The 45337-nt window shown below is 56.9% G+C and carries 42 protein-coding genes and 1 pseudogene; 24 read left to right on the top strand and 19 right to left on the bottom strand.

Features of this window, described 5'->3' with window-relative positions; all coding sequences use genetic code 11:
- Positions 1-193: 193 nt before the first annotated feature.
- From guaD to xdhA, 4 genes are all read right to left on the bottom strand, one after another.
- A complete protein-coding gene (gene guaD, locus KDX30_RS22705) occupies positions 194-1498 on the bottom strand; it encodes a guanine deaminase (RefSeq protein ID WP_231677558.1) in 1305 nt (434 codons plus the stop codon).
- Positions 1499-1648: 150 nt separating this feature from the next.
- The gene (xdhC, locus tag KDX30_RS22700) at positions 1649-2485 is read right to left on the bottom strand and encodes a xanthine dehydrogenase accessory protein XdhC (protein WP_231677557.1); all 837 of its coding nucleotides are present in this window, start codon (positions 2483-2485) and stop codon (positions 1649-1651) included.
- A complete protein-coding gene (xdhB, locus tag KDX30_RS22695) occupies positions 2482-4947 on the bottom strand; it encodes a xanthine dehydrogenase molybdopterin binding subunit (protein WP_231677556.1) in 2466 nt (821 codons plus the stop codon). Before xdhB ends, xdhC begins: the two co-directional genes overlap by 4 nt.
- Positions 4940-6394 carry a xanthine dehydrogenase small subunit gene (gene xdhA / locus KDX30_RS22690; protein ID WP_099267322.1) on the bottom strand — a complete coding sequence of 485 codons (1455 nt, stop codon included), beginning with the start codon at positions 6392-6394 and terminating at the stop codon, positions 4940-4942. The genes xdhB and xdhA overlap by 8 nt, the downstream gene beginning before the upstream one ends.
- 272 nt (positions 6395-6666) lie before the next feature.
- Between xdhA and KDX30_RS22685 the strand changes: the two genes are divergently transcribed.
- The 5 genes from KDX30_RS22685 to KDX30_RS22665 all read left to right on the top strand — a co-directional run bounded on the left by KDX30_RS22685 (position 6667) and on the right by KDX30_RS22665 (position 15951).
- Positions 6667-7326: a GntR family transcriptional regulator gene (locus KDX30_RS22685; RefSeq protein WP_122705999.1), complete on the top strand. Its 660-nt coding sequence runs from the start codon at positions 6667-6669 to the stop codon at positions 7324-7326.
- A gap of 4 nt (positions 7327-7330) precedes the next feature.
- Complete coding sequence (gene smc, locus KDX30_RS22680; protein ID WP_231677555.1) at positions 7331-10819, top strand: chromosome segregation protein SMC; 3489 nt, start codon at positions 7331-7333, stop codon at positions 10817-10819.
- Between the two features lie 250 nt (positions 10820-11069).
- The gene (zipA, locus tag KDX30_RS22675) at positions 11070-11909 is read left to right on the top strand and encodes a cell division protein ZipA (protein WP_027898913.1); all 840 of its coding nucleotides are present in this window, start codon (positions 11070-11072) and stop codon (positions 11907-11909) included.
- Positions 11910-12092: 183 nt separating this feature from the next.
- Complete coding sequence (gene ligA, locus KDX30_RS22670; RefSeq protein WP_231677554.1) at positions 12093-14456, top strand: NAD-dependent DNA ligase LigA; 2364 nt, start codon at positions 12093-12095, stop codon at positions 14454-14456.
- A 328-nt stretch (positions 14457-14784) separates the two neighbouring features.
- On the top strand, positions 14785-15951 hold the full coding sequence (locus KDX30_RS22665; protein ID WP_231673674.1) for a zinc-binding metallopeptidase family protein: 1167 nt from the start codon (positions 14785-14787) through the stop codon (positions 15949-15951).
- A gap of 165 nt (positions 15952-16116) precedes the next feature.
- Here KDX30_RS22665 and KDX30_RS22660 read toward each other — a convergent pair whose 3' ends face one another.
- Complete coding sequence (locus tag KDX30_RS22660) at positions 16117-17121, bottom strand: NADP-dependent oxidoreductase (protein ID WP_231673675.1); 1005 nt, start codon at positions 17119-17121, stop codon at positions 16117-16119.
- 219 nt (positions 17122-17340) lie between these two features.
- Between KDX30_RS22660 and KDX30_RS22655 the strand changes: the two genes are divergently transcribed.
- Positions 17341-18273, top strand: a complete 933-nt coding sequence (locus KDX30_RS22655) for a S66 peptidase family protein (RefSeq protein ID WP_231677553.1) — start codon at positions 17341-17343, stop codon at positions 18271-18273.
- Positions 18274-18328: 55 nt separating this feature from the next.
- Here KDX30_RS22655 and KDX30_RS22650 read toward each other — a convergent pair whose 3' ends face one another.
- Positions 18329-18595: a hypothetical protein gene (locus tag KDX30_RS22650; protein ID WP_231677561.1), complete on the bottom strand. Its 267-nt coding sequence runs from the start codon at positions 18593-18595 to the stop codon at positions 18329-18331.
- Here KDX30_RS22650 and KDX30_RS29905 point away from each other — a divergent pair.
- Positions 18573-19691, top strand: a pseudogene (locus KDX30_RS29905) (HAMP domain-containing protein); the annotation flags it as partial. The gene KDX30_RS22650 and the pseudogene KDX30_RS29905 overlap by 23 nt on opposite strands.
- On the top strand, positions 19671-20552 hold the full coding sequence (locus tag KDX30_RS29900; RefSeq protein WP_406643969.1) for a methyl-accepting chemotaxis protein: 882 nt from the start codon (positions 19671-19673) through the stop codon (positions 20550-20552). The pseudogene KDX30_RS29905 and the gene KDX30_RS29900, both read left to right, overlap by 21 nt.
- 161 nt (positions 20553-20713) lie before the next feature.
- On the opposite strand, the gene KDX30_RS22640 is transcribed toward KDX30_RS29900, so the two are convergent.
- Both KDX30_RS22640 and KDX30_RS22635 read right to left on the bottom strand, forming a co-directional pair.
- On the bottom strand, positions 20714-21907 hold the full coding sequence (locus KDX30_RS22640) for a benzoate/H(+) symporter BenE family transporter (protein WP_099267313.1): 1194 nt from the start codon (positions 21905-21907) through the stop codon (positions 20714-20716).
- A 168-nt stretch (positions 21908-22075) separates the two neighbouring features.
- Entirely contained in the window at positions 22076-22546 is a 471-nt protein-coding gene (locus KDX30_RS22635) for a MarR family transcriptional regulator (RefSeq protein ID WP_231677552.1), read from the bottom strand.
- Positions 22547-22628: 82 nt separating this feature from the next.
- Between KDX30_RS22635 and KDX30_RS22630 the strand changes: the two genes are divergently transcribed.
- From KDX30_RS22630 to KDX30_RS22620, 3 genes are all read left to right on the top strand, one after another.
- On the top strand, positions 22629-23795 hold the full coding sequence (locus KDX30_RS22630) for an aminotransferase-like domain-containing protein (RefSeq protein ID WP_231677551.1): 1167 nt from the start codon (positions 22629-22631) through the stop codon (positions 23793-23795).
- Between the two features lie 33 nt (positions 23796-23828).
- On the top strand, positions 23829-24431 hold the full coding sequence (locus tag KDX30_RS22625; RefSeq protein ID WP_099267310.1) for a glutathione S-transferase family protein: 603 nt from the start codon (positions 23829-23831) through the stop codon (positions 24429-24431).
- 172 nt (positions 24432-24603) lie between these two features.
- The gene (locus KDX30_RS22620) at positions 24604-24996 is read left to right on the top strand and encodes a lysozyme inhibitor LprI family protein (RefSeq protein WP_231677550.1); all 393 of its coding nucleotides are present in this window, start codon (positions 24604-24606) and stop codon (positions 24994-24996) included.
- A 21-nt stretch (positions 24997-25017) separates the two neighbouring features.
- On the opposite strand, the gene KDX30_RS22615 is transcribed toward KDX30_RS22620, so the two are convergent.
- The 4 genes from KDX30_RS22615 to KDX30_RS22600 all read right to left on the bottom strand — a co-directional run bounded on the left by KDX30_RS22615 (position 25018) and on the right by KDX30_RS22600 (position 26886).
- A complete protein-coding gene (locus KDX30_RS22615; RefSeq protein WP_027898902.1) occupies positions 25018-25389 on the bottom strand; it encodes a glutathione S-transferase N-terminal domain-containing protein in 372 nt (123 codons plus the stop codon).
- 76 nt (positions 25390-25465) lie between these two features.
- Positions 25466-26011 carry a GTP cyclohydrolase I FolE gene (gene folE, locus KDX30_RS22610; protein WP_027898901.1) on the bottom strand — a complete coding sequence of 182 codons (546 nt, stop codon included), beginning with the start codon at positions 26009-26011 and terminating at the stop codon, positions 25466-25468.
- Positions 26012-26287: 276 nt separating this feature from the next.
- Positions 26288-26599 (bottom strand): HigA family addiction module antitoxin, encoded by a 312-nt coding sequence (locus tag KDX30_RS22605; protein WP_231677549.1) that lies wholly within the window; start codon positions 26597-26599, stop codon positions 26288-26290.
- 8 nt (positions 26600-26607) lie between these two features.
- Positions 26608-26886 carry a type II toxin-antitoxin system RelE/ParE family toxin gene (locus KDX30_RS22600; RefSeq protein ID WP_027898899.1) on the bottom strand — a complete coding sequence of 93 codons (279 nt, stop codon included), beginning with the start codon at positions 26884-26886 and terminating at the stop codon, positions 26608-26610.
- A gap of 191 nt (positions 26887-27077) precedes the next feature.
- On the opposite strand from KDX30_RS22600, the gene KDX30_RS22595 reads away from it, so the two are divergent.
- Positions 27078-27272, top strand: coding sequence for a hypothetical protein (locus KDX30_RS22595; protein WP_231677560.1), 195 nt, complete (start codon positions 27078-27080; stop codon positions 27270-27272).
- A 33-nt stretch (positions 27273-27305) separates the two neighbouring features.
- On the opposite strand, the gene KDX30_RS22590 is transcribed toward KDX30_RS22595, so the two are convergent.
- The 3 genes from KDX30_RS22590 to KDX30_RS22580 form a co-directional block, all read right to left on the bottom strand.
- Positions 27306-27863 (bottom strand): Smr/MutS family protein, encoded by a 558-nt coding sequence (locus KDX30_RS22590; protein WP_231677548.1) that lies wholly within the window; start codon positions 27861-27863, stop codon positions 27306-27308.
- 188 nt (positions 27864-28051) lie between these two features.
- Positions 28052-28372, bottom strand: coding sequence for a hypothetical protein (locus KDX30_RS22585; protein WP_027898897.1), 321 nt, complete (start codon positions 28370-28372; stop codon positions 28052-28054).
- A 234-nt stretch (positions 28373-28606) separates the two neighbouring features.
- Positions 28607-29197 carry a cysteine hydrolase family protein gene (locus KDX30_RS22580; protein ID WP_027898896.1) on the bottom strand — a complete coding sequence of 197 codons (591 nt, stop codon included), beginning with the start codon at positions 29195-29197 and terminating at the stop codon, positions 28607-28609.
- A 260-nt stretch (positions 29198-29457) separates the two neighbouring features.
- Between KDX30_RS22580 and prmB the strand changes: the two genes are divergently transcribed.
- Entirely contained in the window at positions 29458-30366 is a 909-nt protein-coding gene (prmB, locus tag KDX30_RS22575; protein WP_231677547.1) for a 50S ribosomal protein L3 N(5)-glutamine methyltransferase, read from the top strand.
- A 65-nt stretch (positions 30367-30431) separates the two neighbouring features.
- Here the strand turns inward: prmB and KDX30_RS22570 are convergent, their stop codons facing one another.
- Both KDX30_RS22570 and KDX30_RS22565 read right to left on the bottom strand, forming a co-directional pair.
- Complete coding sequence (locus KDX30_RS22570) at positions 30432-31235, bottom strand: hypothetical protein (protein ID WP_027898894.1); 804 nt, start codon at positions 31233-31235, stop codon at positions 30432-30434.
- Between the two features lie 116 nt (positions 31236-31351).
- Positions 31352-32311, bottom strand: coding sequence for an alpha/beta hydrolase (locus tag KDX30_RS22565; protein ID WP_231677546.1), 960 nt, complete (start codon positions 32309-32311; stop codon positions 31352-31354).
- A gap of 143 nt (positions 32312-32454) precedes the next feature.
- Between KDX30_RS22565 and aroC the strand changes: the two genes are divergently transcribed.
- From aroC to KDX30_RS22535, 6 genes are all read left to right on the top strand, one after another.
- Positions 32455-33546: a chorismate synthase gene (gene aroC, locus KDX30_RS22560; RefSeq protein WP_231677545.1), complete on the top strand. Its 1092-nt coding sequence runs from the start codon at positions 32455-32457 to the stop codon at positions 33544-33546.
- A gap of 36 nt (positions 33547-33582) precedes the next feature.
- Positions 33583-34746 carry an MFS transporter gene (locus tag KDX30_RS22555; protein ID WP_231677544.1) on the top strand — a complete coding sequence of 388 codons (1164 nt, stop codon included), beginning with the start codon at positions 33583-33585 and terminating at the stop codon, positions 34744-34746.
- A complete protein-coding gene (locus KDX30_RS22550) occupies positions 34743-35357 on the top strand; it encodes a methylthioribulose 1-phosphate dehydratase (protein WP_122706027.1) in 615 nt (204 codons plus the stop codon). Before KDX30_RS22555 ends, KDX30_RS22550 begins: the two co-directional genes overlap by 4 nt.
- An 82-nt stretch (positions 35358-35439) precedes the next feature.
- Positions 35440-35988, top strand: a complete 549-nt coding sequence (locus KDX30_RS22545; RefSeq protein WP_027898889.1) for a 1,2-dihydroxy-3-keto-5-methylthiopentene dioxygenase — start codon at positions 35440-35442, stop codon at positions 35986-35988.
- 10 nt (positions 35989-35998) lie between these two features.
- Positions 35999-36682 carry an acireductone synthase gene (mtnC, locus tag KDX30_RS22540; protein ID WP_319946097.1) on the top strand — a complete coding sequence of 228 codons (684 nt, stop codon included), beginning with the start codon at positions 35999-36001 and terminating at the stop codon, positions 36680-36682.
- 270 nt (positions 36683-36952) lie between these two features.
- Positions 36953-37675, top strand: a complete 723-nt coding sequence (locus KDX30_RS22535; protein WP_027898887.1) for a helix-turn-helix transcriptional regulator — start codon at positions 36953-36955, stop codon at positions 37673-37675.
- Positions 37676-38066: 391 nt separating this feature from the next.
- Here KDX30_RS22535 and KDX30_RS22530 read toward each other — a convergent pair whose 3' ends face one another.
- A complete protein-coding gene (locus tag KDX30_RS22530; RefSeq protein ID WP_099267298.1) occupies positions 38067-38345 on the bottom strand; it encodes a DUF3509 domain-containing protein in 279 nt (92 codons plus the stop codon).
- 463 nt (positions 38346-38808) lie between these two features.
- Here KDX30_RS22530 and KDX30_RS22525 point away from each other — a divergent pair, with 463 nt between their 5' ends.
- A complete protein-coding gene (locus tag KDX30_RS22525; protein WP_231677543.1) occupies positions 38809-39342 on the top strand; it encodes an ankyrin repeat domain-containing protein in 534 nt (177 codons plus the stop codon).
- A gap of 85 nt (positions 39343-39427) precedes the next feature.
- A complete protein-coding gene (locus KDX30_RS22520) occupies positions 39428-39949 on the top strand; it encodes a hypothetical protein (protein ID WP_122706037.1) in 522 nt (173 codons plus the stop codon).
- A 4-nt stretch (positions 39950-39953) separates the two neighbouring features.
- On the opposite strand, the gene KDX30_RS22515 is transcribed toward KDX30_RS22520, so the two are convergent.
- Positions 39954-40880, bottom strand: a complete 927-nt coding sequence (locus KDX30_RS22515; protein WP_122395621.1) for a ZIP family metal transporter — start codon at positions 40878-40880, stop codon at positions 39954-39956.
- A gap of 149 nt (positions 40881-41029) precedes the next feature.
- Here KDX30_RS22515 and KDX30_RS22510 point away from each other — a divergent pair, with 149 nt between their 5' ends.
- The 3 genes from KDX30_RS22510 (at position 41030) to KDX30_RS22500 (ending at position 44933) form a co-directional block, all read left to right on the top strand.
- Entirely contained in the window at positions 41030-41221 is a 192-nt protein-coding gene (locus KDX30_RS22510; RefSeq protein ID WP_099267294.1) for a PLDc N-terminal domain-containing protein, read from the top strand.
- A 409-nt stretch (positions 41222-41630) separates the two neighbouring features.
- Positions 41631-42491 carry a polyamine aminopropyltransferase gene (gene speE / locus KDX30_RS22505; protein WP_095099563.1) on the top strand — a complete coding sequence of 287 codons (861 nt, stop codon included), beginning with the start codon at positions 41631-41633 and terminating at the stop codon, positions 42489-42491.
- Positions 42492-42845: 354 nt separating this feature from the next.
- Positions 42846-44933: an LTA synthase family protein gene (locus KDX30_RS22500; RefSeq protein ID WP_231677542.1), complete on the top strand. Its 2088-nt coding sequence runs from the start codon at positions 42846-42848 to the stop codon at positions 44931-44933.
- The last annotated feature ends 404 nt before the right edge of the window (positions 44934-45337 follow it).

Below are 45337 nucleotides of genomic sequence, written 5' to 3'. Positions count from 1 at the left end.
TGTGGGAGCTGGGCTTGCCCGCGATAAGAGCGACTCGGTTCACCTGCAACACCGCAGCGTCTGCATCGCGGGCAAGCCCGGCTCCCACAGGAGAAAGTGATCGCCTAGCAAAGCAACGCTAGCCCGCGACGGCTTGCTTCAGAGGACGCTATCGCGCAGCCAGCTCCCACAAGGGTTTTGCGGCAGTTCCGCCTTACCTGCTATGCACCAACTCCCCAGCCGAATAGGTCTCCTGCACCGTCCGGTCATCCCCCAGTGTCATCAGCACAAACAATATCTCGGCAATGTCTCTGGCTTGTTTCAAGCGATAGGACAGCAGCGGCGTGGCGTGATAATCCAGCACCAGAAAATCAGCTTCATTACCCACCTGCAGACTGCCAATGCGGTCATCGAGGCGCAACGCCCGCGCGCCGCCCAACGTAGCCAGGTAGAGCGATTTGAAAGGGCTCAGTTTTGCACCCTGCATCTGCATGACTTTGTAGGCTTCGTTGAGAGTCTGCAGGATCGAGAAGCTGGTGCCGCCGCCCACGTCAGTGCCGACGCCGACGTTGACCCTGTGCTTTTCAGCCATGGGCAGGTTGAACAGGCCACTGCCCAGAAACAGGTTCGACGTCGGGCAGAAGGCGATGGCTGAACCGGTCTCGGCAAGGCGTGCACATTCGCTGTCGCAGAGGTGTACGCCGTGGGCAAATACCGAGCGCTCGCCCAGCAGTTTGAAATGGTCATACACGTCCAGGTAACCGCTGCGCTCCGGGAATAGCGCTTTTACCCATTGCACTTCTTCAACGTTCTCGCTGATGTGAGTCTGCATGTACACGTCGGGATACTCGGCGAGCAGTTGCCCAGCCAGCGTCAGTTGCTCCGGGGTGCTGGTCGGCGCAAAACGCGGCGTGACCGCGTAGTGCAAACGGCCTTTGCCGTGCCAGCGTTCGATCAGCGCCTTGCTATCGGCGTAGCCCGACTCTGCCGTATCGGTGAGGTAGTCCGGAGCATTCCGATCCATCATCACCTTGCCTGCGATCATCCGCAGGTTGAGCTTTTCTGCCGCTTGAAAGAACGCCTCCACCGACTCTTTGTGCACGCTGCCAAACACCAGCGCAGTGGTGGTGCCGTTGCGCAGCAGTTCCTTGAGGAAAATGTCCGCGACCTCGGCGGCATGCGCCGGATCAGCGAACTGTTTTTCGCACGGGAAGGTGTAAGTGTTGAGCCAGTCCAGCAGGCGCTCGCCGTAGGAGCCGACCATGCCGGTCTGCGGCAAATGGATGTGGGTGTCGATGAAGCCAGGCGTGATCAATGCGTCCTTGTACTCGGTCACTTCGACATCGTGACCCAGTGTATTCAGCAGTTCGGTTGCGTGGCCAAGGACTACAATCTTGCCGTTTTCTACCAGCATCAGACCATCAGCGAAGTACTGATAAGAGGCCTCAATGCCGACTTCGGCCGGGTCGCCAACGCTGTGCAGAATGGCAGCGCGGTAGGCTTTTTTACTTGGGTTCATATAGGTCCTGTCAAACAAAACGCAACGATCTAAATTGGAATACTTTTCTGTAGGAGCGCACGAGCACCGCGAGGCCGCGATGACGGTGTATCAGACAGAGCGCTATCGCTGCCTCGCGGTGCTCGTGAGCTCCTACAGGAGACATGTTTGTTACACCTGACTGCGGCGTGACACCGGCAGGAGTTTGGCAACAGGCTCGGCGCTGGCGCTGTGCTGCCCGAAATTGACGTTGTAGGTGGCGATGACTTCGGCTGCAATCGACACCGCGATCTCGATAGGCAGCTTGCCTTTGACTTCGCTCAGCCCCATCGGACAGCGCATGCGCTGCAACAGTGCCGAATCAAAACCGCGATCACGTAACCGGTGCTCGAATTTGACCCGCTTGGTCTTCGAGCCAATCAAACCGAAGTAGGCAAAGTCGCCGCGCTTGAGAATTGCGGCGGTCAGTTCCAGGTCCAGTTGATGGTTGTGGGTCATGACAATGCAGTAACTGCCTTTGGGCAACTCATCAATTTCATCCAGCGGATCTTCAGCGACGATCTTGCGAACGCCGGTGGGGATCTGCGCTGGAAATTCCTGCTCACGGGAATCGATCCAGCGCACCCGGCAAGGCAGGCTGGCCAGCAAGGGTACCAACGCCCGGCCTACGTGACCGGCGCCAAACACCGCGATCTGTGCCTGGGGCTGGCCCATGGGCTCGAACAGCAGCACATTCACGCCACCGCAACACTGGCCCAGGCTTGCGCCGAGACTGAAACGCTCCAGTCGAGTGTTCTGGCTGCCGCTTACAAGCATTTCCCGGGCGATTTCCATGGCCTTGTATTCCAGATGCCCGCCACCAATGGTGTCGAAGATACGCTCGGCGCTGACCACCATCTTCGAACCGGCATTGCGTGGCGTCGAACCGCGCTCTTCGATGATGGTGACCAAGACGCAGGCTTCACCCTGGGTTTGCAAGTCGGCGAGGGCGCTGATCCAGTTATTCATGGTTTTACCTCCGGGCTTGACACCGGTGTCGAACTTATCGCGAGCAAGCTCGGCTCCAACAGGGGAATACGGTCCCCTGTGGGAGCCGAGCTTGCTCGCGATTGAGGCGACTCGGTCTTACGCATCTGCTCACACCCCCATAACACCCGCTCCGGCGTCGCAGGCGCGTCGATACTGGGTTGATGGCGATAGTCGCCCAGGCTCGCCACCGCATCCTTGATTGCACACCATGCCGAGATGCCAAGCATGAATGGCGGTTCGCCTACAGCCTTGGAGTGGAACACGGTGTCTTCCGGGTTTTTGCGGTTTTCCACCAGTTTGACGCGCAGGTCCAACGGCATATCCGAGACCGCCGGAATCTTGTAGCCCGCCGGTCCGTTGGTCATCAGTTTGCCTTTGTCATTCCACACCAGCTCTTCAGTGGTCAGCCAGCCCATGCCCTGAATGTAGCCGCCTTCGACCTGGCCGATATCGATGGCCGGGTTCAGGGATGCGCCGACATCGTGGAGGATATCCGTGCGCAGCATCTTGTATTCGCCGGTCAGCGTGTCGACGATCACTTCACTGCAAGCGGCGCCAAAGGCAAAGTAGTAGAACGGTCTGCCACGTGCCTGACTGCGGTCGTAGAAGATTTTCGGCGTTTTGTAATAGCCAGTACTGGACAGCGAAACCTGCCCCATCCACGCCAGTTGCGCCAAAGACTGGAACGACACCAGCTGTTCGCCAGCGCGAATATGACCGTTGCGAAACTCGACATCGGCTTCTTCGACTTTGAAGTGTTTCGCGGCGAATTCCACCAGACGCTGCTTGAGAATTTCGGCCGCATTCTGCGCCGCCTTGCCATTCAGATCCGTACCGCTGGAAGCAGCAGTTGGTGAGGTGTTAGGCACTTTATCGGTGTTGGTTGCGGTGATCTGAATCCGGTCGATATCGACCTGGAACACCTCGGCCACGACTTGCGCGACTTTGACGTTCAAGCCCTGACCCATCTCTGTGCCGCCGTGGTTCAGGTGGATGCTGCCGTCGGTGTAAATATGGATCAGCGCCCCGGCTTGATTGAGAAAGCTGGCAGTAAAGGAAATGCCGAACTTGACCGGGGTCAGTGCCAGGCCTTTCTTGAGGATCGGGCTGCTGGCGTTGAACGCCCGAATCGCTTCGCGGCGTTCGTGGTATTGACTGCTTTCTTCCAGCTCGGCAGTCATTTCTTCCAGCAGGTTGTGCTCGACGGTCTGGTAGTAGTGGGTGACGTTGCGCTCGGTCTTGCCGTAGTAATTCGTCTTGCGCACCGCTAATGGATCCTTGCCAAGATAACGGGCGATGGAATCCATGACCTCTTCAATGGCGACCATGCCCTGGGGACCGCCAAAGCCGCGATACGCAGTATTGGACGCAGTGTTGGTCTTGCAGCGATGGCCATTGATCGTGGCTTCGCCCAGGTAGTACGAGTTGTCGGCATGAAACATTGCCCGATCGACAATCGAAGCGGAAAGATCCGGCGAGTAACCACAGTTGCCTGCCAGATCCAGCTGAATGCCATGCAGACGACCATCGTCATCAAAGCCGACGTCGTACTCGATGTAGAACGGATGACGCTTGCCGGTCATCAGCATGTCTTCGACACGGGGCAGGCGCATTTTGGTGGGCTGCCCTGTCAGGCGCGCGATCACTGCACACAGGCACGCAGGACTCGCTGCCTGGGTTTCCTTGCCGCCAAAACCACCGCCCATGCGGCGCATGTCGACGACGATTTTATTCATCGAAACGTCCAGCACTTCGGCGACCAGCTTCTGTATTTCAGTGGGATTCTGGGTCGAGCAGTAGACGATCATGCCGCCGTCCTCGGTGGGCATCACCGAGGAAATCTGCGTCTCCAGATAGAAATGCTCTTGGCCGCCGATGTGCAGACTGCCCTGGATTCTATGCCTGGCAACGTCCAGCGCTGCAGCGGAATCACCGCGCTTGTGAGTGTGGCTGTCGAGCACGAAATGCTTGTCGCGCAACGCCTGGACTACATCCAGAACGGGCTCCAGATCTTCATATTCAATCACTGCCGCCATGGCCGCCTGACGAGCGATATCGAGGCTACGCGCGGCAACAGCGAGCACCGGCTGGCCGACGAATTCCACTTTATCGATGGCCAGTAATGGATCGCCGGGCAGCAGTGGACCGATGTCTTTCAGGCCGGGAATGTCTTCGTGGGTGATGACAATCCGTACACCTTCAAAGGCGTGACAAGGGGCGGTATCGACGCTGATGATCCGTGCATGGGCACGATCGGAAAGACGCGCATACACGTGCAGTTGATTGGGGAACTCAAGACGGTCATCGATATACACCGCCTCGCCGGACACATGTTTGTCGGCGCTGTCGTGCTTGACGCTGCGGCCGACGCCGGTGGTCAGGTCCTGTTGAAACAGGGCGATCATTTCGGCCTGGGACTTGATCCCTGAATGGTTAGACATAAGCCGTCACCCGCGTTTGAAGGGTGGGCGTTTGCAGCTCGATGAAGTATTTGCGCAGCAGGTTCTGCGCGCTGAGCAGACGATATTCCTTGCTGGCGCGGAAGTCCGACAGGGGCGTGAAATCTTCCGCCAGTGCCGTACAGGCAGCTTCCACTGTGGCAGATGTCCATGGCGCGCCCTTTAATGCCTTTTCGCAGGCGGCGGCGCGCTTGGGAGTTGCCGCCATCCCCCCATAGGCAACTCGCGCATCAACAATGCTGCCGTCCTCGACGTGCAGATTGAACGCCGCGCAGACCGCGGAAATATCGTCATCCAGCCGCTTCGAGACTTTATAGGCGCGGAAGGCCTGCCGCGCCTTGGCTTTAGGCACGATAACGGTTTCGATAAATTCGCTTTCCTGCCGCGCAGTCACCCGGTAATCAATGAAGTAATCCTCAAGTGCCAGGGTGCGGCGAGTATCGCCCTTGCGCAGTACGATTTGCGCACCCAGGGCGATCAGCAAAGGAGGGGAGTCGCCAATCGGAGACGCGTTACCGATATTGCCGCCCAGGGTGCCCTGATTGCGGATCTGCAACGACGCAAAGCGCTGCAGCAGTTCGCCAAAGTCCGGGTACTCGGCGCTCAGCGCGGCATAGCAATCAGTCAGTGGTGTAGCCGCGCCAATTTCCATTCGGTCATCGAAATGCTCGATGCGTTTCAGTTCGGCGACATTGCCCACATAAATCATCACCGGCAGCGGTCGGTGGAACTGAGTGACTTCAAGGGCCAGATCGGTCCCGCCTGCCAGCAGCCTCGCCTGTGGGTGGGCTTCATACAATTGCGCCAAGTCAGCGACGGTCTGCGGCACCAGACAGCGCTTGTCGCCATCAGTCAGCTCACCGGTTTGCGTCGGCGTGATACTGCGCAGGCGAGCGATGGTCTGTGTTTTTCGTTCGTCGAACTGGTCCGGTTGACGCTTGCCGCACGATTGTTCGGCGGCATCGAGAATAGGGCGATAGCCAGTGCAGCGGCAGAGGTTGCCCGCCAGCGCTTCGTGGGTTTTGTGACTGTCGGGCTGTGGGTTGTTCTTTTGCAGGGCAAACAACGACATGACAAAGCCGGGGGTGCAGAACCCGCATTGCGAGCCGTGGCAGTCGACCATGGCCTGTTGAACGCTGTGCAGCTTGCCTTGATGCTTGAGGTCTTCAACGCTGATCAACTGCTTGCCGTGCAGGGACGCCACAAAGGTCAGGCAAGAATTGAGGCTGCGATAACGCAGGCTGTCTTCACCCTGTGCATCGGTTTCAAGTTCGCCGACTACCACCGTGCAGGCGCCACAGTCCCCACTGGCGCAGCCTTCTTTGGTGCCAGACTTGTGCAGGTGTTCGCGCAGGTAGTTGAGAACCGTCAGATTGGGGTCCAGGCTATGTTCGGTGCGCAGCTCATTGTTCAAGAGAAATTGGATCACGGAAGGCCTCTGCGCGTTTTTTCTGATCGTCGAACATAAAGCCGAATTTATCAGGTCTGACTTTTCGGTCAATTTGTTTCTGACTCTTAGGTCAGGAAGTGTCGTTTTTAGATCGGTCACCGGGTATCAGCGGGCTGCCAGTGCGACGAACTGACACGATCTGTTGAAAGTTTTGCTTATTTCGTGCCAGTTTCCACCGGTATGGCCCTGCGCCATAGGCCTTCCTTGGGATACACTGCGCCGCTTGGTTATCACCAGCATTTGGGAAAGACATGACGTTCAAGGCTCCGGACAGCCTCGCCGAGCAAATCGCTCACCACCTTGCCGAGCGCATCATTCGTGGCGAGCTCAAGCCTGCCGAGCGCATTCAGGAACAAAAAGTCACGCAGGCGTTGAACGTCAGCCGTGGTTCGGTGCGCGAAGCGTTATTGATTCTGGAACGCCGTCATCTGGTGGCGATCCTGCCGCGTCGCGGCGCGCAGGTCACGGTACTCAATGCCCATAACGTGCAGAGCCTGTGCACGCTGATGACTGAATTGTATGTACTGCTGGGCATTGCGGTAGCCGAGAAGTGGCAGCAGCAGAGCGATCTGGCGAGTTTCCTGCAAATCCAGCAGCGGCTGATTGCCAGTTACGAGCGCCAGGACGTGAAGGCTTTCGTAGAAGACAGCTTCAACGTGATGCGTGCGGCTTATCCGTTTGCCAACAATCCTTACCTGCAGGAGACCGTCGATAACCTGCAACCGTCCATGAGCCGCAGCTATTACCTGGCGCTGGACCAGCGCAAGGCAGAGATGCGTGACTATCTGACCCTGTTCGAGCAATTGCTTGAAGCAGTGATCGCCCGGGATACCACGCGGGTTCGCAGCGTACTGACCGATTACGGGCGACGCAGCTGTCAGCTGGTGCTTTCGGCTCTGGAAGCGGGCTGACCCCATGCGGCTGAAGTGCATCAAGCTGGCGGGGTTCAAATCCTTCGTCGACCCCACTACGGTGAACTTCCCCAGTAACATGGCGGCGGTCGTTGGCCCTAACGGCTGCGGCAAATCCAACATCATTGACGCCGTGCGCTGGGTCATGGGCGAAAGTTCGGCCAAGAACCTGCGCGGCGAGTCGATGACCGACGTCATCTTCAATGGCTCAACCAGCCGCAAGCCCGTCAGCCAGGCCAGCATCGAGCTGGTCTTCGATAACTCGGACGGCACGCTGGTCGGCGAGTACGCGGCCTACGCGGAGATTTCCATCCGCCGCAAGGTCACCCGCGACAGCCAGAACACTTATTACCTGAACGGCACCAAATGCCGTCGGCGGGACATCACCGATATTTTCCTCGGCACCGGTCTGGGCCCGCGCAGCTATTCGATCATCGAGCAGGGGATGATCTCCAAGCTGATCGAAGCCAAGCCGGAAGACTTGCGTAATTTCATTGAGGAAGCGGCGGGGATCTCCAAGTACAAGGAGCGTCGTCGCGAAACTGAAAACCGTATCCGCCGTACCCACGAAAACCTCGCGCGCCTGACCGACCTTCGCGAAGAGCTGGAGCGCCAGCTGGAACGCCTGCATCGTCAGGCTCAGGCTGCCGAGAAGTATCAGGAATACAAAGCTGAGGAGCGTCAGCTCAAGGCACAGTTGTCAGCGTTGCGCTGGCAGGCGCTAAACGAGCAGGTGGGTCAGCGCGAGGCGGTGATTGGCAATCAGGAGGTCGGTTTCGAGGCCTTGGTCGCCGAGCAGCGTAATGCCGATGCCAGCATCGAGCGTCTTCGTGACGGCCACCACGACCTGTCCGAGCGCTTCAATCTGGTTCAGGGGCGCTTCTATTCCGTAGGCGGTGACATTGCCCGCGTCGAGCAAAGCATTCAGCACGGTCAGCAGCGTCTGCGCCAATTGCAGGATGACCTGCGTGAAGCCGAGCGCGCCCGTCAGGAAACCGAATCCCATCTGGGCCACGACCGCACGCTGCTGGCTACATTGGGCGAAGAGCTGGAAATGCTTGAGCCCGAGCAGGAGATGACCAGTGCTGCCGCCGAGGAATCCGCAGCATCGCTGGAAGATGCTGAAAGCGCGATGCATGGCTGGCAGGAGAAGTGGGACAGCTTTAACTTGCGATCAGCCGAACCGCGACGTCAGGCGGAAGTCCAGCAGTCGCGTATTCAGCAACTGGAACACAGCCTGGAGCGACTGGCCGAGCGGCAGCGACGGCTGGGTGAAGAGTTGGAATTGCTCAAAGCCGATCCGGAAGACGCGGCGATTCTGCAACTGGACGAAGATCTTGCTACCCGGGAAATGACCCTCGAAGAGTTGCACATCGGCGAAGAGCAAGCTGTCGAGCGGCTTGAGCAGTTGCGCAACGAGCTGCAACAGGCCAATCAGGCACAGCAACAGGCCCAAGGCGAATTGCAGCGGCTTAACGGCCGTTTAGCATCCCTTGAAGCGTTGCAGCAGGCTGCGCTTGATCCCGACACCGGTACCGCCGAATGGCTGCGCGATCATGATTTGGCTGAGCAGCCACGGCTGGCTGAAGGCCTGCGGGTTGAGCCGGGTTGGGAGCTGGCGGTGGAAACCGTGCTGGGTGCGGACCTGCAGGCCGTGCTGGTGGATGACTTCGGCGGGCTTGACCTTGCGGGTTTCCAGCAGGGCGATTTGCGGCTGGTCAGTACTAGCGCCGAGGCTGCGCGAATCCCCGGCAGTCTGCTGGATAAAGTCGACAGTGCCATGGACCTCGCCAGTTGGCTGGGCCAGGTGCGTCCGGTGGAAACCCTTGATGAGGCACTGGCCCAGCGCGGTCAGTTGGCGACCGGGCAAAGCCTGATCAGTCGCGATGGTTACTGGGTGGGGCGGCACTTTCTGCGGGTACGTCGTGCCAGTGAAGCGCAAAGCGGCGTGCTGGCCCGCGGTCAGGAGTTGCAGCGTCTGGGGCAGGAGCGCGATGAGCGTGAAGCTACACTAGCCACTCTTGAAGAGCAGCTGTTGATGCTGCGTGAACAGCAATCGAATCAGGAAGAGGCCCGGGAAGAGTTGCGCCGCCGGGTCCAGGATGAAACCCGTCAGCAAAGCGAGCTCCGGGCGCAATTGTCTGCCGCCAGGGTCAAGGTCGAACAGCTCACCTTGCGTCGTACCCGACTGGATGAAGAGCTTGCAGAGCTGGGCGAGCAACGCGCCATGGAGCACGAGCATCTTGGTGAGTCACGCCTGCAATTGCAGGATGCGCTGGACGCCATGGCGCTGGACACCGAGCAGCGTGAACTGCTTCAGGCCCAGCGCGACAGCCTGCGCGAGCACCTTGACCGCGTGCGTCAGGAAGCCCGTCAACACAAGGACCACGCCCATCAACTGGCTGTGCGCCTTGGCTCGCTGAGGGCTCAGCACGATTCCACACGACAGGCGCTTGAGCGTCTGGAGATGCAGTCCGAGCGCCTGACCGAAAAGCGCGAGCAGCTCGATTTGAATCTGGAGGAGGGCGAAGCCCCGCTGGAAGAGCTGCGCCTGAAACTTGAAGAATTACTTGAGCGGCGCATGGCGGTGGACGATGAAATGCGTACCGCCAAGAATGCGCTGGAAGATGCCGATCGCGAATTGCGCGACGCCGAGAAGCGCCGTACCCAGGCCGAGCAGCAATCACAATTGCTGCGTGGGCAGTTGGAACAGCAGCGGATGGAGTGGCAATCCCTCACGGTGCGCCGTACCACCTTGCAGGATCAGCTGCTTGAAGACGGTTACGACCTGCAGGGCGTGCTGGCAACCCTGACCGCTGAGGCCAACGAAAAAGACGCAGAAGAAGAACTTGAGCGCATTGCCGTACGGATTCAGCGGCTGGGCGCGATCAACCTTGCAGCCATCGATGAGTACCAGCAGCAGTCTGAGCGCAAACGCTATCTGGACGCGCAAAACGCTGACCTGGTTGAGGCACTGGAAACCCTCGAAAACGTGATCCGCAAGATCGACAAGGAGACGCGAAATCGATTCAAAGAGACCTTCGATCAGATAAACAGTGGAATTCAGGCACTTTTTCCAAAAGTTTTCGGTGGAGGCTCAGCTTATTTGGAACTGACTGGCGAAGATTTACTCGATACAGGAGTAACAATCATGGCGCGCCCGCCGGGGAAGAAAAACAGCACGATCCATTTGCTGTCCGGTGGCGAGAAAGCCTTGACTGCGTTGGCGTTGGTTTTCGCCATCTTCAAGCTCAATCCTGCACCGTTCTGCATGCTCGACGAAGTGGATGCACCGCTGGACGATGCCAACGTTGGACGCTATGCGCGACTGGTCAAGGAGATGTCGCAGACTGTGCAATTCATTTACATCACCCACAACAAGATCGCCATGGAAATGGCCGATCAATTGATGGGTGTCACCATGCATGAACCGGGTTGTTCGCGACTTGTGGCGGTGGATGTAGAGGAGGCGATGGCATTGGTCGATGCCTAGCAATGCCTGTTCTGCGCGGTAGAAATGGCCATTTAATAGCTTTGCGTGAACAACTCTGTGGGGTAGATATCGCTTTGCGCACAAACCAGATGTAACAGACGGTGTAAAGTTACCTTTGGTCGTGCTAGTTTAATGTCCACTTTTTCTTTTCGCGTGGGCAAATTGCCAGTCAGAACAGAGACTTGGCACCACGTTTTAAAGGGGTTTAGGCCCTTATTTCAAGCATTCTTCATTAGAGGCACTGGATTACATGGAAATCGGTCTGCGCGAGTGGCTGATCGTCATCGGCATAATTGTCATTGCCGGTATTCTTTTTGATGGCTGGCGCCGTATGCGCGGCAGCAAGGGGAAATTGAAATTCAGGCTGGACCGCAGCTTCTCGAACCTGCCGGATGACGATGAACCGTCCTCCGCCGAGTTGCTGGGCCCACCGCGAGTGCTCGACACACATAAAGAGCCGCAGCTCGACGAGGAAGACCTGCCGTCGATGAGCGCGACGCCGCGTCAGAGCAAGCGCAATAACAAACGCAAGGATGAGCCGCAGCAAGGCGATCTCAACCTGGACATGGACGGCCCGAGCCTGTTCACCGGGCGCGAAGATGCCTTCGAAGATGACAAGCCTGCCCAGCGCATCACCGAAGACAAGGATCTGCCGCCTGTTGAGGAAGTGCTGGTCATCAGCGTTATTTGCCGCGACGAAAGTGGCTTCAAAGGCCCTGCGTTGTTGCAGAACATTCTGGAAAGCGGTCTGCGTTTTGGTGAGATGGATATTTTCCATCGTCACGAAAGCATGGCAGGCAACGGTGAAGTGCTGTTCTCCATGGCCAATGCCGTCAAGCCTGGCGTATTTGATCTGGATGACATCGACCACTTCAGCACCCGTGCCGTGAGCTTCTTCCTCGGCTTGCCGGGGCCGCGTCATCCGAAACAGGCTTTTGACGTCATGGTCGCCGCTGCTCGCAAGCTGGCCCATGAACTCAATGGCGAACTCAAGGATGACCAGCGCAGCGTCATGACCGCGCAGACCATTGAGCACTACCGTCAGCGCATCGTCGAATTCGAACGCCGCGCATTGACTCAGCGTCGTTGATTTATGCTTGGGTAAACATCCTGTGGGAGCGAATTCATTCGCGAGAGGCCGGTAGATTCAACATCATCGTTGACTGATCTATTGCATTCGCGAATGAATTCGCTCCCACGGGTTATGCCCTGATAGACCGTACCAACATCTGAGCAGCCTAGGCTGCTCTTTTGCTTTTGAAGAGAACACCGCATGAAAGCCGCCGAAACCCGAATCCTTGAACTGCGCGCCGAACTGGATCAGCACAACTACCGCTATCACGTCCTCGACGAGCCGAGCATTCCGGACGCGGAGTACGACCGGCTGTTCCACGAGCTCAAAGCGCTGGAAGCAGAAAACCCCCATCTGGTCACGCCTGATTCGCCCACGCAACGGGTCGGCAGTGCAGCGCTGTCGGCATTTACTCAGGTGCGTCACGAAGTACCGATGCTCAGCCTGGGTAACGCCTTCGAAGAAGTCGACATGCGTGAGTTCGACCGCCGCGTCACCGAAGGGCTGGACTTGCCTGCCGGTGATTTGCTTGGCAGCGGCGCAAAAGTGCAATACAGCTGCGAACCCAAACTCGATGGTCTTGCGGTCAGCCTGTTGTACCGTGATGGCGCTCTGGTAAGGGGCGCTACACGTGGCGACGGCGCCACCGGGGAAGACATCAGCATCAACGTGCGCACTGTGCGTAATATCCCGCTGAAGCTGCATGGCACCGGCTGGCCCGAAGTGCTGGAAGTGCGCGGTGAAGTGTTCATGTCCAAGGCGGGCTTCGAGCGGCTCAATGCGAGTCAGGCGGAAATTGACGGCAAGACTTTTGCCAACCCGCGTAATGCGGCAGCGGGTAGCCTGCGTCAGCTGGATTCGAAGATCACCGCTAACCGCCCGCTGGAATTCTGTGCGTATGGTCTGGGCCAAGTGTCTGCGGAAATCTCTGACACCCATATCGGCAACCTGAACCAGCTCAAGGAATGGGGTATGCCGGTCAGTCGCGAACTGAAACTGGCAGATGGCATTGAAGAATGCCTTGAGTATTACCGTGACATCGGCGAGCGGCGTCTGGCCCTGACCTACGAAATCGACGGTGTGGTGTTCAAGGTCAACGACCTGGCTGCACAACGCGAGCTGGGTTTTCGTGCCCGTGAGCCGCGTTGGGCCATCGCCCATAAATTCCCCGCCATGGAAGAACTGACCGAACTGCTCGACGTCGAGTTTCAAGTAGGGCGTACGGGCGCTGTTACGCCGGTAGCACGCCTTAAGCCCGTGAAGGTAGCAGGCGTGACTGTCGCCAACGCGACCCTGCATAACATGGACGAAGTGGCACGTTTGGGACTGATGATCGGCGATACCGTGATCATCCGTCGCGCAGGCGATGTGATTCCTCAAGTGGTGCAAGTCGTGCTTGAGCGTCGTCCGGAAGACGCCCGCGCGGTAGAAATCCCGCAAACCTGTCCGGTGTGTGGTTCCCATGTCGAGCGCACGCAGTTGATCAAGCGCAGCAAGGGCAAGGAAACCGTCAGCGAAGGCGCGGTTTACCGCTGTGTGGGTCGACTGGCCTGCGGTGCGCAACTCAAGCAGGCGATCATCCATTACGTCTCGCGACGGGCCATGGATATCGAAGGCCTGGGCGACAAAACCATCGAACAGCTGGTTGACGAAAAACTGATTGGTTCGCCAGCCGATCTCTATGCACTGACCTTTGAGCAAATCGTCGATCTGGAGGGCTTCGCGGAAATCTCCAGCAAAAAGCTGCTCAAGGCCATCGAAGACAGCAAGCAACCCACGCTGGCGCGGTTTATCTATGCGCTGGGTATTCCGGATGTGGGCGAGGAGACCGCCAAGGTGCTGGCTCGCTCACTGGCGTCGCTGGAGCGAGTCAAACAGGCGTTGCCTGAAGTGCTGACGTATTTGCCGGATGTCGGTCTTGAAGTAGCTCATGAGATCCACAGCTTCTTTGAAGACGGGCACAACCAAAATGTGATTGACGCGCTGCTGAACGAGCGCGGCCTGCAATTGCAGGATGAGGGTGAGCTGGGCGCAGAGTTCGCTGCCAGCGCGACGCTGGGTGGCATGGTCGACAAGCTGAACATCCCTTCGGTAGGTCCCGGTGCCGCTCAGAAGCTGGCCGACAAGTTTGGCTCGCTGGAAGGCATCATCAAGGCTGACTGGCTGGACATGCGTCAGGCCTTGCCCGAGAAACAGGCCAGAGCGGTGCGTGAGTTTTTCGACAAACCGGAAAACGCCGAACGCGGGCTGGCCATCGAAGCCCAGTTGAAAGACTTCGGCATGCACTGGCAGAGCGAGAAAAAAGTCGTCGAAGGCTTGCCTTTGGCGGGGCAGACCTGGGTATTGACCGGTTCGCTGGAACTGATGAGCCGCGACGTAGCGAAGGAAAAACTGGAAAGCCTGGGGGCCAAGGTGTCCGGTTCCGTATCGGCTAAAACCCACACCGTAGTCGCCGGGCCGGGGGCCGGGTCAAAGTTGACCAAGGCCAACGAGCTGGGTTTGAAGGTGCTGGATGAAGAGGCGTTTGTAGGATTTTTGGCGAAGCATGGCATCGCGGTGGATTGAAAGGCCATGTGCTGACCTGACGGGATAAGTGCTTCATGTGGGAGGTCTATGTTTGCCTGCAAACTGATGTGCGATGCAAATCCTGTGGGACCGAATTTATTCGGGAAGGCGGCATTTCAGACGATACACAGGCTGCGTATGTATCGGCCCCTTCGCGAATGAATTCGCTCCCACGACGTTCGCGCAATCCCTTTACCTGTGGATGCCCCACGGGGCGTCATCGCCCAGAAGATCGATGATTCAGCAAAGATCCACGTCACGCATCAACTCCACGGAACGACGGCAACCGGCGATGATCTAGTGCATGCTGGCCCACCAGGAGATCGCCATGTACCGGTTTTTCGAGCAACTCAGTTCACGTATTGCTGCACCTTTTGTTGGCGAGACCCGGCGTAACAGCAAGGTTTGGCAGTGCCAGTGTGGTCAGTCTGTATTCTTTCCCAATACCCAGTGTCTGGCCTGCTCCGCGGCGCTTGGTTATCTGCCAGAGCAGGGACGGGTTGCAGCTCTTGAGCCTGGCCCCGATCAAGACACCTGGCGCCTGAGTGACGAGCCGGGAGCCGGGTTGTATCGGCGTTGTGCCAACGTTGATACGCCTGCGGCCTGCAACTGGCTGTTTCCCGCCGATGACAGTGGCGAGTTCTGCATTGCCTGTAGCTTGAACAAGACCATTCCCGACCTGTCGATCCCGGAAAACGGTGAGCGCTGGTGCAAGGTGGAAACCGCCAAGCGTCGACTGGTTGCGCAGTTGATTTCCCTCGGGCTGAAAGTCATCCCCAAAACTCAGGACGAAGAGCGCGGGCTGGCCTTTGAGTTTCTTGGCGTTGATCTGGAAGGCAAAGCGCCGACCACCGGGCACGCCAACGGCTTGATCACCCTGGATATCAAAGAGGCGGACGACGCCCATCGCGAAAAAATTCGCGTACAGATGCACGAACCGTATCGGACTCTGCTCGGGCATTTCCGTCACGAAGTGGGCCACTACTATTGGGATCGGTTGATCGCAAATACCTGGTGGCAGGACGGGTATCGCAACCTGTTCGGCGATGAACGCGCCAGTTATGCCGAGGCACTGGATCATCATTACCAGAACGGGGCGCCTGCCGACTGGCAGCAGAACTTCGTCAGCGCCTACGCCACCATGCATCCCTGGGAGGATTGGGCTGAGACCTGGGCGCATTATCTGCACATGATGGATGCAGTCGATACCGCGCTGGGTTTTGGCATGAGTGCCCGGGATATGGACCTGGATTATCAGCCCTTCCCGCTGGAAACCCTTTACGACCCGCAACACCCCGGCGGGCCTGCGTTCCTGTCATTCGTCAATGCCTGGATCGAACTGGCCGGGATGCTCAACGAGCTTTCGCGCAGCATGGGCCAGCCTGACTTCTATCCGTTCGTCCTCCCACCTGCAGTGATCACCAAACTGCATTTCATTCATCTGGTGATTCAGGATGCAGGCGGCAAGGCGGATGAGGTGTTGCAAGCGCAGTAAGGTCGGCAAAACAATGGACCTGTAGGAGCTCACGAGCAACGCGAGGCAGCGATAGCGGCTTGTCTGACACTCCGCCATCGCTGCCTCGCGTTGCTCGTGAGCTCCTACAAAAACCTCATTTCAAATCAGAAGATTAATTTTGATAAGACTCTGATACCTGCAGATTTAAACCTTCAACACCAACTTCCCGAAATTTTCGCCCTTGAACAGCTTCTGCAGGGTTTCGGGAAACGTCTCCAGCCCATCGACAATGTCCTCACGGCTCTTTAGTTTGCCCTCAGCCATCCAGCCGGCCATCTCCTGCCCGGCAGCGGCAAACTTGCTGGCGTAGTCCATGACCACAAAACCCTCCATGCGGGCCCGGTTGACCAACAGCGACAGGTAATTGCTCGGCCCTTTGACGGGCGAGGTGTTGTTGTACTGACTGATCGCGCCACAGATCACGACCCGCGCCTTGGGCGCCAGACGGCTGAGTACGGCGTCGAGAATGTCGCCACCGACGTTATCGAAATAGACATTCACGCCATTGGGACACTCACGCTTCAGACCTGCCAGAACATCCTCGCTCTTGTAGTCGATGACGCCGTCGAAGCCCAGCTCATTAACCAGCGATTCACACTTCTGTTTACCACCCGCGATGCCAATCACTCGGCAACCTTTAAGCTTGGCGATCTGTCCGGCGACACTTCCCACGGCACCCGCTGCGCCGGAAATCACTACGGTGTCGCCACTCTGCGGCGCTCCGACATCCAGCAGCGCAAAGTAGGCGGTCATGCCGGTCATGCCCAGCGCTGAAAGGTAGCGGGGCAGCGGTGCGAGTTTAGGGTCGATTTTGTAGAAGCCTTTAGGCTCACCAAGGAAGTAGTCCTGAACGCCCAGTGCGCCCTGAACAAAGTCACCTTCCGCGAACTGTTCGCTTTGCGAGGCGATCACTTCGCCCACGCCCAGTGCGCGCATCACCTCGCCCAGACCGACAGGGGCGATGTACGACTTGCCCTCGTTCATCCAGCCGCGCATGGCCGGATCCAGTGACAGGTAATGGTTCTTGACCAGAATCTGCCCGCTTGCCAGCTCGCCGACCGGTATTTCCTGATAAGTGAAGTCTTCGCGACTCGCCTGGCCGACCGGGCGTTTGGCGAGCAGGAATTGGCGGTTGGTGTGGCTGCTCATGGCATTTCCTCATAAATAGTCAAAGATTGATTGAAGTCGCTGAGGCGTTGCCCGGCAAGTGAAGATCATCGTGCGAATGCGTTGCGATCCAGTTGGATGATGAGCAAGCGCGCGCCCGCTGGCGGTAGGTTTTCAAAATCAGGTAAATGTTTTTCGGTGTGGATCGACAGCCGAGACTAATCTACATTGGCCCACTGACCTGAAACTTGAGCTCTTGTAATGTCTTCCATCTGTTTGCCAACCCTTCGCCCTCATGCGCTCCGCCCCGGAGATGCCGTCGCTCTGGTTTCACCTGCTGGTCCCGTGGCGGCAGCAAAGGTCGAAAGTGCGGCAGAGGTTCTCAAGAGCTGGGGTCTCAAGCCCCGGATTTATGCTCACGCACTGGATACTCATTCTTTTTATGCGGGCACTGATGAGCACCGGCTTGCAGACTTCAATGCTGCGCTGGCTGATCCGGAGATCCGCGCACTGTTTTGTAATCGTGGCGGCTACGGCGCGCAACGCATCGTTCATCATCTTGATTTCGACGCGGTTAAACGCGATCCGAAATTGGTGATTGGTTTTTCTGATATCACTGCGTTTCACGGTGCGCTTTGGCAGCATGCGCGACTGGCAACCATCCACGGGCCGGTGGCCAGTCAGCTTGAGCGCGGCGGCCTGTTCGTCAGCGGTTTGCGACACGTGACCATGAGCACCGAACCGGTTCTGGTCGCAGCCGATGCAGCGGAGCGCACCTTCGATGTGCGTACCCGCGGCACGGCTCATGGTGTATTGCTGGGAGGCAATCTCAGCATACTCAGCAGCAGCGTGGGTACTGATTACATGCCAGATCTCAACGGCGCCATTCTGCTGATCGAAGATGTGAGCGAAGCGGCCTATCGTGTCGATCGCCTGCTTACTCATCTACTCAACAGTGGTGCGTTGAATGGATTGGCAGGCATTGCGGTTGGGCAGTTCAGCGAACCTAAAGGCGCTACCGGATCGATCACCCATTCGAGTGTCTTGATGGAACGACTGGGTGATCTGGGCATTCCTGTTCTGGGCGGTCTTTCCATTGGCCATGACGCTATCAACCACGCGGTGCCGCTAGGCATCGAAGCCACACTCGATGCGGATGCGGGAACCTTGCTGGTGGGGGCTGCGACTTGCTGAATACCCCTGCGCACGTTTAGCGCTCCACGCAGGGTAATCGCTCCGAATCGGACGTTTACCCTGCAACTGCTGCCAGGTCATCCGCTGCTTTTATGCTCAAGTCTCGACGTCGCACGCAGGCTGATAATCCCAAGTTGCCCCGGATAAGTCTGAAAACGACTTCGGCATAGCTATTTGCCATTATCTCGGCGTCAAAGACTTGTACATCTTCAGGCTCATTGCGAATCTGCACGATTATTGAATGGCGTGAATCAACGGCCTGAGTGTTCGGCCAGAACGCCTTGAGTGATCGAACGGAGATGAGCGCTATGATTTCGGCCATGCAAGCTCGCGTTGCCAACCTTGGGATGGCAAAGAAACTCGGCGTGGGTTTCACGCTGGTTTTGCTGCTGACCGCGCTGGTAGCCGCTATTGGTGTCTGGTCGCTGAAAAGCATCAGCGCTCACTTCGATGGCCTTAACCAGATGTCTTCCCTGAACAGCGGGCTTCTCAAGGTCAGGTTGCTGGAGCAGGAATACGCGCTGCGCAGTGATCCGAAGATCGTTGAGCAACTGCATGTTGGCGTTGATGAGTTGAATGCACTGGCTGAGCAATTGAAAAGTCAGTCCCCCGCTAGCGAGTCACGCATGACCGAGGTCCAGCAGACGTTGGGGGCTTATCGCAGGTCCTTCGATCAGTTCGTCGATATCAGCCAAAGCAAGGACATTGCGCTGGAAATGGCCAGTTGGTCCGTCTCTAGCGTCGCCAACAATCTGGATGTTTTACAGGCCGGGCTAGCGGATGACGGCGCCTATGGCCTTAAGGAGTCCAAGGGCGAGCAGGGTTCGGAGTTCATCGAGCAGGCCAATCAGGTCAGCCAGGTCTCAAAATTGATGATGCAGGCAATGGACGAGGCCCGGGTGCGTCTCGATAAAAGCCGCAAGACAGGCTCGGGTGACGAGGTCAAGACTGGCAAAATCACGCAGGCGGATGATGCCAAGGCGTTGGTCGAGGAGCTCAAAGGTGTCGTCAAGGACGAGGGCTACCAGACTGTGTTGGGTGAAGTCAGTACGCATATCGTCAATTTCACTGAAAAACTGAGTGAATACACCGACCTGCTCGACAGCGAAGCCAAGGTATCACTGCAACTGGCTGCCAACGCCACGCAGGTCGTCGAGCAAGTGAAGCAAGCCTACGCCGCCGAAGATCAGTCGATGCAGGCGCAACTCACCACGAACACGTTGCAGATCATCGGCTCATCGGTGGGGGCCTTGTTGGTGGGTGTGATGGCTTCGCTGTTGATCACTCGCCTGATCGTTCACCCGTTGCGCAGCGTCATTGCCATTGCGCAACGTATTGCTGCGGGGGACCTGAGCGGTAGTATCGACGTACGGCGCAAGGATGAAATCGGCCAGTTGATGCTCGCCATGCAGCAGATGGGGGCTGGCCTGAGTGGCATCGTCAGTGGTCTGCAGGCAGGTATCGATCAGTTGGCCAGTTCTGCGCATTCTCTTTCGGCTGTGACTGAGCAGACTAATCGCGAAGTCAGTCATCAGCAGGAAGAGACCGAGCAGGTCGCGACGGCCATGAACCAGATGACGGCAACTGTGCATGACGTCGCCCGCAATGCGGAACAAGCGGCGCTTGCCGCGCAGAGCGCTGATGAGAAGGTCGACAGCGGCCAGACAGTGGTGCGTCAGAGTTTGCAGCGCATTGAGCAATTGGCCAGTTCTTCCGCGTCGGCCATCGACAGCATTGAAAACCTGAGCAACGAGATCCAGAACATCGGCACGGTGCTTGGGGTCATTAAAAGCGTGGCCGAACAGACCAATCTGTTGGCGCTGAATGCGGCTATCGAAGCCGCGCGCGCAGGTGAGCAGGGCAGGGGCTTTGCCGTGGTTGCCGACGAGGTAAGAGCGCTGGCCAGGCGAACTCAGCAATCCACTGAGGAAATCGAACGACTCGTCAGCAGCCTTCGCAGTGGTGCTTCAGCCTCCGTGGCACAAATCCAGAGCAGTGGTGAACTGGTCAGGCTTGCGGTCAGCGATGCGCTGCAAACCGAAAGCGCGTTGGGCAGCATCGCCGCGGCGGTTTCAATGATCCAGCAGATGAACCAGCAAATTGCCGCAGCGGCAGAGCAACAGACGTCGGTCGCCGAAGAGATCAATCGCAGCGTCACTAATATTCGCGCCAGCGCCGATCAGTCCGCCCTGGCCATGCGGGGCAATGCAGCGTCGAGTACTGAGCTTGCATCACTTGGGACCGAGCTCAAGGGGATGGTTGGGCATTTCAGGTTGTAGCGAAACACTGAATCTTTATTGGCCCGTAGGAGCTGCCGAAGGCTGCGAGCACTTAGTCTGATGCACCGCCATCGCAGCCTTCGGCAGCTCCTACAGACCACTTGTTTGTGGCGCAGGATCATCTTCGAATCCGGTAGATGTATTTCTGAAGCGACCTGCTTCTACCGACGCGACGTCCCATTCAGGATCAGCATCGTCACAACCCCCGCCACAATCCCCCAGAACGCCGATCCGATCGAAAGCAGGGTCAGGCCTGACGCCGTCACCATGAAGGTGATCAGTGCCGCTTCGCGCTCCCTGGGTTCGTTCATCGCAACGGTCAGGCCGTTGATGATCGAGCCGAACAACGCCAAAGCGGCGATCGATAGCACCAGTTCCTTGGGGAACGCACCAAACAGCGCCGCCAGCGCTCCACCGTAGATGGCGGCAATGGCGTAGAAGATTCCGCACCAGATGGCCGCCGTGTACCGCTTGTCGCGGTCCTCGTGAGCGTGGGTGCTGGTGCAGATGGCCGCGCTGATAGCGGCCAGATTGAGTCCGTGGGAACCGAACGGCGCCAGCAACAATGAAGCGATACCGGTGACTGAAATCAGCGGAGAGGCTGGTACGTGATAACCATCAGCACGCAACACGGCGATGCCCGGCATGTTCTGTGACGTCATGGCCACCACAAACAGCGGAATGCCGATGCTCACCGTTGCCGCCAGAGAAAACTCTGGCGTCGTCCAGACCGGCATCGAGACCTCCAGCGTAAAGCCGCTGAAGTCCAGCAAACCCAACCAGCCTGACAGCGCAGTACCCACCAGGAGTGCAGCCAGTACCGCGTAGCGTGGCGATATCCGTTTGATCAGCAGGTAGGTGAAGAACATGCCCAATACCAGCGCGGTGCGGTGTTGGGCGGCGACGAAGATTTCGCTGCCGATCTTGAACAGAATGCCGGCCAGTAACGCCGCAGCCAGAGAGGCGGGAAGCTTTTTTACCAGTCGGTCAAAGCTGCCGGTTACCCCGCAAATGATGACGAGCACTGCACTGGTGATAAATGCACCGATGGCTTCTGGATACGCCACTCCGCCCAGGCTGGTGATCAGCAAAGCTGCGCCGGGGGTCGACCAAGCCACGGTGATGGGTGTCCGATAGCGCAAGGAAAGACCGATGCTGCACACAGCCATACCGACGAACAATGCCCAGATCCACGAAGATATCTGCGCACTGGTCAGCCCGGCTGCCTGGCCTGCCTGAAACATCAGCACCAGCGAACTGGTACAGCCCGTCATCATGGCGATAAAACCAGCGACGATTGCGGCGGGGGAAGTGTCGGCCAATGGGCGCAGACGGGCGAGGGGTGAGGCGTTCATCAATCCATCCTTGAGCAGTGCAACGGCAGGCCGCAAGCGTAAACGTACTGGTATCAAAGTGTTGCGATACAGCGGGATTCGTAAACGTGAGTACAGTTACGAAGCAGCCCAATCCTGGCTGCAAACGCGTTTATTTATATTTTGTCTAATAGGAGCCGATGTCAGGTTTCAGTCATCTTCACGAGAAGCAGGCCGGGCACCACTCTGCAACGTCCTGCCCAGTGCTTCGTTGACCTGCAGCCAGCCGTCAACGGCTTCAAGACCCGCCTCGGCAAAAACGCGCTGCAACAACTTCACTTGTTCGCGCCGCAAAGCCTGTTCGAACTTCGAGCCTTCTTCGGTCAGCCCCAGCAAGCGTTTGCGCTTGTCGCTGTCGGGGGCGGTGCTATGTACCAGGTCCATGGCGATCAGTTGGCGCAGCGGCGCATTGAGTGCCTGCTTGCTCACACCGAGCACGCAGAGCAGCTCTTTAACGCTCAAACCGGGATAGCGGGCAATGAAAAATACGATGCGCTGATGCACCCGGCTGAAGCCTCGTCGGGCAAGCATTTCGTCAGCTTTAGCCGTGAATGCCTGGTAGCCGAAGAAAAAAGCTTCCATGGCGGCTTGTTGGGATGCGGAATTTTTAAGGTCAAGCATATTGACGTATCTATGTCTGGCGTCGTAATTTCGGTCAACCAGTTTGACTTATTTCCAATTACTTCGGCTAGCGGTGATCTCAATGGCTTTCTCTGAACGCGTGTCCCGGCTTAAAAGTTCTCTGATTCGTGAAATCCTTGCTGCGGCCCAGCGTCCGGAAGTCATGTCGTTTGCCGGTGGCCTGCCAGCCGAAGCCATGCTGCCCAAAGTGGAGTGGGCGGACATGCCTGTTGCGCTTGGCCAATACGGCATGAGTGAAGGCGAGCCTGGCTTGCGCGAAGCCCTGGCTGCAGAGGCGCGAGCTATCGGCCTGCAGTGCGACGCCAGTCAGGTGTTGATCGTCAGCGGCTCGCAGCAGACGCTGGATCTGGCGGCCAAGCTGTACATCGACAAAGGCACGCAGATCGTGCTCGAAGCACCGACATACCTGGCGGCGTTGCAGATTTTCCAGTTGTTCGGTGCTGATTGCCTGACAGTGCCGCTGCAAACCGATGGTCCGGATTTGCAGGCCTTGCGACGACAACTGGAGCAACACCAGCCTGCGTTCGCCTACTTGATTCCGACTTTCCAGAATCCCTCCGCAGTGCGTTACAGCGAAGCCAGTCGTGTGGCCGTGGCTGCTCTGCTGGATGAATTCGGCGTGACCTTGATCGAAGACGAACCCTATCGCGATCTGACGTTTGATGGCGGCAGTGCCAAGCCCATCGCCAGCCGTTTGCAAAAGGCCAGCTGGATCTACACGGGTACCGTGTCGAAAACCCTGTTGCCAGGTTTGCGGGTCGGCTACCTGATTGCCAGTCCTGATCTGTTCCCGCATTTGCTGCGTTTGAAGCAGTCTGCCGATCTGCACACCAACCGTTTAGGCCAGTGGCAGGCCCTGCAATGGATCGGTACCGAGCACTACCGCGAACACTTGTCTGAGTTGCAGACTTTCTACCGTCAGCGGCGGGATGCATTTGAGGCTGCACTAAAACGACATTTTGCCGATATAGCTGACTGGAACAGCCCGCAAGGTGGTTTGTTTTTCTGGCTGACGCTCAAGCAACCAATGGATACACGGACTCTGCTCGACGAAGCGCTCAGGCAGGATGTCGCGTTTATGCCGGGGGAGCCGTTTTTCGCTGATCCAGATGCCAACCATGGTTATCTAAGGCTCAACTTCAGCCACATTGATCCGGCCCGTCTCGATGAGGGCCTGAAGCGATTGGCGGCGGTCGTGCGTCAGGCCCGGTTGGAGCGAGCCGCTTAGCTGCGGGCATCAAGGGAATTCAAGGGGACGGGTATGTACAAGGTTTACGGCGATTACAAATCGGGCAACTGCTACAAGATCAAGCTGATGCTCAACCTGCTGGGCGTCGAGTATCACTGGGTGCCGGTGGATATTCTCAAGGGTGAAACCCAGACCGCAGCGTTTCTGGAGAAGAACCCCAACGGCAAGATCCCTGTCCTGGAGCTTGAGGACGGCACCTGCCTGTGGGAATCCAATGCGATCCTCAATTTCCTCGCCGATGGCAGCCAGTACCTGCCGAGCGAACCGCGACTGCGCACGCAAGTGCTGCAATGGCAGTTCTTCGAGCAGTACAGCCATGAGCCGAGCATCGCAGTCGCGCGGTTTATCCAGTTTTATCTGGGGCTGCCTGAAGAGCGTCTCGAGGAATATCGTTCGTTGCACAAGGCTGGCTACCGCGCCCTCGCGGTGATGGAGCAGCAGCTGAAACGTACGCCGTTTCTGGTGGGCGATCACTTTTCCATCGCAGACATTGCGTTGTATGCCTACACCCATGTTGCCCATCAGGGTGGTTTCGACCTGACGCCATACCCTGGCATCGAGCAATGGTTGGAGCGGGTGAAGGCGCAACCTGGCTATGTAGGCATGCTGGACTGATCGCGACGGACACCTGAAAAGCCGGTCATGCAACATGACCGGCTTTTTTATGTCCGATTGTTTTAGCAGAGCTGAAATCACTTGGCTGTGTCAGCACAGGCATTTAGTCTGCGCGCCCTTCGGGAGAGGCCCCGTAGCCCGATAACAACGACTTTAAGGAAAGGAGTTCCCGATGCGCTTTTCAATGATGGCGGTGCTGATGTTCATGGCGCTGGGTATTGGCTGCTCTGCTTCGGCACAAAACACAGACTGTGATGCCAGCCAGGCTGCGATGAATCGTTGCGCAGGTCAGCAACTGGCAACGCTGGATGCGGCGCTGAACAAACAATACAAGGCACAAATAGCGTACTTGCAGACGCCTGAGAAGAAGCAGGCGTTCAAGGCTGCGCAGCAGAAGTGGATTGCTTTCCGTGATGCGGATTGTATGTATCAGGCAGGCAAGGCTGAAGATTCCGGCTCGATGTGGCCGCTGCTGCAATCCCGGTGTCTGGCAGAGCAGACCAGGGTGCGCGTCGAGCAGTTGAAACAGTATGCGGCGTGCCGTCAGGAGGGCTGCCCGAATTGATATCGGGCGTTCGCCGTTGAATCAGATCGCTGCGAAGCGCTGATTCAGGTAATCAATGATAACTTTGGACTCATACATCCAGGTGGTCTTGCCATCTTCCTCGATGCGCAGGCAGGGCACTTTGATCTTGCCGCCTTCATTGAGCAGTGTCTCGCGATCCTGTTCGTTGTTTTTTGCATCACGCAGCGCAACCGGAACGTTGAGCTTGTGCAGGGTACGACGGGTTTTGACGCAGAACGGGCAGGCATTGAACTGATACAGGCTGAGATTCTTTGCTGACTGCTCGACAGCCGCCTGAGCTTCGGGCGTGCGTTTTTTCTTCGCCGGACGGGTGATGAAGTCGATGAAGATGACCAGTTGGCCAAGACCAACCCTCAATGCTTTTATAAACACGTAAAAGACCTCGCGAGAAACAGGCGGGAACGTATCGCCCAAGGCCCGGCGAGTGATCAGCCGGGCAGGGCGTCGGTCACTTGATGAGGCTGAGGAACTCGCTGCGGGTAGCAGCGTTGTTGCGGAATTCACCGAGCATCACTGAGGTGATCATCGACGAATTCTGCTTTTCGACACCGCGCATCATCATGCACATGTGTTTGGCTTCGATCACTACGGCAACGCCCAGTGCGCCGGTCACTTGCATTATTGCTTCCGCGATCTGGCGGCTGAGGTTTTCCTGGATCTGCAGGCGGCGGGCATACATGTCCACAATGCGCGCGACCTTGGACAGACCCAGCACCTTGCCATTGGGGATATAGGCGACGTGCGCCTTGCCAATGAACGGCAGCAGGTGATGCTCGCACAACGAATACAACTCGATGTCCTTGACCATCACCATTTCGCTGGCGTCGGAGCTGAACAGGGCACCGTTGGTAACCTCTTCCAGCGTTTGTTCATAACCGCGACACAGATACTGCATTGCCTTGGCAGCACGCTTGGGAGTGTCGAGCAGACCTTCGCGGGAAACGTCTTCCCCCAGTTGGCCAAGGATCGCGGTGTAGTTCTGTTCCAGTGTCACAGGGGTTGATTCCATAAAGTTTTCAGATAGGTACCATGTCGGGTCGTACCAATTTGTACCAATCAAGCTCTATTCGAGTTGCCCGATCTCGCCCCAGCCAGTGCCGGAGTTCTGCGATGGTATAAATCGATAGCGGTATTTGCCCGCTTTGCCCAGGCTGGCGCCGAGCTTTTTCTGTCAGGCCGCACATAGTAGCGTAGGTATGACCGTAGTTGTATTGCCGTCTATTACAGAAGGGCATATTGGCGCTACAGCAGCCTGATCGTTCAGGTTTCTTTAGCTGAAGGCACAGCAGTCGAGAAGGTGAACATCACGGTAGATTTCTTCGCCTTTCTCGATCTCTGCCTTACGCAGGTCGTAGGAAGCTTGAAGGTTGAGCCAGAACTGCGCAGATGTGCCGAGTGCCTTTGCCAGACGCAATGCAACATCTGCACTGATATTGCGCCGCTCTCTGACAATATCGTTGACTGTCGGAGCAGAGACATGAAGGGCGCGGGCGAGTGCCGCGGGGGTCACCCCCAGCGGTTCAAGAAATTCCTCTTTGAGAATTTCTCCCGGATGTATCGGGCGCATGCCGTTCTTATGCATGGTTCACCTCAGTGATAGTCAACAATTTCTACATGTTCCGGTCCATTGCTGCCCCATATGAAGCAGACTCTGAACTGAGCGTTGATGCGTATGCTGTGCTGACCCTCTCTGTCTCCATGAAGCTCCTCCAGTCTGTTTCCGGGGGGCGACTTGAGATCTTTCAGCGCCGTTGCGGCATCGAGCATCGCGAGCTTTCGTTCTGCTACATTCTTTAACCCGCTCCAACGTCTGGTCTTGCCAGTTTCAAACAGTGCCTGGGTATCGATGCAGCGAAAACTCTGAATCATCTGTAATGCTTAACGTTATTCGTTAAGCTTGAGTATATAGCTACACGATCATTTATCAAGCGGCATCTCAGACGGAGCGCGATTGTATCCAGTCGCTTACCAAGCCCCTACCAACCCGCGACAGAAATAAGCCCTCACGCGCTGTCTGAATGAGCAGGTAACAAATACCTGTCGCATGAGAGAGTGAAGTGATGTTCGGTCGATTGATTAAAGTGGCAATGGTGGTTGCAGTGCTGTCTACGGTTTCAGGCTGCTGGCCGTTTTGGGGTCCAGGTGGACCTGGCGGTCATGGTGGTGGCGGGCATGGCGGCGGTGGCGGTGGCGGTCACTATGAAGGTGGCGACCGCGGTGGTCCAGGTGGCGGCGGTCCGGGCGGTCGTCCGTAACTCGCCCCGGTTTTTCATTCAGGTTGCGACGGATTACTCGTCGCGACCTTCCATCATGTTCCGCTTGAGAATCACGTAAACCGCTCCCGCGCCGCCGTGTTTTGCCTGGCACGAACAGAAACCCAACACTTGAGGATGTTGCCGCAGCCAGGTATTGACGTGGCTTTTGATCATGGGGCGCTTGCCGTCCAGTCGCACAGCCTTGCCATGAGTGACACGCACGCAGCGGACTTCCAGTTTGGTTGCTTCAGCGAGAAACTCCCACAGGGTTTCCCGCGCGACCTCTACCGTCATGCCATGCAAATCCAGACTGCCCTCGAAGCTGATCTGCCCGAGCTTCAGCTTGCGCATCTGGCCTTCCTGCACGCCATCGCGGGACCAGCTCAACACATCTTCCGGCCCGACATCGATCACGAACTGATCTGACAACCCATCGACTGTCACCGAATCGGTGCGCACCGTCGCGGACTGACGCAGTCTGGCCAGGAGTTTACGGTCGGTCTTGGGTTTGCCTACATCGGCATATTCTTGCTTGATGGGCTTGACGCCGCGTAACTCGTTTTTGAACAGGGAAAAATCGTCGTCTTGCATGTCAGCCTCCGCGAAGGGGGCTAGTTTAACCAAGTCGCGGTGTGAGCGGTGGTGTGATGCACATATAGGGCGTGGGACCGGCTTTAGTCGGGAAAAGGCCGGTATGGTCAGCGAAATGTGACATCAGGAATGCTGCCTTTCCCGCTAAAGCCGATCTCACGTGCAAGCAGTGTTTGCCGACAAGTTTTTCAATCCTGCTTTTTCATCAAGTGCGGCGACATGTTCAAGCCATTCTTGCGACGACTACCCACGCGGCAGCGACGCCATAGCCAGATGCCAACGTAGAGCACCAACAAGCCACTTAGTACAACGAGCGCTGCGCCCAGCGGGCTGGCATTAAGCTCACCCAGCACCTGGGGCCGACCAATCAGGCTGGAAACACCGGCCATTGCCAGCAACACGCCGAAAGTCGCCAACAGGGCAGCAATGGCCGAACCAATGCGCACGCCCCAACTGCCCGATCCTTTTGGACGCAGGCGACGGGCGTCAAAACCGTCGGATACTTTCATTCCGATTTTCCTCCAGAGTATCGGGGTCTGACCCGGACAGGCGGCGGCTGGTTCCCGCAGGCAGAGGATTCAGGGCAAATGACGGGTATTAATGGATAGGCGGTAATGTGAACAGCGTCACATAACCGCGAATACAGCGAATGGGGTACGACAGCCGCGAGGCGTGGTGCACGCCGGCGCGGAGCTGTGATGCTCTTGGCCGGGCAGGGGGAGTCTGGGCTGGTTTCTAGCGGTTCAGATCAAGTCTTTGGTGAGTGCCAGGGTCGCGAAGTTATCGTTCATGATCGCCATTTCAGTGCGATGAACAATGTGGGCGCTAACGACTCCGTCGGGGCTTGGCAGGTCTCGCGTCGCACAGGCGTCGTCTACCAGCGTGCAACGATAGCCATAATCCTTCGCCGCCCGTACTGTCGTGCTGATGCTCGAATGGCTCATGAAACCGCAAACAATAAGGTCCAGATGACCAAGGCTTTGCAACAAGTCGTCAAGGCCGGTGCCGTTGAAAGCGTTGGGCAGACGTTTTTCAACGACGCGTTCATCTTCCAGTGGCTTCAACTCAGGCATGAACTCACCGCGCTCACCTTGCGGGTCGAACAAACCACCGACAGTGCCGAGGTGGCGGATGTGCACAACCGGGCATTTGCCGGCACGGGCCGCCGCAACCAGTTTGCAGATGTTGGCGGCTGCTTCGTTAACGCCTGTCAGGGCCAGCGGGCCGCTGAGGTATTCTTTCTGGGCATCAATAATGATCAGCGTGGCATTACTCAAAGTGGCCGCTGCATAGCCACGGCCGCTGAGTTGAAACATGGTCTTTGGATCGGACATCTGGGGCTCCTTTGTGTGGGGCTTTTGCGTCATTCTCCTCCGCCTGAACGGTTCTGGGAATGGCGACGGTGAGAAGCTCCGGTTTCTCTGGCCTGTAGCGGCGTTGATCGATCTGGGCGGTGAGCATTATGCCTTGATTGAAATGCCACGTATCCAAAACCATCGTCGAACGTGAGCCGGGTCGCTAATGGCACTCGGGCATCGTGTGTTGCGGTCATGGCTGCTAGAATCCCAAGACGTATTCCAAGGAGCTTCCCCCCGTGATCACATCCCGCTTGCGCACCGTGCGCGACCATATCCGTTGGGCGGTCAGTCGCTTTCATCAGGAAGATCTGTTTTTCGGTCATGGAACTGACAATGCCTGGGACGAGGCACGCCAGCTAGTGTTGGGCGCATTGCACCTGCCTTGGGAGATTGCCGACAGCTATCTGGATTGCCGTCTGGAGCTTGATGAGATTTCGGAGCTGCAACGTCTGATCTCTCGCCGCATTGATGGGCGCGTACCAACTCCGTACCTGCTGGGCGAAGCGTGGTTCTGCGGTATGTCGTTCATTGTTGATGAGCGTGTGCTGATCCCGCGCTCACCCATCGCCGAACTGATCGAAAACCACTTTGCCCCTTGGCTGGCTGACGAACCGGCGCGCATTCTCGACCTGTGCACCGGCTCCGGCTGTATCGGTATTGCCTGTGCCGACGAGTTCCCGGACGCCGAAGTGGTGTTGGCTGATTTGTCTTTTGAAGCACTGGAAGTTGCCAACCAGAACATCGAGCGTCACGGCGTTGATCACAGGGTTTACACCGTTCAGGGCGACGGCTTTGACGGCCTTCCGGGTCAGCGTTTTGACCTGATCGTCTCCAACCCGCCTTATGTCGATTCCGAAGATTTCGCGGACATGCCGGACGAATACCAGCACGAGCCGGAACTGGCCCTGGCCTGTGGCAGTGACGGTCTTAACCTGGTGCGCCGGATGTTGAGCCAGGCAGCAAATCATTTGACCGAAAAAGGTCTGTTGATCGTTGAAGTGGGTAACAGTCAGGTTCACGTCCAGGCGTTGTACCCGGAAGTTGAGTTCGCCTGGCTGGACTTCCTGCGCGGTGGCCACGGCGTGTTCATGCTCAGCGCTGCCCAGTGCCGGGAGCATCAGGCGCTGTTTGAATCGCGTATCTGACTGATCAAGGCTGAAGGCGCTCGCGATGAGCGCCTTCAGTTTTGAGAGCTATTCAGTTTTGAAGACTAGCGGTGGGTTGCAATCCAGATCAGTAATCCGGCCTGGAATACTGCAAAGGTCACCAGACAGGCAATAGTGAAGCGCAGGCCACTGTCTTCACGCTTGTATTTGCCGACGCGATCCTCATGCTGACGGATCGCCACTTCTTGCTCGATCATCTTCTTCTCGGCGTTCTCCAGCATCTGTGAAGCTTCGAGAATCTCGATGATCTGAATCTTGTCGTTGTTCCAGGTGCTGTGCAGGTTGCCGACCTGAACTTCCTTGAAACTGCCTTTCATGTGCTGCGCGTCGGCGTAGGCGACTTCGAAGCCCTGGGTTTTCAGGAAATGATCGCGGCGCAGGCGGGTGTCTTCGTTGAGCCCGTCCTTGCTCGGCAAGGCAAAGCTCTCGACTTTATAGGTCGACCATTTTTTCTGCGCCCAGTGAATGCCCTGAGCGATCAGGAAACGGCCGATGCCACGGTTCCAAGGCTCGATTTGCAGGCCCGAGTCCGGTCCGAAGCGCACGACGTGTTTTTCGTGATCGACCCAGACATCCAGATGGTTCTGTTCGCGGCGCACCCGTTGCCCCGGCAACTGGATGCTCAGGCGCAGCAGACTCACCTCTTTGCTATGCCGCTCGGCACGGCCAAACTGGACAAAGCGCAACGGCCGGCCACCCGTGGCCCGGTCGGTCTGCAACGGCGCCAGGCGCAGCATCACAAAATGCTCTGGCTTGACTTCGTCCCACAGCTGCGCAGGCGCCGGCGCTTCCGCTTCGGCGACTGGAGTATTTTCAGTGATTTCGGGTAACGCGTTCGTTTCAGTCATGTTCACGGCGATCCTGTCCTTGACCCTGTGCAGCAAACACAGAGCCAGCAATCAGCTATCGGCCGTTTTCCCCGGTACTGAAGGGGCGCCAGGATTCCTGACGCCAATTTTCCAGGTCACGCTGCTGGAAGGGCTTCGATAAAGCGCAGAATCCGTTTGGAAAGCTCGCTGGACAGCGGCAGTTGCGGGTTTTTGTAGGACTCGAGTTGCTGCTTGATGTCGTTCGGTACGATGCGCAACACGTGGTTCATGCCCTCGATCAGGGCCAGCTCGGCATCGGGTTTGGCTTGCTTCAACAGCTCTGCATCGCCGACACCGACCTGGATATCGTTTCGACCCTGGATGATAAGCGCTGGAACTTTCAATTTGCCGAACGCGGCAGCCGGGGCTTGGCGGAACAACGAAATCAGATACGGCTGAACACTCGGGCGGAATACAACTTCCAGCTCGTCCGGAACATCGTGGTCGGTCTTGCCCGCCTTGATTTCATCGATCAATTGATTGCTGCGCAGCAGCAGAGGCGGAGGCAGGCGCTCTTGCAGTTGCTCACGCAATACTTCATCCACCGGACGACCTGTACCGGCTACCGAGATCACCGCAGCGGCACCGGCTTTTTCAGCCGCCAGTGATGCAACCAGTGCGCCCTCGCTGTGACCCAGCAGGATCAACTGACCCAGACGCGGGTCAGTCTTGAGTTTCTGGCCCCAGGCTTCTGCGTCGGCTACATAAGCCTCGATGCTCAGATTGCGCTCATCAGGAGTAGCGGCCTTGCTCGCGGCGACGCCGCGTTTGTCATAACGCACGCTGGCGATGTTGTGTCTGGCAAGGGTGCGCGCCAGAAGTTTCATGCTGTCGTTGCGACCGCCGTCGGGGTTATTGCCATCGCGATCAGTCGGGCCAGAGCCAGCAATAATCAACACCACCGGTACGGGAGAGGTGGATTTGGGCAGTAATAAGGTGCCGGACAGCTCACCCGTCGCGGTTTGCAGAACGATGGGGCGCTGCAGGACGGATGGGGTGGCAGCGTGAGCAAGTCCGGTGAGCAAGGGAAGGATCAAAGCGATAACGCGTAACATCGTTGGGCCACTATCTGATGGGATGCCGATTGGACGCGGCCAGACGGATAAGGTTCGAGGATGAACTACACGAGCAGCCTGCGTATACTGGCGGGCTTGTTTATATCGACCTGGTTTTTTCGCTGATTTATCGGAGCGTCCGCATGTCCGGCAACACCTTCGGCAAGCTGTTCACTGTCACCACCGCCGGCGAAAGCCATGGTCCGGCGCTGGTTGCTATCGTTGACGGCTGCCCGCCGGGCCTTGAGCTGTCGCTGCAAGACCTGCAAGTCGATCTGGATCGGCGCAAGCCCGGCACCAGCCGCCACACGACCCAGCGTCAGGAAGCCGACGAGGTGGAAATTCTCTCGGGTGTTTTCGAAGGCAAAACCACCGGCACCTCCATCGGTTTGCTGATTCGCAATACTGATCAGAAGTCCAAGGATTACTTGGCCATCCAGGCTCAGTTCCGCCCGGCCCACGCCGATTACACCTATCACCACAAATACGGCGTTCGCGATTATCGCGGCGGCGGCCGCAGCTCGGCACGGGAAACGGCCATGCGCGTCGCGGCCGGTGCTATTGCCAAGAAGTATCTGGCGAAGATGGGCATCGTGGTACGCGGCTACATGAGTCAGCTTGGCCCGATCGAAATTCCCTTCAAAACCTGGGATTGCGTGGAAGAGAACGCATTTTTCTGCCCCGATCCTGACAAGGTTCCGGAGCTGGAAGCCTACATGGACCAGTTGCGTCGTGATCAGGATTCGGTCGGTGCAAAAATCACCGTTGTTGCCGATGGCGTTATGCCGGGGCTGGGCGAGCCGGTGTTCGACCGTCTGGATGCCGATCTGGCTCACGCGTTGATGAGCATCAACGCCGTCAAGGGTGTGGAAATCGGCGCCGGTTTTGCCAGTGTCGCCCAACGCGGCACCGAGCACCGCGACGAGCTGTCGCCCGCGGGTTTCCTGTCGAACAATTCCGGCGGGATTCTTGGCGGTATTTCCTCAGGTCAGCCAATTGTGGCGCACCTGGCACTCAAACCGACCTCCAGCATCACTACGCCAGGACACTCCATTGATGTTCACGGCAATCCGGTGGACGTGATCACCAAGGGCCGCCATGACCCGTGCGTCGGGATCCGAGCCACGCCTATTGCCGAAGCCATGATGGCCATCGTGTTGCTGGATCATCTGTTGCGTCATCGCGGTCAGAATGCCGATGTTCGGGTGACTACGCCTGTGCTGGGTCAACTGTAATGTCCGAAGGCGTTGCCGCTGCCAGGGTCTGTTGACGTGACGCACCCCCCGGCTGGACAGCTGCCTTATTGGCGGCTGTCCGGTTTTTACGTTTTCTACTTTGCCTTGCTAGGCTCTACCGCGCCGTTCCTGCCGTTGTATTTCAGCCATCTCGGATTCTCCAGCGCGCGCATTGGTGAACTGGTTGCGATCCCGATGCTGATGCGTTGTCTTGCGCCGAATGTGTGGGGGTGGCTCGGGGACTACACCGGGCGCCGACTGGTCATCGTGCGGCTTGGCGCTATTTGTGGTTTGCTCGCGCTTTCCCTGATTCTGGTCAGGCAAAGCTATGCCTGGCTGGCGATGGTCATGGCTCTGCACGCCTTCTTCTGGCACGCAATCCTGCCGCAATTCGAAGTCATTACCCTCGCACATCTGCGTGGCCAGACGTCTCGTTACAGCCAGATCCGGTTATGGGGCTCCATCGGTTTCATCCTGACGGTGGTGGGCGTGGGACGGCTATTCGAGAGCGTGAGCCTCGACTATTTTCCCAGTGTGCTGGTCGCGATCATTGCCGCGATTGTCATCAGCAGTTGGTGGATTCCCAATGCTCAGCCGGTGTTGTCTACGACGCATCCGGAAAGCGGTGGCTTTTTCCGACAATTGACTCGACCCGGCGTACTGGCCTTCTACGCTTGCGTCGGGCTCATGCAGATGAGTCACGGGCCGTATAACACTTTCCTGACTCTCCATCTGGAGCAGTTGGGTTACGGTCGCGGCCTGATCGGAATGCTTTGGGCGGTTGGTGTCGTCGCGGAAGTGTTGATGTTCATGGCCATGAGCCGGGTATTACAGCGTTTCTCGGTACGTCAGGTGCTCCTGACCAGTTTTCTGCTGGCGGCGTTGCGCTGGCTGTTGCTGGGTAATCTTGCGGATCACCTGGTGGTGTTGCTGTTTGCCCAGTTAATGCACGCTGCAACATTCGGCAGTTTTCACGCCACTGCCATCCATTTCGTGCAACGTAGCTTCGGTGCGCAACAACAAGGTCAGGGCCAGGCGCTTTATGCCGCGTTGGCGGGCACGGGGGGCGCATTGGGTGCGCTTTACTCCGGTTACACCTGGAACTTCCTGGGGGCCGGCTGGACATTTACTATCGCCAGTGCTGCGGCGCTGGCCGCTGCTGTGATGGCAGCTACACGAATGAAAGAGGAGCGGGCATGAGCCGCGAACAACTGAGTCAGGCAATTATCGACGCCGGTCGTTTTCTGTACGGTCGTGGCTGGTCACCTGCGACCAGCAGTAATTACTCGGCGCGGCTTTCCGCCACTGAAGTGCTGCTGACCGTCTCGGGCAAACACAAGGGCCAGTTGGGCATCGACGACGTGCTGGCCACAGATCTTGACGGTAACAGCCTGGAGCCCGGCAAAAAGCCGTCGGCGGAAACCTTGCTGCACACGCAACTTTACAGTTGCAGGCCGGAAGTCGGTGCGGTGCTGCACACCCACTCGGTCAATGCGACAGTATTGTCGCGTCTGACCGAGGCCGACCATCTGGTGTTTGAGGATTACGAGCTGCAAAAGGCTTTCAGTGGCGTCGTGACTCATGAATCCCGGGTCGTGGTTCCTGTTTTCGACAACGATCAGGACATTGCGCGTCTGGCGGCGAAGGTGCAGCCCTGGCTTGATGCGCACCCTGATTGCGCGGGCTACCTGATTCGCGGCCATGGTTTATATACCTGGGGCGCGAAGATGAGCGATGCGCTGCGGCAAATCGAGGCGTTCGAGTTCCTTTTTGAATGTGAACTCAAAACCCTCGCCATACTGAACCGATAACGTTTTTAGCCTTCTGCCTGAACGAGCTGTAAAAGTCGCAGGGCATATTCAACCGGGTTTAACTGAACCGAGGAGCGCCGCCATGAGCAGCCTGTATGTTTATCACCAGTCCAGCCCTGAGCAGCCAGATAAAGTCCTGACCCATGTCGAGGATATCGCGTCGACCCTGGCCGAGCACGGCGTGGGTTTTGACCGCTGGCAGGCTGCGACGCCTATTACCCCGGGTGCCAGCCAGGAAGAAGTGATCAATGCGTACCGGGTGCAAATCGACAAACTCATGACCGAGCGCGGTTACGTCACTGTCGATGTGATCAGCCTCAATAGTGATCACCCGCAAAAAGCCGAATTGCGTGCAAAGTTTCTCGATGAGCATCGCCATTCCGAAGACGAGGTACGTTTCTTCGTCGCCGGGCGTGGTTTGTTCACGTTGCATATCGGCGAGTATGTGTATGCCGTGCTGTGCGAAAAGAACGACCTTATTTCGGTTCCGGCGGGAACGCCGCACTGGTTCGACATGGGGGAAAACCCACACTTCGTCGCGATCCGCCTGTTCAATAACACTGAGGGCTGGGTTGCGAACTTCACTGGCGAGAAGATTGCCAGCCTATTTCCGCAGCTTGACGATTTATAGGATTCAGTTCATGACAATCAAAGCGGTCCTGACTGACATCGAAGGCACTACCAGCGCCGTCAGTTTTGTCTTCGATGTGTTGTTTCCCTACGCGGCAAAACATTTGCCGGATTTTGTCCGCGAGCACGCCTCTCGCCCTGATGTCGCCGCACAGCTGGAAAAAGTGCGCGAAGACAGCGCGCAGCCGGATGCTGACGTCGACCAGGTCATCAAGGTTCTCCTGAGCTGGATAGCCGAGGATCGCAAGGCCACACCGCTCAAGGCGCTGCAGGGCATGGTGTGGGAGCAGGGGTACAACGCCGGTCAGCTCAAAGGCCATGTCTACCCCGATGCAGTTGAGGCGCTGCAGCGCTGGCATCAGCAAGGTTATGGGCTTTACGTTTATTCCTCTGGCTCGATTCAGGCACAGAAACTGATCTTCGGTTGCTCGGACGCGGGCGACCTTTCGGTCTTGTTCAGCGGTTATTACGACACCACCTCGGGCCCCAAGCGCGAGGAGCAGTCGTACTGCAACATCGCCAAGGCGATTGGCTTGCCGGCTGAAGAGATTGTTTTCCTGTCGGATATCGTCGAAGAGCTGGATGCCGCCAAGGCCGCTGGCATGGCTACGTGTGGCCTGGTGCGTGACGGTGGCGAGTTGAAGGGGCACGTCAATGTTGCCAGCTTCACCGACATCGACCTGGGCGCATTTTAGCCGCTGAGTTCCGGCTGCTATTGCAGGAATGAATCGCGGCTGCCGGTCAGACGATTCAACTTGTTCAGCCAATACCAAGCCATTACGTGTAAGCCTCGTCCTGTTGAAAAGTAGGATGAGGCTTTTACTTGAGTGCGTAATACCTGTTTGTTTCTGGAGTTGTTCTACAAAGCTTTTAATCGTGTAGTTTTCTGATCGATCCATCCCTGGCGCAGCCAACTAACAACCATTCAAACCCTGCGCCGTGTCTGGACAAAGGAGCGAACTGCGATGGGAAGTGCTGAATCAATCAACTCGACCGAAAACCCTCTCATACAACAGATGGTCAGGAGCATTCATGAGCTGGACAGTAATCAGGCTATCGAGAATGCGCTGGACTGGTTACGCCAGGAGTGTCAGTCCGAAGGGGCGATATTTTGCCAGTTCAGGGGCTCAATGCTGCTGACGTTGGTGACCTCCAACATTGATCGCTCCTGGAGTCAGCATTATCGACGTCAATTGCTGTTGATGGACGATCCGGTGGTCAATCACTACCGGGAGCAATTGGGGTTTATCGACTGGAAAGCGGCATTCAAGCGCTATCCACCCACTGACAGTTATATACAGAGCGTAGAAAAACATGCGCTGACACCGGCTTGCTCCTACGGCTATACCAGTCCGGCGCGCAGTTTTCAGGGGGTGACTTCGATCTGTTCACTCAACGGATTGAGTCGAGCGCTCAAGGCTCCTGATATGTATTTGTTATCCAGTCTGGTTCCGGTCCTGCATTTGGTAGGGCGAGGGACGAAATTGCGCTCTCGAGGGCTGAGCGAGAAGGAAGTCGAGATTCTCGAATGGGCGCGTGACGGCAAAACCGCTTGGGAAATCGCCACGATCCGGCAAGTATCCGAGGCGACGGTCAAATATCACTTCAGAAGCATCTACAGCAAGCTCGGGGTCTCCAACAGAGCTCAGGCGGTGGGGGAGGCTTTGTGTCAGGGCATCATCAAGTGAGCAACAATCAGACGTTCCCTGCAGGAGCGCGCCTTGTGTTCATGACAAACCGCTGTCGCAAAGCAAACATAGATTTGTAGGAGCTGCCGAAGGCTGCGATCGCGGTGTATCAGGAGAAATGCCTGGCAGCCTTTGGCTGCTCCTACATAAAAGCATTCCAAGCCAGGTAATTGCATTTTGTTTGACGAGAGCCAACTTGTCGGCGAGCCATTGGCTTTGCACAGTCAAAGGTTCCGCCTCCCCAAAAGTCGTTTCCTGCTGGGGCTGGGTTTCAACTGATCTTTCACCAAGGCAAAAAAAAGCCGTGAATGCCAATTGGCAATCACGGCTAAACAAAGGGAGCGAAGCGTTTGAATCAGTGATGCATGGAACGGACAGTCAACATTCAAAATCAACGAGTGTGATACGTCGGCAGATCAAAGCGGTGCTGACTTTGTAGCATGGAGATCGCGGGCAGGTCGCTTGCCTGGCCAGCCAGGTCACGACGAATCGCGCTGATCACCCACTCGAGCTGCACTGGGGTGTGCAACTGAGCGTAGGAAATGGAACGACGGATTTGTTTGCCTTCGCCGTTACGCAACGACAGCAGCACACCGCCATCCGGGCGGGCTTGAGTAGTTACGTCGAATTCGGAGAATACGGAAGCGAATTTCTCTTGGATAAAAGTCATGTCTAGCGGCTCCATTGCTCATGGGATAACAAGCTTGGTAGTACTAGTGCAGTGACTGTGCCAGTGTTTGTGTTATAAAAAAATCCTTTAAAAACAATGGTTTATAAATAATTTGTTTTTACGGATTCGTGCAATATGCATGAATGGCTGTCGGGCATCCTGCATTTTGCGGTTTTTTTTGGGTTTTTTTTTGCAGCGAGGGAACTTTGCTGCGGGGAGCAGAAAGGATTCAGCGGGCAGGTCGTGTCTTGTTTCGTGAATACTACGACCGCGTGATCGGGTTTTTATTCGGCCAGCCAATAAAAAAGATGGGGTGGACGCCTCACTAGTCGATGACGGGTAGTAGATTGCCATCTACCTTGATTCTGGACGAACGCCTATGGAGACTTGCGGTCATTAAGTGCAAGAAGGGAGTTGCCGTGCGGTTGCTCTGCCCATGACTTATTTTCTGCGGGAGTCACCGATGTCAGACCAGAACACCAGCAATCAACCTGTGCAAATGAACGACGAAGAGGCTCTGGAGTTTGCCGAGCAGGTATTTGACGTCGCCCGTCGCGGCGATGCAGTAATGCTGGACAGATTGCTGGAGAAAGGCCTTACGCCGAATTTGCGCAATCACAAAGGCGACACGCTGTTGATGCTCGCCAGCTATCACGGCCACAAGGATGCCGTGCAGGTATTGCTCAAATACCAGGCTGATCCGGAGATCCGTAACGACAACGGTCAGAGCCCGATTGCCGGGGCTGCATTCAAAGGTGATCTCGAAGTGGTCAAATTGCTGGTCGATGGCGGCGCTGAAGTCGAAGGTGCTTCGGCTGACGGTCGCACTGCACTGATGATGGCGGCCATGTTCAACCGAACCGCTATTGTCGACTACCTGATCAGCAAGGGCGCCAACCCCAATGCTCGCGATGCCAAGGGCGTTACGCCGCTGGCCGCCGCTCAGACCATGGGGGCCGCAGATACCGCCGAGCAACTGGCGCGGCTCGCTGGCTGATCGATTACCTGCTTAAGTGATAGAGGCGCGAAGGAATTGCCGGTATCCTTCGCGCCTTTATTTTTGCTCGTGATCAGGATCTCCCGTGAAGAATCAACTCATCGAATTAATCGGCAAAATCAGTTCGGGTTGCATGGGCGAGCAGGATATTGAGCGTGTTGCCGATGAGGCCGCACAGGCCTATGCGGATCCTTCGGCGTTTCTGGCCGCCAATTCCGATATCAATTACGACGACACGTTTCCGATCCCGTTGGGCGAGTGGGTGGTAGTGGGCAGTTTGCCTGACACCGTACTGTTTCAGGCCGATACCTACATGGACCTGTTCGCGCAGATCGTGGAATCGTTTGGTAAAGAGGTGGTGTTCAATATCAAGCCCAAGCAACTGGCCAAGGTTGAGGCGCTGGTTGCGCTCAATCGCATCCAGATTCAGCTGGGCAGTATGAATAAGGAAAACGGTGGCTATGTGTTGATGAATTTCAGCCAGCCGCTGGATGATGAACTGCAGACGGTACTCATCTACGGTAATGATCAGGCTCGTGTGCTTGAGTTGTGTGCTGCATTGAACATTCACGCAGCGCCGGCACTGGAAGCGCTGCGCAGCCTTTAACTGCCTAGCCCAGTGCCGTGTCGAGGAACATCATCACCGCAAAGCCGCCCATCAGCCCCAGGGTCGCTGAAGTCTGATGGCCATTGCGGTGGGTTTCCGGAATCACTTCATGCGACACCACGAAGATCATCGCGCCCGCAGCCAGCCCCAGGCTGACCGGATAAGCGATGGCAAAGCCGCTGGAAATCCCCAGGCCGATAAGCGCACCGATTGGCTCCATCAAGCCTGAGCCAACCGCGACCAGCATGGCCTTCATTGAAGACAGGCCCGTTACCCGCAACGCCAAAGCGATAGCCAGACCTTCGGGGATGTCCTGAATTGCAATGGCTGTGGCCAGCGGTACCCCGACCTCCATGTCACCATTGGCAAAACCGACGCCAATTGCCATGCCTTCGGGCAGGTTGTGCAGAGTGATTGCCAGCACGAACAGCCAGACCCGGTTGATGCGCTCGGAATGAGGGCCCTGGCGGCCAACACTTTCGTGTTCATGGGGGGTGAATTTATCCAGGCCAAGCATCAATAGCACGCCCAGCCCAAGGCCGAGTACTACGGTGCCTGCAGCGAGAGGCCCGCTGTCGGTTATTTCACGGGCCGCCGCCAGGCCTGGCAAAATCAGCGAAAACGAACTGGCGGCAAGCATCATTCCGGCTGCGAAACCCAGCATCACATCCTGAGTCCGCTGAGCAACTTCCCTCAGTGCCACGGCAACGATTGCCCCTAAAGCCGTCGCCGCGAAACCTGCGGTACCACCGAGCAGCGCGTAATGCAGGTTGTCTTGATTGGTGCCGTAGATGGCGTTGTAACCGCTGGCAATGAAAAGCCCGAGGACGACCAGTACCACCAGCAGAAACCCCAGGCTGAGCAGGGGAGTGGACTGAGCCTGGGCTAACCATGAGGCCCAGAGCGATCTTGGTTGTGCGGGTGTTTGCATGACTGGCCGACCTGTCTGAAAAATCTGAAGGTCACTGTTTAAATAATGACCTGATCCGATTCGGAACCTGCAAATATGCTGTTGGTTCAACGGAACCCTGCAGGAAAGCCACTATCCTAAGCGGCAAGTATTCAATCTGGAGCAACATCATGGGTTCGACGTTTAATAGTTTGGTAGGGCTGATTATTCTGGCTCTCGACATCTGGGCCGTCATCCACGTACTGAAAAGTGGAGCAGAAACCGGGATCAAGGTTCTCTGGATATTGCTGATCGTCCTGATGCCTGTGCTGGGGCTGGTCATCTGGGCCCTCGCTGGCCCGCGGGGTAATGTGCGGATTTGACTCGGTTCCATGTGCGGAGCTTGTCCGCGATGCATGAGGCACGCATACCCCCTGTGGGAGCGAGGCTTGCCCGCGATATATGAGACACAGCCATAAGCCATACCGCGTTATCGTTTATCGCGAGCAAGCTCGGCTCCCACATGAAAATCTCGTGCATTCAATGATTTATATGCAGTGTGAGGAGCTATCGAAGGCTGTGATGGCGGTGTATCAGGTTAAACGCTTCGCAGCCTTCGGCAGCTCCTACAAAATGCGCATCTTCAGACTCAGGAATTTTTTAGCAGAAACCCAGGGTTTTCAGCGATTGAGTCATCCGAGGTTCGACCTGTCATCTTTCGCGACGTAGAATGCGCGCCTTTCTTATGGGCGGCTGGCCGTCCTGTCTTCAGCATTCATCAGGGACCTACCCATGAGCGATTATCAAGAAACGTTGTACGAGGGTTACGGCCAGCGCTTTCGCATTGAAAAAATGCTTCACGAAGTGCGCACCGAGCATCAGCATCTGGTGATTTTCCAGAACCCGCGCATGGGCCGGGTCATGGCGCTGGATGGCGTGATTCAAACCACCGAAGCTGACGAATTCATCTACCACGAGATGCTGACCCACGTGCCGATCCTGGCTCATGGCGCAGCCCGTCGTGTACTGATCATTGGCGGCGGTGATGGCGGCATGCTGCGTGAAGTGGCCAAACACGACACCGTTGAACACATCACCATGGTCGAAATCGACGGCACCGTGGTGGAGATGTGCAAGGAGTTCCTGCCGGAACATTCCAAGGGTGCATTCGATGACTCGCGCCTGAATCTGGTGATCGACGACGGCATGCGTTTTGTCGCGACCACTGAAGAGAAATTCGACGTAATCATTTCCGACTCCACCGACCCGATTGGTCCGGGCGAGGTGTTGTTTTCGGAAAACTTCTATCAGGCCTGCCATCGCTGCCTGAACGAAGGCGGTATTCTGGTGACGCAGAACGGTACTCCGTTCATGCAGCTCAGCGGCGTGCAAACCACGGCAGGGCGCATGCGTGGCCTGTTCGCGGACTGGCATTTCTATCAGGCAGCGATTCCGACTTACATCGGTGGTGCCATGACCTTTGCGTGGGGCGCGACCGATCCTGCTTATCGCAAGTTGCCACTGGAAACCTTGCGTCAGCGTTTCGCAGGCAGCGGCATTGTTACGCGCTATTACAATCCTGAAGTGCACATCGGCGCGTTCGCGTTGCCGCAGTATGTGTTGCAGGCTGTGAACAAACCCAGCAACGACTGACCTCTGCGAAAGTTACGCAGGCTTCTGCTGCCGGGAAGCGATGCCTGCGTAACATGCTAAGGGCGCCCATTACCGTCGATTCGCCACTACAAAATTTTCACGCCTCTTCATAGAACATTGCGCGCGCTTTTCAGCCGTTAGCGATGGGTACTGGTGTGGCCGGGTTTTATAATCCGCCTTCCTCTCACTTCTCACCCGACTTCCTACAGCTGAAAGTAAAACATCTGCCGTGTATCGCTGCTAAATCCTGGGCGATCACGTAAGATTTGCGCCCGTCGTTCGCCAATGCCCTGTCATTGCCGGGCGCGACTGCTTTTCGAACCTTACTTTGAATCCAACGGATCCTAGAACAACATGGCTAAACCGGACGCTATGATTCATAAGCACGCGTCGTCGCGCTCGCTGCAACCCACCGTCAAATCGCACCTTGCCTATACGCTGCTCAGCGCGTTGGTGCTGATGGTCATGTACACGCTGCTGCGGGTCGCTTTGCTGGTTTATAACCGCGAGATGATCGGTGATACACCGGCCTCGGCATTTGTCGAAGCCCTGTTCAACGGCATGCGTTTCGACTTGCGTCTGACGGTTTACCTGCTTGTCCCGCTGCTGCTCTCTTTATTCAGCGCACGGGCAATGGCTGCACGAGGCTTCTTCCGTTTCTGGCTAACTTTGGTTGCCAGCATCACGCTGTTTCTCGGCCTGATGGAGATGGACTTCTACCGCGAGTTCCACCAGCGCTTGAATGGTCTGGTGTTCCAGTACGTCAAGGAAGATCCGAAGACCGTTCTGAGCATGTTGTGGTACGGCTTTCCGGTGGTGCGCTATCTGTTGGCCTGGGCTGCAGTAACATGGCTGCTGAGCCTGGTATTCAAAGGGGTTGATCGTGTAACTCGTCCGCGTGGTGAGTTCAGCGTCAGCGATGCCAGCAATCGCACTGTTGCGCCTTGGTATGCACGTATTGGTGTATTCGTTGTTTGCCTGCTGATCGCTGTTATTGCCGTGCGTGGCACGCTGCGCCAAGGGCCGCCGCTGCGTTGGGGGGATGCTTACACCACGGAATCCAACTTCGCCAACACACTGGGACTCAATGGCACCCTGACGCTGATCGCCGCAGCCAAGGCCAGCATGTCATCGCATCGCGACAATGCCTGGAAAGCTACTTTGCCCGAAGCTGAGGCGGAGCAGATCGTGCGTGGCATGCTGTTGACCAGTCACGACAAACTGGTAGATGGCGATATCGCTTCTGTCCGCCGCGACTTCACGCCGCCGGTGGAAAATACGCTGCCAATCAAGAACGTCGTTGTCATCCTGATGGAAAGTTTCGCCGGGCATTCCGTAGGTGCCTTGGGGGATGAGGCGAATATCACACCTTACTTCGACAAGTTGTCCAAAGAAGGATTGTTGTTTGACCATTTCTTCTCCAACGGTACGCATACTCACCAAGGGATGTTCGCGACCATGGCGTGCTTCCCCAATCTGCCCGCTTTCGAGTATCTGATGCGTATGCCTGAGGGGGCTCACAAGCTGTCCGGCTTGCCGCAGTTGCTCAGCGCCCGTGGTTTTGACGACGTCTATGTCTACAACGGTAACTTCGCCTGGGACAACCAGTCGGGTTTCTTCAGTAATCAGGGAATGACTAACTTTGTCGGTCGTGAAGACTTCGTCAATCCAGTGTTTTCTGATCCGACCTGGGGTGTTTCTGATCAGGACATGTTTGATCGCGGCGCGCAGGAGTTGAAAGCTCGTGCGGAGAAGGGCAAGCCTTTCTATGCGCTGCTTCAGAGCCTTTCCAACCACACACCTTATGCATTGCCGACCAACCTGCCGGTCGAGAAAGTGACCGGTCAGGGCTCGCTGGACGAACACCTTACTGCGATGCGTTATTCAGATTGGGCGCTTGGCCAGTTCTTCGAGAAGGTCAAGAAAGAGCCGTTCTACAAGGAAACCCTGTTTGTTGTAGTGGGTGACCACGGGTTCGGTAATCACCAGCAGATTACTGAAATGGATCTGGGGCGCTTCAATGTGCCGATGTTGATTATCGCTCCGGGTGTTCAAGAGAAGTTTGGTCAGCGCAGCAGTATTGTAGGAACCCAGATCGACATCGTGCCCACGATCATGGGTCGTCTTGGCGGTGAAACCCGTCATCAGTGCTGGGGCCGCGACTTGCTCAACCTGCCGGCGGGCGACACGGGCTTTGGTGTGATCAAGCCATCGGGTGGTGAACAGACCGTCGCGCTGGTGACTCAGGATCGGATTCTCATTGAGCCCAAGGATATGGAACCTCAGGTGCTGTCCTACACCCTGGGACGTACGCCGCATGCTGAAGTGATTCCGAATGCGCCTGATGCCAAGGAAATGCGTGACAAGCTCGACAGCTTCCTGCAAACGGCGACCAAGAGCTTGCTGGACAACACCGCAGGGGTCGAAGCGAGCAAGAATTGACCTGCTGGTGACGTAATCCAAAAAGCCCCTCATGCAGGGGCTTTTTGTTGTCTGGCCGAACGTATCGTCGTTTGCCGCGAGACAGCGTGGTGCCATTGAAACCGGGCGACTCGTATAAAAAAACCAACTATATGATTTGGAATGTTTTTTAGCTGTAGGAGCGCGCTTGCCCGCGATAGCTTCACCACAGGCGATATGTTCATCGGCTGACAGAACGAATCGCGGGCAAGCGCGCTCCTACACAGACTGTGTGAAAACTACTGCAGGCTGTGCACCTTCGGTGCTACGCGCACAATACTGCGTTAAAAACAGCCGAAAAATGCTCATTTAGAACACCTAGACTCCGCTTTTTCGGCTGTTTTTGCCTTGTCTTGCCGTCGCTCGCTACGTTTTCACACAGTCTG

It is taken from the genome of Pseudomonas quasicaspiana, from assembly GCF_021147825.1.
GTDB classification, from domain to species: Bacteria; Pseudomonadota; Gammaproteobacteria; order Pseudomonadales; family Pseudomonadaceae; genus Aquipseudomonas; species Aquipseudomonas quasicaspiana.
Note: the sequence above shows the minus strand (reverse complement) of the source record. Positions and strands in the feature narration are given on the sequence as shown.

Coding starts and splice junctions, on each gene's coding strand:
- KDX30_RS22515 (WP_122395621.1), bottom strand. CDS start 40,880: ATGCAAACACCCGCACAACCAAGATCGCTCTGGGCCTCATGGTTAGCC.
- xdhC (WP_231677557.1), bottom strand. CDS start 2,485: ATGAATAACTGGATCAGCGCCCTCGCCGACTTGCAAACCCAGGGTGAA.
- KDX30_RS22500 (WP_231677542.1), top strand. CDS start 42,846: ATGGCTAAACCGGACGCTATGATTCATAAGCACGCGTCGTCGCGCTCG.
- smc (WP_231677555.1), top strand. CDS start 7,331: ATGCGGCTGAAGTGCATCAAGCTGGCGGGGTTCAAATCCTTCGTCGAC.
- speE (WP_095099563.1), top strand. CDS start 41,631: ATGAGCGATTATCAAGAAACGTTGTACGAGGGTTACGGCCAGCGCTTT.
- KDX30_RS22655 (WP_231677553.1), top strand. CDS start 17,341: ATGTCTTCCATCTGTTTGCCAACCCTTCGCCCTCATGCGCTCCGCCCC.
- KDX30_RS22530 (WP_099267298.1), bottom strand. CDS start 38,345: ATGACTTTTATCCAAGAGAAATTCGCTTCCGTATTCTCCGAATTCGAC.
- KDX30_RS22595 (WP_231677560.1), top strand. CDS start 27,078: ATGTTCGGTCGATTGATTAAAGTGGCAATGGTGGTTGCAGTGCTGTCT.
- KDX30_RS22640 (WP_099267313.1), bottom strand. CDS start 21,907: ATGAACGCCTCACCCCTCGCCCGTCTGCGCCCATTGGCCGACACTTCC.
- KDX30_RS22570 (WP_027898894.1), bottom strand. CDS start 31,235: ATGACTGAAACGAACGCGTTACCCGAAATCACTGAAAATACTCCAGTC.
- KDX30_RS22585 (WP_027898897.1), bottom strand. CDS start 28,372: ATGAAAGTATCCGACGGTTTTGACGCCCGTCGCCTGCGTCCAAAAGGA.
- KDX30_RS22600 (WP_027898899.1), bottom strand. CDS start 26,886: ATGATTCAGAGTTTTCGCTGCATCGATACCCAGGCACTGTTTGAAACT.
- KDX30_RS22625 (WP_099267310.1), top strand. CDS start 23,829: ATGTACAAGGTTTACGGCGATTACAAATCGGGCAACTGCTACAAGATC.
- KDX30_RS22565 (WP_231677546.1), bottom strand. CDS start 32,311: ATGTTACGCGTTATCGCTTTGATCCTTCCCTTGCTCACCGGACTTGCT.
- KDX30_RS22660 (WP_231673675.1), bottom strand. CDS start 17,121: ATGAGCAGCCACACCAACCGCCAATTCCTGCTCGCCAAACGCCCGGTC.
- KDX30_RS22630 (WP_231677551.1), top strand. CDS start 22,629: ATGGCTTTCTCTGAACGCGTGTCCCGGCTTAAAAGTTCTCTGATTCGT.
- KDX30_RS22510 (WP_099267294.1), top strand. CDS start 41,030: ATGGGTTCGACGTTTAATAGTTTGGTAGGGCTGATTATTCTGGCTCTC.
- ligA (WP_231677554.1), top strand. CDS start 12,093: ATGAAAGCCGCCGAAACCCGAATCCTTGAACTGCGCGCCGAACTGGAT.
- KDX30_RS22605 (WP_231677549.1), bottom strand. CDS start 26,599: ATGCATAAGAACGGCATGCGCCCGATACATCCGGGAGAAATTCTCAAA.
- xdhB (WP_231677556.1), bottom strand. CDS start 4,947: ATGTCTAACCATTCAGGGATCAAGTCCCAGGCCGAAATGATCGCCCTG.
- mtnC (WP_319946097.1), top strand. CDS start 35,999: ATGACAATCAAAGCGGTCCTGACTGACATCGAAGGCACTACCAGCGCC.
- KDX30_RS22580 (WP_027898896.1), bottom strand. CDS start 29,197: ATGTCCGATCCAAAGACCATGTTTCAACTCAGCGGCCGTGGCTATGCA.
- aroC (WP_231677545.1), top strand. CDS start 32,455: ATGTCCGGCAACACCTTCGGCAAGCTGTTCACTGTCACCACCGCCGGC.
- KDX30_RS22635 (WP_231677552.1), bottom strand. CDS start 22,546: ATGCTTGACCTTAAAAATTCCGCATCCCAACAAGCCGCCATGGAAGCT.
- KDX30_RS22545 (WP_027898889.1), top strand. CDS start 35,440: ATGAGCAGCCTGTATGTTTATCACCAGTCCAGCCCTGAGCAGCCAGAT.
- KDX30_RS22550 (WP_122706027.1), top strand. CDS start 34,743: ATGAGCCGCGAACAACTGAGTCAGGCAATTATCGACGCCGGTCGTTTT.
- KDX30_RS22525 (WP_231677543.1), top strand. CDS start 38,809: ATGTCAGACCAGAACACCAGCAATCAACCTGTGCAAATGAACGACGAA.
- KDX30_RS22650 (WP_231677561.1), bottom strand. CDS start 18,595: ATGGCCGAAATCATAGCGCTCATCTCCGTTCGATCACTCAAGGCGTTC.
- zipA (WP_027898913.1), top strand. CDS start 11,070: ATGGAAATCGGTCTGCGCGAGTGGCTGATCGTCATCGGCATAATTGTC.
- guaD (WP_231677558.1), bottom strand. CDS start 1,498: ATGAACCCAAGTAAAAAAGCCTACCGCGCTGCCATTCTGCACAGCGTT.
- KDX30_RS22590 (WP_231677548.1), bottom strand. CDS start 27,863: ATGCAAGACGACGATTTTTCCCTGTTCAAAAACGAGTTACGCGGCGTC.
- KDX30_RS22535 (WP_027898887.1), top strand. CDS start 36,953: ATGGGAAGTGCTGAATCAATCAACTCGACCGAAAACCCTCTCATACAA.
- KDX30_RS22620 (WP_231677550.1), top strand. CDS start 24,604: ATGCGCTTTTCAATGATGGCGGTGCTGATGTTCATGGCGCTGGGTATT.
- KDX30_RS22685 (WP_122705999.1), top strand. CDS start 6,667: ATGACGTTCAAGGCTCCGGACAGCCTCGCCGAGCAAATCGCTCACCAC.
- KDX30_RS22665 (WP_231673674.1), top strand. CDS start 14,785: ATGTACCGGTTTTTCGAGCAACTCAGTTCACGTATTGCTGCACCTTTT.
- KDX30_RS29900 (WP_406643969.1), top strand. CDS start 19,671: ATGCTCGCCATGCAGCAGATGGGGGCTGGCCTGAGTGGCATCGTCAGT.